Annotated in this window: 47 protein-coding genes and 2 pseudogenes (1 of these 49 running past the window's edge); 22 read left to right on the top strand and 27 right to left on the bottom strand. The window is 69.5% G+C overall.

Annotation, left to right across the window (positions count from 1 at the left end; genetic code table 11):
- On the bottom strand, nucleotides 1–347 hold the 5' end (the start) of the coding sequence (locus tag ACIP2X_RS37545) for a dihydrolipoyl dehydrogenase family protein (protein WP_401682760.1). It extends 1,084 nt beyond the left edge of the window; only the first 347 of its 1,431 coding nucleotides appear in the window; it begins with the start codon at nucleotides 345–347; the stop codon falls past the left edge of the window.
- A gap of 118 nt (nucleotides 348–465) precedes the next feature.
- Nucleotides 466–936 (bottom strand): VOC family protein, encoded by a 471-nt coding sequence (locus ACIP2X_RS37540; protein WP_401682757.1) that lies wholly within the window; start codon nucleotides 934–936, stop codon nucleotides 466–468.
- A 562-nt stretch (nucleotides 937–1,498) separates the two neighbouring features.
- Between ACIP2X_RS37540 and ACIP2X_RS37535 the strand changes: the two genes are divergently transcribed.
- Nucleotides 1,499–2,365, top strand: a complete 867-nt coding sequence (locus tag ACIP2X_RS37535; RefSeq protein ID WP_401682754.1) for a helix-turn-helix transcriptional regulator — start codon at nucleotides 1,499–1,501, stop codon at nucleotides 2,363–2,365.
- 474 nt (nucleotides 2,366–2,839) lie between these two features.
- On the opposite strand, the gene ACIP2X_RS37530 is transcribed toward ACIP2X_RS37535, so the two are convergent.
- From ACIP2X_RS37530 to ACIP2X_RS37510, 5 genes and pseudogenes are all read right to left on the bottom strand, one after another.
- Complete coding sequence (locus ACIP2X_RS37530) at nucleotides 2,840–3,229, bottom strand: hypothetical protein (protein WP_401682751.1); 390 nt, start codon at nucleotides 3,227–3,229, stop codon at nucleotides 2,840–2,842.
- A 397-nt stretch (nucleotides 3,230–3,626) separates the two neighbouring features.
- The gene (locus ACIP2X_RS37525) at nucleotides 3,627–4,490 is read right to left on the bottom strand and encodes a hypothetical protein (RefSeq protein WP_401682749.1); all 864 of its coding nucleotides are present in this window, start codon (nucleotides 4,488–4,490) and stop codon (nucleotides 3,627–3,629) included.
- Between the two features lie 74 nt (nucleotides 4,491–4,564).
- Nucleotides 4,565–4,669, bottom strand: a pseudogene (locus ACIP2X_RS37520) (DnaB-like helicase C-terminal domain-containing protein); the annotation flags it as partial.
- A 182-nt stretch (nucleotides 4,670–4,851) separates the two neighbouring features.
- Nucleotides 4,852–5,511: a hypothetical protein gene (locus ACIP2X_RS37515; protein ID WP_401682746.1), complete on the bottom strand. Its 660-nt coding sequence runs from the start codon at nucleotides 5,509–5,511 to the stop codon at nucleotides 4,852–4,854.
- A gap of 671 nt (nucleotides 5,512–6,182) precedes the next feature.
- Nucleotides 6,183–6,809, bottom strand: coding sequence for a class I SAM-dependent methyltransferase (locus ACIP2X_RS37510; protein ID WP_401682743.1), 627 nt, complete (start codon nucleotides 6,807–6,809; stop codon nucleotides 6,183–6,185).
- Between the two features lie 62 nt (nucleotides 6,810–6,871).
- Between ACIP2X_RS37510 and ACIP2X_RS37505 the strand changes: the two genes are divergently transcribed.
- On the top strand, nucleotides 6,872–7,573 hold the full coding sequence (locus tag ACIP2X_RS37505) for a TetR/AcrR family transcriptional regulator (protein ID WP_401682741.1): 702 nt from the start codon (nucleotides 6,872–6,874) through the stop codon (nucleotides 7,571–7,573).
- 140 nt (nucleotides 7,574–7,713) lie between these two features.
- Here the strand turns inward: ACIP2X_RS37505 and ACIP2X_RS37500 are convergent.
- The 3 genes and pseudogenes from ACIP2X_RS37500 to ACIP2X_RS37490 form a co-directional block, all read right to left on the bottom strand.
- A pseudogene (locus ACIP2X_RS37500) lies at nucleotides 7,714–7,971 on the bottom strand (hypothetical protein); the annotation flags it as partial.
- Between the two features lie 159 nt (nucleotides 7,972–8,130).
- Nucleotides 8,131–8,601, bottom strand: a complete 471-nt coding sequence (locus ACIP2X_RS37495; protein ID WP_401682738.1) for an RICIN domain-containing protein — start codon at nucleotides 8,599–8,601, stop codon at nucleotides 8,131–8,133.
- 681 nt (nucleotides 8,602–9,282) lie between these two features.
- Nucleotides 9,283–10,587 (bottom strand): MFS transporter, encoded by a 1,305-nt coding sequence (locus ACIP2X_RS37490; protein WP_401682735.1) that lies wholly within the window; start codon nucleotides 10,585–10,587, stop codon nucleotides 9,283–9,285.
- A gap of 270 nt (nucleotides 10,588–10,857) precedes the next feature.
- Between ACIP2X_RS37490 and ACIP2X_RS37485 the strand changes: the two genes are divergently transcribed.
- The 8 genes from ACIP2X_RS37485 (at nucleotide 10,858) to ACIP2X_RS37450 (ending at nucleotide 22,407) form a co-directional block, all read left to right on the top strand.
- The gene (locus ACIP2X_RS37485; protein ID WP_401682732.1) at nucleotides 10,858–12,843 is read left to right on the top strand and encodes a S9 family peptidase; all 1,986 of its coding nucleotides are present in this window, start codon (nucleotides 10,858–10,860) and stop codon (nucleotides 12,841–12,843) included.
- Entirely contained in the window at nucleotides 12,830–14,959 is a 2,130-nt protein-coding gene (locus ACIP2X_RS37480) for a carbamoyltransferase C-terminal domain-containing protein (protein ID WP_401682729.1), read from the top strand. The genes ACIP2X_RS37485 and ACIP2X_RS37480 overlap by 14 nt, the downstream gene beginning before the upstream one ends.
- A gap of 48 nt (nucleotides 14,960–15,007) precedes the next feature.
- Nucleotides 15,008–16,189 carry a cupin domain-containing protein gene (locus ACIP2X_RS37475; RefSeq protein ID WP_401682726.1) on the top strand — a complete coding sequence of 394 codons (1,182 nt, stop codon included), beginning with the start codon at nucleotides 15,008–15,010 and terminating at the stop codon, nucleotides 16,187–16,189.
- 21 nt (nucleotides 16,190–16,210) lie between these two features.
- The gene (locus tag ACIP2X_RS37470; RefSeq protein ID WP_401682723.1) at nucleotides 16,211–16,720 is read left to right on the top strand and encodes a DinB family protein; all 510 of its coding nucleotides are present in this window, start codon (nucleotides 16,211–16,213) and stop codon (nucleotides 16,718–16,720) included.
- 391 nt (nucleotides 16,721–17,111) lie between these two features.
- Nucleotides 17,112–18,320, top strand: a complete 1,209-nt coding sequence (locus ACIP2X_RS37465; protein WP_401682720.1) for a JmjC domain-containing protein — start codon at nucleotides 17,112–17,114, stop codon at nucleotides 18,318–18,320.
- Nucleotides 18,321–18,331: 11 nt separating this feature from the next.
- Nucleotides 18,332–20,296 carry a M13-type metalloendopeptidase gene (locus ACIP2X_RS37460; protein WP_401682717.1) on the top strand — a complete coding sequence of 655 codons (1,965 nt, stop codon included), beginning with the start codon at nucleotides 18,332–18,334 and terminating at the stop codon, nucleotides 20,294–20,296.
- Between the two features lie 198 nt (nucleotides 20,297–20,494).
- Complete coding sequence (locus ACIP2X_RS37455) at nucleotides 20,495–21,808, top strand: Zn-dependent hydrolase (protein ID WP_401682714.1); 1,314 nt, start codon at nucleotides 20,495–20,497, stop codon at nucleotides 21,806–21,808.
- A gap of 14 nt (nucleotides 21,809–21,822) precedes the next feature.
- Complete coding sequence (locus tag ACIP2X_RS37450; RefSeq protein WP_401682711.1) at nucleotides 21,823–22,407, top strand: TIGR00730 family Rossman fold protein; 585 nt, start codon at nucleotides 21,823–21,825, stop codon at nucleotides 22,405–22,407.
- Between the two features lie 35 nt (nucleotides 22,408–22,442).
- Here ACIP2X_RS37450 and ACIP2X_RS37445 read toward each other — a convergent pair whose 3' ends face one another.
- The gene (locus ACIP2X_RS37445) at nucleotides 22,443–23,444 is read right to left on the bottom strand and encodes a helix-turn-helix domain-containing protein (RefSeq protein ID WP_401682708.1); all 1,002 of its coding nucleotides are present in this window, start codon (nucleotides 23,442–23,444) and stop codon (nucleotides 22,443–22,445) included.
- A gap of 139 nt (nucleotides 23,445–23,583) precedes the next feature.
- On the opposite strand from ACIP2X_RS37445, the gene ACIP2X_RS37440 reads away from it, so the two are divergent.
- The 5 genes from ACIP2X_RS37440 (at nucleotide 23,584) to ACIP2X_RS37420 (ending at nucleotide 26,814) form a co-directional block, all read left to right on the top strand.
- Nucleotides 23,584–23,901: a hypothetical protein gene (locus tag ACIP2X_RS37440; RefSeq protein WP_401682706.1), complete on the top strand. Its 318-nt coding sequence runs from the start codon at nucleotides 23,584–23,586 to the stop codon at nucleotides 23,899–23,901.
- 188 nt (nucleotides 23,902–24,089) lie between these two features.
- Nucleotides 24,090–24,233: a hypothetical protein gene (locus ACIP2X_RS37435; protein ID WP_401682703.1), complete on the top strand. Its 144-nt coding sequence runs from the start codon at nucleotides 24,090–24,092 to the stop codon at nucleotides 24,231–24,233.
- 4 nt (nucleotides 24,234–24,237) lie between these two features.
- A complete protein-coding gene (locus tag ACIP2X_RS37430) occupies nucleotides 24,238–25,272 on the top strand; it encodes a ParB N-terminal domain-containing protein (RefSeq protein WP_401682701.1) in 1,035 nt (344 codons plus the stop codon).
- A gap of 26 nt (nucleotides 25,273–25,298) precedes the next feature.
- Nucleotides 25,299–25,559 (top strand): hypothetical protein, encoded by a 261-nt coding sequence (locus tag ACIP2X_RS37425; RefSeq protein WP_401682698.1) that lies wholly within the window; start codon nucleotides 25,299–25,301, stop codon nucleotides 25,557–25,559.
- Between the two features lie 916 nt (nucleotides 25,560–26,475).
- On the top strand, nucleotides 26,476–26,814 hold the full coding sequence (locus ACIP2X_RS37420; RefSeq protein WP_401682695.1) for a hypothetical protein: 339 nt from the start codon (nucleotides 26,476–26,478) through the stop codon (nucleotides 26,812–26,814).
- 696 nt (nucleotides 26,815–27,510) lie between these two features.
- On the opposite strand, the gene ACIP2X_RS37415 is transcribed toward ACIP2X_RS37420, so the two are convergent.
- The 8 genes from ACIP2X_RS37415 to ACIP2X_RS37380 form a co-directional block, all read right to left on the bottom strand.
- A complete protein-coding gene (locus tag ACIP2X_RS37415) occupies nucleotides 27,511–28,593 on the bottom strand; it encodes a TniQ family protein (protein WP_401682693.1) in 1,083 nt (360 codons plus the stop codon).
- Nucleotides 28,594–28,639: 46 nt separating this feature from the next.
- Entirely contained in the window at nucleotides 28,640–29,641 is a 1,002-nt protein-coding gene (locus tag ACIP2X_RS37410) for a TniB family NTP-binding protein (protein WP_401682690.1), read from the bottom strand.
- Nucleotides 29,635–31,728, bottom strand: coding sequence for a transposase (locus ACIP2X_RS37405; RefSeq protein ID WP_401682687.1), 2,094 nt, complete (start codon nucleotides 31,726–31,728; stop codon nucleotides 29,635–29,637). The genes ACIP2X_RS37410 and ACIP2X_RS37405 overlap by 7 nt, the downstream gene beginning before the upstream one ends.
- A 977-nt stretch (nucleotides 31,729–32,705) precedes the next feature.
- A complete protein-coding gene (locus ACIP2X_RS37400; RefSeq protein WP_401682685.1) occupies nucleotides 32,706–34,166 on the bottom strand; it encodes a Wadjet anti-phage system protein JetD domain-containing protein in 1,461 nt (486 codons plus the stop codon).
- Entirely contained in the window at nucleotides 34,159–37,344 is a 3,186-nt protein-coding gene (locus ACIP2X_RS37395) for a hypothetical protein (RefSeq protein ID WP_401682682.1), read from the bottom strand. The genes ACIP2X_RS37400 and ACIP2X_RS37395 overlap by 8 nt, the downstream gene beginning before the upstream one ends.
- Entirely contained in the window at nucleotides 37,341–37,967 is a 627-nt protein-coding gene (locus tag ACIP2X_RS37390; RefSeq protein ID WP_401682679.1) for a hypothetical protein, read from the bottom strand. The genes ACIP2X_RS37395 and ACIP2X_RS37390 overlap by 4 nt, the downstream gene beginning before the upstream one ends.
- Before the next feature lie 2 nt (nucleotides 37,968–37,969).
- Nucleotides 37,970–38,539, bottom strand: coding sequence for a hypothetical protein (locus ACIP2X_RS37385; RefSeq protein WP_401682676.1), 570 nt, complete (start codon nucleotides 38,537–38,539; stop codon nucleotides 37,970–37,972).
- A complete protein-coding gene (locus ACIP2X_RS37380; RefSeq protein WP_098750060.1) occupies nucleotides 38,536–39,831 on the bottom strand; it encodes a hypothetical protein in 1,296 nt (431 codons plus the stop codon). The genes ACIP2X_RS37385 and ACIP2X_RS37380 overlap by 4 nt, the downstream gene beginning before the upstream one ends.
- A gap of 245 nt (nucleotides 39,832–40,076) precedes the next feature.
- Here ACIP2X_RS37380 and ACIP2X_RS37375 point away from each other — a divergent pair, with 245 nt between their 5' ends.
- Both ACIP2X_RS37375 and ACIP2X_RS37370 read left to right on the top strand, forming a co-directional pair.
- Complete coding sequence (locus ACIP2X_RS37375) at nucleotides 40,077–42,473, top strand: Helicase associated domain protein (protein WP_401682673.1); 2,397 nt, start codon at nucleotides 40,077–40,079, stop codon at nucleotides 42,471–42,473.
- A 124-nt stretch (nucleotides 42,474–42,597) separates the two neighbouring features.
- A complete protein-coding gene (locus tag ACIP2X_RS37370) occupies nucleotides 42,598–43,875 on the top strand; it encodes a helix-turn-helix domain-containing protein (RefSeq protein WP_401682670.1) in 1,278 nt (425 codons plus the stop codon).
- 533 nt (nucleotides 43,876–44,408) lie between these two features.
- Here ACIP2X_RS37370 and ACIP2X_RS37365 read toward each other — a convergent pair.
- Nucleotides 44,409–44,624, bottom strand: coding sequence for a hypothetical protein (locus tag ACIP2X_RS37365; protein WP_401682667.1), 216 nt, complete (start codon nucleotides 44,622–44,624; stop codon nucleotides 44,409–44,411).
- A gap of 339 nt (nucleotides 44,625–44,963) precedes the next feature.
- Between ACIP2X_RS37365 and ACIP2X_RS37360 the strand changes: the two genes are divergently transcribed.
- Together ACIP2X_RS37360 and ACIP2X_RS37355 are read left to right on the top strand one after the other, a co-directional pair.
- A complete protein-coding gene (locus ACIP2X_RS37360; RefSeq protein WP_401682664.1) occupies nucleotides 44,964–45,767 on the top strand; it encodes an endonuclease domain-containing protein in 804 nt (267 codons plus the stop codon).
- Between the two features lie 803 nt (nucleotides 45,768–46,570).
- The gene (locus ACIP2X_RS37355) at nucleotides 46,571–47,512 is read left to right on the top strand and encodes a hypothetical protein (protein WP_401682661.1); all 942 of its coding nucleotides are present in this window, start codon (nucleotides 46,571–46,573) and stop codon (nucleotides 47,510–47,512) included.
- A 277-nt stretch (nucleotides 47,513–47,789) separates the two neighbouring features.
- On the opposite strand, the gene ACIP2X_RS37350 is transcribed toward ACIP2X_RS37355, so the two are convergent.
- The 4 genes from ACIP2X_RS37350 to ACIP2X_RS37335 all read right to left on the bottom strand — a co-directional run bounded on the left by ACIP2X_RS37350 (nucleotide 47,790) and on the right by ACIP2X_RS37335 (nucleotide 51,378).
- Nucleotides 47,790–48,596 carry a hypothetical protein gene (locus tag ACIP2X_RS37350; protein ID WP_401682658.1) on the bottom strand — a complete coding sequence of 269 codons (807 nt, stop codon included), beginning with the start codon at nucleotides 48,594–48,596 and terminating at the stop codon, nucleotides 47,790–47,792.
- A 1,040-nt stretch (nucleotides 48,597–49,636) separates the two neighbouring features.
- Nucleotides 49,637–50,299, bottom strand: coding sequence for a hypothetical protein (locus ACIP2X_RS37345; RefSeq protein WP_401682656.1), 663 nt, complete (start codon nucleotides 50,297–50,299; stop codon nucleotides 49,637–49,639).
- 12 nt (nucleotides 50,300–50,311) lie between these two features.
- Entirely contained in the window at nucleotides 50,312–51,061 is a 750-nt protein-coding gene (locus ACIP2X_RS37340) for an RNA polymerase sigma factor (protein ID WP_401682653.1), read from the bottom strand.
- A 2-nt stretch (nucleotides 51,062–51,063) separates the two neighbouring features.
- Nucleotides 51,064–51,378: a hypothetical protein gene (locus tag ACIP2X_RS37335; RefSeq protein ID WP_401682651.1), complete on the bottom strand. Its 315-nt coding sequence runs from the start codon at nucleotides 51,376–51,378 to the stop codon at nucleotides 51,064–51,066.
- Nucleotides 51,379–51,898: 520 nt separating this feature from the next.
- Between ACIP2X_RS37335 and ACIP2X_RS37330 the strand changes: the two genes are divergently transcribed.
- A complete protein-coding gene (locus ACIP2X_RS37330; RefSeq protein ID WP_401682648.1) occupies nucleotides 51,899–52,048 on the top strand; it encodes a hypothetical protein in 150 nt (49 codons plus the stop codon).
- A gap of 339 nt (nucleotides 52,049–52,387) precedes the next feature.
- On the opposite strand, the gene ACIP2X_RS37325 is transcribed toward ACIP2X_RS37330, so the two are convergent.
- Complete coding sequence (locus ACIP2X_RS37325; RefSeq protein ID WP_401682645.1) at nucleotides 52,388–52,600, bottom strand: hypothetical protein; 213 nt, start codon at nucleotides 52,598–52,600, stop codon at nucleotides 52,388–52,390.
- 1,201 nt (nucleotides 52,601–53,801) lie between these two features.
- On the opposite strand from ACIP2X_RS37325, the gene ACIP2X_RS37320 reads away from it, so the two are divergent.
- Nucleotides 53,802–54,623: an HNH endonuclease gene (locus ACIP2X_RS37320; protein ID WP_401682642.1), complete on the top strand. Its 822-nt coding sequence runs from the start codon at nucleotides 53,802–53,804 to the stop codon at nucleotides 54,621–54,623.
- Between the two features lie 197 nt (nucleotides 54,624–54,820).
- Here ACIP2X_RS37320 and ACIP2X_RS37315 read toward each other — a convergent pair whose 3' ends face one another.
- Complete coding sequence (locus tag ACIP2X_RS37315) at nucleotides 54,821–55,852, bottom strand: DUF3800 domain-containing protein (RefSeq protein ID WP_401682639.1); 1,032 nt, start codon at nucleotides 55,850–55,852, stop codon at nucleotides 54,821–54,823.
- A 114-nt stretch (nucleotides 55,853–55,966) separates the two neighbouring features.
- Nucleotides 55,967–56,836 (bottom strand): hypothetical protein, encoded by an 870-nt coding sequence (locus ACIP2X_RS37310; protein ID WP_401682637.1) that lies wholly within the window; start codon nucleotides 56,834–56,836, stop codon nucleotides 55,967–55,969.
- Between the two features lie 186 nt (nucleotides 56,837–57,022).
- Here ACIP2X_RS37310 and ACIP2X_RS37305 point away from each other — a divergent pair, with 186 nt between their 5' ends.
- Nucleotides 57,023–57,181 carry a hypothetical protein gene (locus tag ACIP2X_RS37305; protein ID WP_401682634.1) on the top strand — a complete coding sequence of 53 codons (159 nt, stop codon included), beginning with the start codon at nucleotides 57,023–57,025 and terminating at the stop codon, nucleotides 57,179–57,181.
- The last annotated feature ends 490 nt before the right edge of the window (nucleotides 57,182–57,671 follow it).

The following is a 57,671-nucleotide window of genomic DNA, read 5'->3' as shown; positions in this document are numbered from 1 at the left end:
TGGCCGCGGATCAGGTCCACAGAGACCGAGTCGAGCCAGTCGACCTGGTCCTCGTCCTTCCAGTACGAGGACATCTTGTCGCGGTGTGCGAGGACCGCCTCGACGTCCAGCGGGCCGGCCACCGCCGGGTCGAGTCCGGGTACGCGGCTCGCGTCGGCACGTGCCACCACCGGCCGCAGCAGCGCCTTGCTGGGGTCGCAGGCCCAGAACGAGCACTCGCCGCCGAGGAGTTCGCGTTCGATGAGCACGCTGCTGAGCCCGGCGGCACGGGCGCGTTCGGCGACGTTCTCGCCGACCGGGCCCCCGCCGATCACGATCACGTCGTAGGTACGGGTGGTCTCGTTCATCACTGCTGCGTTTATCACTGCTGCGTTCCTCATTGCTTGCATGACTGCGCTCGGTCGGCGGTCCGGTGCCGCTCTTCGGCCCGGACGGCAGCCGATGAATGATGGTCTGTGGGGGTGTTCAGCGGCCGGGAAGGCGCTGCGAGACCTCCTGGAGAACCCAGCCGTTGCCGTCCGGGTCGCTGAAGGTCAGGAAGGACCCGTAGGAGGCGCGCTCAGGATGCGGACCGCCCAGCCGCTCCTGGCCCGCGAGGCGGTGGGTGACATCCCCGCTCTCGTGGCCGTGGAAGAAGCCGCCTGCGTCGTGGAAGATCCCGCTGACCTCGATCCCGCGGCCGACGAGCTCAGCACGGGCCTCCTCGATGTCGGAGACGATGAGGTACAGCCCCTGGATGGAGCCGGGCGCGAGGGGCGTCATCCCCTCACCGAAGATGATCGAGCACTCCGAGCCGGGCGGCGTGAAGTGCACGACCCGGAAGTCCTCGTTGGCCCTGTAGTCGACGTCCAGACGGAATCCGACCTTCTCGTAGAAGGCCTTGGCCCGGTCGATGTCGGAGACGGGCAGCACGATCATTTCCAGCTTCAGATCCATGGAGGTGTCCTTGATTCTTGACGTCGGTGGATTACGCCCAATGCGTCACCAGACCGTCGAACGGGGTTTCGCCTTGGTGGGAGAGGTCGGCCAGGCCTGCGTGTCCTGCGCCTCGCGCCGACCTGCAATCCAGAGAACCAGCCGAAAGGGCACCTGAGGGCGGTTAAGCAGGCCTGCCTCGGCCATGGCCTGCTGGTCCAGGTACTGGCAGGCCCCCTTTCCGTGGCCGGTATGGGCAGCGCGGCAGCAACTGCCGGACCGCCTGCGCAGCCATGCCGGCACGCGCATGTCCCCGAGAGCATGATCACATCCCACGGCGGATGGAGTATCGGCAGTTACAGCAGCCGCATCGACATGGAAGGCGAGCCGGTGCCAGGCGCATAAGCGCAACATATCAGGGCATTGAGAAACCCCGAATCGGCTTTTAATAGCCAAGTCTATAGCCGGAAAGCGTCTACTTACTCGCTAAAATTTCCTTTTCGCCGACAGAGATCTGCTTATGTGGCCCAATTATTCCACCGTGCGTTTGCCGGGATACTACGTCCAGGGCTAGCCTCAATATATGGGCACGACGTCGTCCGGTTCAGGTGACAACAAAGAACTGAGCGATTTCCTGCGCTCACGGCGCGCCCGGGTGGCTCCTGAACAGGTCGGCGTCACGCCGGGGGCGAGCCGCCGTGTCCCGGGACTCCGCCGCGAGGAGGTCGCACTCTTGGCCGGATTGAGCGCGGACTACTACATCCGTCTGGAACGCGGACGGGTGGCCAACGCCTCGGAAGCGGTGTTGGAAGCCGTAGCCCGCGCTCTGCGACTGGATGATGTCGAGCGCGCGCATCTGTTCAACCTGGCCAGACCGCAGTCCATGGCCAGAGTCAGACAGCCCGCCGTTCCCTGGCGAGTGCGTCCGGGCGCGTACGCGCTGCTTGAGGTTCTTCGGGACACCCCTGCCATGATTCTGGACGGCCGCATGAACGTCCTGGCCCTTAATCGAATGGCTTGCGCGCTATACGCCGATTTTGACGCCGTACCGGCCCGCGAGCGCAATTGGGCGCGATTTATATTTCTCGACCCTGCGGCGCGTGAACTATTCATTGACTGGGACATGGCTGCCCACATGGTCGTCACAGGCTTGCACCTGTATGCGGGTCGGCATCCGAACGATCCCCAACTGGCCGAGCTGATGGATCAGCTGTCGGCCGTGGACGAAGACTTTCGCCGATGGTGGGACGCGCACGATGTGGAGGAGTTCTCCCACGGCGCCACACACTACCGGCACCCCCTGCTCGGCGAATTCACCTTGAACTACGAGGCCCTCGTCTTTCCCAGTGACCCGGACCAGTGGTTGTTCGTGAGCACAGCTCAACCCGGCTCCCCGTCTTGCGAAGCCTTGCGAACACTCGCGGATCGGATCGGCGGCCTGGACACCTAGGTACATGCAGGTTCCGTGGACAGCCCCGACGGATTGTCCGACCGTCACCCCCAAGTCCGACGGAAAAAGGGCTGATTCAGACGGTCTGCCGCCGCCCCTCCTCTCATAGGCCTCCGTTGCAAGATTCACCAGGGTGGTTCCGAGGCCGCAGACCCGTCTCAAAGTCTGCTACTCGGTGCCTTTGCGGCAATGAACTCGCAGGTCATCGAGTCTGCTCCCCGCACCCGCGGGGATGGTTCCGAGACGTGCTCGCCCTGCCTGATCAACGCGAGATCGCACCGTCCTCGGACGGTTTTGCAGATATACATCGCTGCGAGAGCCAAGGTTCATGGAAGGGACCAGGCCGCGACGGGTCCGGCGACCGCTGCCCCAGGGCGAGTCCGGTGATCTTCAAGCTGGTGCCGGCCCGCCAAGGGAGGCGAGGGGGCGGAGAACCTTGCGGGTGCTCCGTCCTCCTCGCACCGAGCTTCCGTGTCAGCAGGTGGAAGCCGAATTGATCATGATTCCCGTGACCGTGGCGTTGCCGCCCGCCGGGTTCACGTACAACCGGGCCCCCGGTGTCAGGCAGGTCGTGAACTGATTACCGAAGGCCACGTACCGAACCCATGCGATGTCGTCGTTACGGGTGTTGACGACGGTGATCGGCTGCCTCCGGGACGGCGGTACCTGGTAGTAGTTCGTCACCACCTGGTAGGAGGCGTAGTAATTCCCCGTGTAGGTGGTCGAGTTGTACAGACACACCTTGGGATAAGGGCATGTGCCGATCTGGTCGGCGGCGGCTGGCTGTGCGCCGCCGAACACAAGTGCGGCCGCCGCCATCACGCCGGCAGCGGCCGCACTGGTCAGTCTCCTGCGGAGGTTCATCAACAAGTTCCCCCTCGGTGCCGGAGGGCCTCGGCGGCCACTCACTGGGCGAGTTCATGCCCAAGCGCGAGGCTTACCATGCGGCACGAACACCCCTGCGCGGCAGAGGACTTCAGCTCGGAGGCGTCCGCCGCGTCCACCTTGATGGCCCGCGCCGGGTGGTTCGGGCCGCCGGTACTCTGACCTGGGTGGTCTCACGGCTGGCGTGGTATCCGACATCGATCCGATATCGGCCGCGAGATTCCGACACGGGATTTGAGATCCCGCATGTCCGTGTAGGGTCGCGCGGTTTGTGGCGGAGACCAACCACTGTGACCTGTGGTTCCCGGATCTGTCTCACGAGGGTGTCGGGGTTGATCAGTCTCACCACGATGTCGAATCCCCGGGGCCGAGCTCGTCACTCGTCTTCGTCGTCGAAGTCGTGGGGCGGGATGGTCCATCGCATCACCATCTCGCCCGCCTCGTTGGCTTCGAGCGTGACCGGATAGACCTGGCTGGCATCCCGCTGACCGCGGTGCCTCATCGAGTGGTCGCCCTGGTCCCATTCGATGCCGAGTACCCGGCAGCCACCGACCTCGATCGCTCCGGCGCGGAGCGGGTGGTGCCACCCGGCCCGCCGGAAACGGTGGAAGTCGGTGTGCTTGTCGATCGAGACCATGAGGCCCTTGCCGTGGAGGCGGTCGCACCAGGCGGTGAGTTCGGCCGCACGGGCGGCTGCCTCGGTCAGCGGGAGGTCGAGCCACCCCTGCGGTCCGTCGGCGCCGTACCGCGCGATCCGCTCGCCACCGAACTGCGCATGCGCGTCGTCCGCGTACAGGCCCCAGTAAAAAACGTCGGCGAGGCCGTCGGCCGGATCACCGTCCATTCCCGTCCACGTGTCCAGCCCGACGGCGTCGCCGATGACCATGCCGCACCGGTCGACAGGCAGGTCCCCTAGCCGGACCGGCACCGATCGGTCCGCAGCGCCGGGCCATGGGAGGCCGAGGCTGATCTCCAGTGTCGCGATTGTCGGTTCCTCGTCGAACGGGGACAGCGAGGTGCTCGCCCTCACCTTCAACGACCTGTCAGCGGCGGCCGGGACCGCGACCGCCTCGCACAACCACTCGCGGAGATGAGCCCCTCCTGACGACGCGGCCGTCCGGGCGCGCTCGGACAGGGGCTGACCCAGTTCCCGCCAGTAGTCGATCCACCCCGCCATGCCGAGCACCAGCACACCGGACGGCGCGTTGACGGTTCCGAGGTCGACGAAGGTCTCAGGCATGCGCCGATTGTGCCTTCCCGGTACGACATTTGGTGCAGGAGGATCGCGACGTCAGCGTCGTCTTCAGGGGCGCCTGAGTCGCGAAGGTCATTGATCATCGGCTTCTTGTCGGTGCGCTGCTCAGGGCTGCGGTTGAGGGTGGAGATCGAGACGATTGGCACACGGAGTTCCTTGGCCAGGAGTTTTAGGCAACGGGCGATCTCGGAGATCTCTTCGTGGCGCGAGGCGAGCGGCCTGGTTCCGTAGGTGAGCAGAAACGGGTCTCAAATCAAGGCCCTTTTCCATAGTTTCCGCAGGTCAGAAGGGTAACAGTCGCGACGACTGTTCATCGGTTACGCGTGGCGGAATCTGCTGTAGAACGTCAGCTGGGAAGGCCTAAGTGGTCTAATGTGGCGCCGCCCGCCCAGCGCTGCAGCTGGTGGCCGTCGAGGAGCTTGACCCCGCCTTGGCGGGAGGCCCAGAGCACGTCCGCGTGGCTGAAGGTGCCGAGGTGGACGACGACCCGGATCAGGCGGTCGACGCCGGGTCGCGCGGTTTCCCGCAGGGGAGCCGGGCCGCTCGTCACCTCGTCCTCGTCCGCTGTTGTGACCAGGCGGAAGGCGACGTCGAGTTCGCGGCCCCGGCGGTCCCGGGCATACAGGCGCGGCCGCCCCTCCCGCGCGCTCAGGTCGACCACCTGCCAGCCGTCGCGCCGCAGCATCCGCTCGGTCGCGACCGCGAGACCGGGGGTATCGAGCCGGGCCAGCTCGGCTGCGGTGTAGTGGCCGCCGCGCCGACGAGCGATCGGTTCACGCAGACGGAAGCCCATAGTTGCGGCGGCCGCCAGGAGAACGGCGCCGAGCACCAAGCCGCTGACGCCGAGCGTGCGGTAGAGCCAGGCAAGCAGCAGGGTGGGGGCGAGCACGGCCAGAACCAGGCCGAGGAAGCCGGGCAGGACGTCGCGCAGTTCGGGACCGTAGCGGCCTTGTGCCCGAAGTTCGGAGACAGCCCGCTGCCGCTGCGAGCGCCGAGACCCGGGCACGTGAGGACGTCTCCGCCACAGTTGCACCAGGGTCAACTCCCCGAAGCCATCCCGTCCCGTTGTGTGTAGTAGAGATACCCCCTCCATCCGGGCTTCCGTCAGTTGCGGCGCGTCTCAGCCAGGAACTGACTGAAGGGTTGCGGTACATGACCGCGGCGACGCGATGGGAGGGAGCGATGACCCCTGGCTTCCAGCGACGCCGGCAACTCGCCGTGCCGCCGCAGCCGTAGCGGGCCCCGCCCACCGGGGTGGGGCCGCCGATGATCCGGCAAACCCCCTTGGTTTGTCTGAAGGCTGCCAGGCGGCGGTGCGTTCGGTGTTGCTGGTGCAGGGCCGCATGCAGGCCCATTCGTCGAGCAGGACGGGACGGCGGGAGTTCTGGTCGGGACCGCGTGGCGCGACGACGACGCGGACTTCGGCGAGTCCTGGTGCGTGCAGGTCGCGACGCGGGCCGTGCCGGGGAGTCCGCTGCTGGGGCTGGCCGGCCTGTGCCTGGGACGCACCGTTCGACACTTGGGCCGTCTCAGCGATGAAGCCCTGGCCCTGGCGGAGTCGCTGGCGGCGCGGGCTGAGGCGGAGCCGAGGGACGTGGACGGCCGTTGCGGCGACGGCATTTGTGGGAATGACCGCGCGCTATGTCCGTGGCCCGAAGATGCCCGGTGTGGCTGAGACTATGTCGCGGCGGTGGCACGGTGCAGTGTGAACCAGAACGTCGGGACGGGGTTTGTGCCGGGCGTCACGTCGGCCAGTTGCCACCCGGCGAACCTGGCGCGGAGTTCGTCCGCAGTGACGCCGGACCACGAGTCGTCAAACGCCCCGGGCCCGTAGCCGAACATGAGCAATCGTGCACCGGGGGCGGCACGCTTGGTGAGGCCGGCGGCGTAGGCGTCCCGGCGGTGCGGCGGAATCCCGCAGTAGCAGCTCAGGTCGAAGAACAGATCATATGGGCCGTGCACGCCCGTCTCGTCGAGCCGGGTGGCGTCTGCGCACAGCACCGTGAGGTCCACTCCGGCCGCGTCGGCCTTCTCCCGAGCCTGCCGAACCGCGCGGTCGACCAGGTCGACGGCCGCCACCCGCCAGCCGTGCCGGGCCAGGTACACCGCGTTGGTCCCGGTGCCGCAGCCGAGTTCGAGCACCTGGCCTGGCATCAGCGCGCCGGGCCCCTCTACCAGGGCCACCAGCTCGGGCGGCGTGACGCCGCTGTCCCACGGAGGCTTGCCGTCCCGGTAGAAGTCCTCCAGCACGCCGCGCGCAGCCGCCTCTTGGTCGAGCTCCGCAGCCGTTCGAGTCTCACTCATCGCTACCCTCCAAGAATTTGGAGTTCAACTCCAGTGACCGACTCTAGAGTTAGACTCTCTGCATGGATGCGGTCAAGGGATCCGACGGACAGAACGTCAAGCGCCCCGACAAGCGAGCCGAGCGCTCGCGGCGTACCCGCGAGAAGATCACCGCGGCGGCGCGGGACCTGTTCGTCGCGCAGGGGTACGGCGTGACAAGCCTTCAGGAGGTTGCGGATCGCGCGGGTGTGGCCGTCCAGACCGTGTATTTCGTGTTCCGCAACAAGCGCGCGCTGTTCAAGGACGTCGTCGACACGTCCATCGCGGGCGACGTCGAACCGGTCGCCACGATGGACCGCGACTGGTTCCGCGCCGCGTGCGCCGAGCCCACCGCGGCCGGGCAACTGCGCGCCCACGTGCGGGGGGTACGTGACATCCTCGGCCGGGTCGCCCCGATCATGCCGCTGATCGCGGCTGCGGCGGCCACGGACCCGGAGATCGCCGCGCAGTGGCCTGCTGGCCCCGACCCGCGCTACACCGTCCAGCATGCCGCAGCGAAGGCGCTGACCTCCAAGCCCGACGCCCGCCCCGAGGTCGACACCGCCCGCGCCGCCGACCTGCTGTACGGGCTGCTCAGTCCGGAGCTATACCTGATCTTCGTCCGCGACCGGGGCTGGTCCCCCGACGCCTGGGAAGAGTGGGCATGCGAGGCCCTGACCACCCACCTCTGCACAGGCCGCAAGCAGGCCACCGCCCCTCCGGCGACAGGCGCCCGAGCAAAGTAGACTCCGCGGCCGGCCGCGGCCGGCCGCTCACTCCGCTCCGGTGGTCGATGATCCCGCTAGTGAACCGCCGCCTGGCCGCCCGACAGCACCAGCATCCTGGCCCTGCTCCGATGCCGGCAGCGTGAACCCTCCCGGCTTCAACTCACGTTCTCCCGGTGCGGCACCGCGCGTCGCGGTCCGACCGGCTTCCTCCGCGACGACCCGACGGCCACCGTCGCCGCGGGCGCCTCGTCCTCGGCCAATGCCTCCAGATACTCCTCCAGGCCGATCACCTGGCGCCTGAGGACCTCTTCCGCGTCCGCCAAGTCCGCCCGCATTCGCTTCGGTTCGGCTTCGAGCTCCTCAACCCGCACCACCGCGGCCTTCCGCCGGGCCTCCAAAACCGCCCGTGACTGCATCCGCCACCCCCACGCATCTCGGCCAACAACTGGCCGAGACTGCCGCGACACCTGCGATCCCACGCCTGACCAGCGAAATCCGCACCCGGGGTTCGGAAAGAGAACGACCTCCAGCGTCATCAAAGCCGCCCGCCAGGCTCAGCAAACCGCCTTTGCCGTTCAGTATTCGCCCCACGACTGCTCGCGGCTGAAGTTGCATGTCCACAGGATGAGCTTGACGTTGTTGCCCTTCCATCCGTGAGGGACAGCGAGGCAGGTGTTGGTGAGGGTGTCGTACACCAGACGCCCAGCCTTGTCCCATGACCACTGATGGGTCTGCGAACAGGGTGCCTGCACCACGGCTTTCCCCGGCTCGGGGTGCCCCGCCACGGCAAGGCAGAGTTTGCTCGACTCGCTCCTGAGCCAGACAACGGGGTTGTCCCAGCCGTCGAGATTCTGCGTCTCCACGTAGAAGCGCTTCGCCCACGAGTTCGGGTTGCAGTCGAACTGGGTCGCCTGGATGCCTGCGGTCTGGGAGCCGCCGGGGATCGAGATGCACTTCTCGCTGTGGGACGCGTAGATGCGAATACCCATTTCTGCATGACTGGCGGCATTCGCCGTGGAGGTCGGGGCGCAGATCATGGCGGCCATCAAGGCCGCAATCGTCGTACACGCCTTTGTCAGGCCGGGGCGACTCAACATCATGCTCCATCCGCTGGCGGTTTAGCCTGATTTGGCCGTGAGCGTAGCCACGTTACCCGCAACGGGGATTCAGTGAGGGGATGTCAAGGAGTTCCGCCAGCTCGACCGGTCACCGGGCTGGTTTCAGCGGTCGCTCACAGCTGAGCAGGTCCAACTGCTGTGCCGGCGCTCAGGTGGTGAGGGCCGTGGAGCCGGCGGTGGTATGCACAACAACACGTACCGAGTCGCCGTAGCGGGGCAAGAGTCGGTGGTGCTGCGGGTGGCGCCGGAGCCTGGCCGTCGATTTCGCTCTGAGCGGGAGCTGATGCGCAACGAGTACGCGAGCGTGCCCTGGCCGGCCCCGATCGCGTCGTTGATGCCTGAGCTCACGCAGCGAACGTGATCGCCCGTAGGGGATTTCCCCGCGAACGTGACGGCCTGTAGGGGGATTTCCTCGGGCACGAAGCACGGCATGGAGTTCCGCTGCGCCAGGCCGGCCCCTGGGGCGAGCCGGACGCGGCTGCTGTCCGGGTCACCGACCGGTACGGCTCCGCCCGCGCTACGGCCTCGGACCGCATCCACCTGAGGCTGACCACCCCCTCCGGTGGTTCTGCTGTCTGTGCGTGTGGTGATGAGGGGGAGGGGGCGTTGTCAGGGTTGTTCGTGGTGTGCGGGCTGGCTGGCTGCTGGTTGTGGTGCCGGGCGTGTGTCTTCAGCGGCGGTGGTGGTGGCTGTGTGGGTTGAGGCGGGCTGCTGGCCGGTGGTGGTTGTGGGTCGGAAGTGCCATAGGGCGAGGAGGCCTGCGAGGCCGAGGAGTCCGGCTTGGAGGTTGAGGGTGTGGGGGAGTCCGAGGGGGGTGGTGAGGGTGGCGGCGAGGATCATGCCGAGGGCTTGGAAGGTGTCGAAGACGCTTTGGAAGCTGGCGAGGACGCGTCCGCGGGTGGTGTCGGTGGTGTGGATCTGGACGATGGCCATGCGGCCGGCGAAGACGCCGATGCCGGGTGCTCCCAGGATGGCGAACAGGATGATGTAGACGCTGGTGGTGGTGGTGAGGTAGGCGGTGTTCCAGGTGAGTGCGGTCATCGCGGAGAAGACGAGGAGGGCCCAGCCGAGGAGCCGGCTGGGGTCGGTGCGCCGGGCGAGGGTGGCGATGAGGGCGCCGCCTGCCATGCCGCCTACCGCTTGGATGCCGCGCAGCAGGCCGGTTTCGCTTTCGCCGCCGGCGAGGCGTTCGGTGACGAAGACGACGAAGAGGACGGCGAACAGTCCCTGGGCCAGGCCGATCAGGCCGACGGGCAGCACCATCAGGCGTAGTCCGCGCCGGTTTCTGATTTCGTTCAGGCCGTCGGCCCAGGCCCGCCAGAGCCGTTGTCTGGTGGCGGCGGGCTGGTGTACGGCGAAGGGGCGGGACAGAAGCAGGATGGCCAGGAGGAAGGAGGCCGCGTCGATGAGGAGGATGCCGGGCAGGCCTCCTGCGGCGAGGACGAATCCGCCGAGGGAGGCGCCGAGGAGGCGGGCCATGTTGCCGTTGAGGCTGGTCAGGGCGTTGGCTGCGGGGATGTCGGCGGGTTTGACGAGTTGGGGCAGTAGTGCGTATTTGGCGGGCTGGAAGATGGTGGCGAGGGCGGCTTGGGCGCAGGTGACGAGGTTGACCAGGTAGAGCTGGCCGGGGCCGTCGACGGCGAGGAGCGGCAGCAGGACGAGGATCTGCAGCATGCTGACGCCGGCCATCAGGCGGCGCCGGTCCAGGCGGTCGGCGAGGACGCCGGCGACGGGGGAGAGTGCGAGGGCGGGCAGGAGTTCCAGGATGAAGTTGGTCGCGGTGGCGGTGACCGAGCCGGTGAGCTGATAGACGTACACCGGCATGGCGATCATGAACATCCAGTCGCCGATTTCCGAGACGAATCCGGCCGTCCACAGCCGCCGGAAATCCGGATTCGCCAGGGGGCCATTCATTGGGAACCTCAACCGGAGCTCACCCTTTTCCCTGTATTCGCTGCCGCTCGCATGGCTCGCGTGGCTTGCGTTGCCGAGCGTTTGATGCTGCCGAAGCCCCGGCCGGGTTTCAACTGCTGCGTTCAACCGGCCTTTTGGACAGTTGAGCAGGGCAGTTGAACGAAGCTGAGCAGGACAGTTGAACGCGGTCGGGCAGAGCGGTTGAGTGCAGTTGGGCAGTGCGGTTGAACGTGGTTGAGCGGGCGGAATTCTGCTTCTAGGTTTCTGTGCATGCTCCCTACGGATATCGATCTGCTGCGAATTCTGGGACGGCCCACCCTGTCCGGTGATGGCCGTCTGGCCGCCGTCAGTGTGACGGCACCCGACCTGGCCGCCGACGTGAACGCGACCGAGCTGTGGGTGGCTGCGACCGACGGGTCCGTACCGGCCCGCCGGCTCACCCGGGGCCCGTCCGACAGTGCTCCGGCGTTTTCCCCGGACGGGCGCTGGCTTGCCTTCCTGCGGCCGCTGCCCGGCGGCGGGCCCGCCCAGGTGCATCTGCTGCCGATGGACGGCGGTGACCCCTTCCCGGTGACCGACCTGCCGCTGGGTGCGGGCCGGCCGGTGTGGAGTGCGGACTCGGCCCGGCTGGCCTACACGGCACGCGTGCCCGAGCCGGGGCGTTACCTGCCCGGGGTGCCTGCGGGGAAGGAGCGGCCGCGGCGGATCACCGATCTGCGCTACATGGCCGACGGTCTCGGCTTCACCTTCGACCGGCCGCGTCATGTCTTTGTCACCGACCCGTTCGCTGAACTGCCGTTCACCCGTGTCCCGGACGCCGTGCAGGTCACCAGCGGCCCCTTCGACCACGACGAGGTGTCGTGGAGCCCGGACGGCACCCTGCTCACCTTCGTCTCCGGACGGCACGACACGCACGCCGACGACCTGCGGCGCGACGTGTGGGTCTGCGCCCCGGACGGCCGGGGCCTGCGGCCGCTGACCCGGGGCGGCCTGGAGATGAGCTGTCCGCTGTTCTCCCCGGACGGGACACGGGTGTGTTTCGCCGCGGAGACCCTCACCGACGACAACCGGGCCCGGGGCGCGAGCAGTTACGGGCTGTGGTCGGTTCCCGCGGACGGCTCCGCCGATCCGGTGCGGCTGACCGACCCGGAGCCGTACCACCTGAGCTTCGCGTCGCTGATGATCCAGACGGCCCGGGACGGGGTGTACTTCGCCAACGACTGGCACGGCGAGGTGCATCTGATCCTGGTGCCCTACGACGGCGGCGAACCGACACCGGTGATCACCGGCCGCCGCCAGGTCAACGGTTTCGCGGTCGCGGACAGCACGGGCGGTGTGACCGTGGCCGCCGTGATGTCCGGCGCGGACAGCGCCGGCGATCTCATGGTGCTGCACGAGGGGGCGGAGCGGGAGGTCACCTCCTTCGGGGCCGGCCTGCGGGCCCGCGCGGACCTGCGGCCCGTCGAGGAGTTCACCGCGTACGCCTCGGACGGCTACGAGCTCCAGGGCTGGCTGGTCCGCCCGGCCGGGCCCGGCCCGCACCCGGTGCTGCTGCAGATCAAGGGCGGCCCGTACACGCAGTGGGGCTACACGCTCAACGGTCCCGCCTCCTTCGAGGAGGCGCAGGTGTACGCGGCGGCCGGCTACGCGGTGGTGCTCGGCAACCCGCGCGGCACCTCCGGCTACGGGCAGGCGCACGGCCGGTGGGCTGCCGACGACCTGGCGTTCAGGACCGCCCCCGACCTGCTGGCCCTGCTCGATGCCGCGTTGCAGCAACCGGATCTGGATGCTGGGCGGGTGGGGGTGCAGGGCGGCTCCTTCGGCGGCTACATGTCCGCCTGGCTGGCGGCCCACCACGGCGAGCGGTTCCGCGCGGCGATGGGCGAGCGCGGCTGCTACGCCATCGACAGCCACTTCGGTTCGGCCGATGACGGCGTCAACAACTCGATCGCACTGTACGGAGCGGATCCGAAGCGGTGGGCGGAGCTCAGCCCGATCACCTACGCCGACCAGATCGAGATCCCGATGCTGTTCATCCAGTCCGAGGAGGACCGGCACACCCCGATGGAACAGGCGCAGCGGATGTTCGTGGCGCTGAAGATGCGGGGTGTCCCGGTCGAAATGCTGCTGTTCCCCGGCGAGGGGCACGACATGTCCCGCACCGGTCTGCCCAGCCACCGCGTCGCCCGCTACGAGGCGATTCTCGGCTGGTGGTCCCGCCACATGACCGAGGAGGACGACCGTGCCGCACACTGACCCCCACCCGAACCCGGACCGCCACCCGCACCCGGGCCCGGACTCCCGCCCGAGCCCGGACTCCCACCCGCACCCGCAGACGGATCCGAGTCCGCACGCGGCCCCGGCCCCGGCCCCGGCCCCGGCCCCTGATCCGGATCCCGCCGTCGAATACATCCTCTCCACCTACCTGACACCGCCCGGCGAACGCGCCGTCATCTCCCCGCGCCACGACCACAACGTGTCCCTGTGGCGGCGCAGCCCCCACCGTGTGGAACTGGTACGGCACTGGGAACTGGAGCGCATCAGCGGGCAGAAGCACCACTCGTGGCCCCTCTACACGCCTGAGCGGGCCGAGGCCTTCCTCAGTCATCTGCTGGCCGGCGAGGGACTGACCCTGGCCGACGTGTCGGTGAGCTGGGGCACTCCGGGCCTGCCCGGCTACGCGCCGCTGCCGGTGCCGGAGGGCGCCGAGGCGCTGCCGGTGCACAGCCTGGCGCACCTGTTCAGCGGATTGCTGCTGGACACCCGCTTGTTCCGGGAGGCGAACATCATCGCGATGGCGGTGGACGCCGCTCCCGATCTGGTCCTGGAGCGGGAGCTGCCGCCCGCCTACTACGCCGGCTGCGTATCGGTGCGCGGCGCGCTGCAGTTCACGTCGGTGGAGTCGCCTGCCCCGCTGTATCACGCCGCGGACCGGCTGCTGGGCAAGGAGCCGGGCACTTTGATGGCCCTGGCGTCGGCCTGTGACACGGCGATCGTCTTCGACGCGGCGGCCGAAGCCGCCCAGGTCAGCCTTCCGGGCGGCCATGTGCAGCCCTGGGCGGCCGCTTTCGGCCTGGTCCGGCGGGTGCTGGCGGAGGCGGAGCGGCAGCTGGCGGGGTCGGCTCCCGATGCCCGGTTCACTGCCGAGGAGAACCTGCACAGCGCCGTGATGAAGGTGGTGCAGGAGTGCTGCGAGCTGATCACGGTGCGTACCGTCGAGAAGCTGTGCGCGCTGGGCGGGGTACGGCCCGAGGACTGCTACCTGTCCGTCAGCGGCGGTTTCGCCCTCAACGTGCAGACCAACACCCATGTACTCGACCGGTTCGGCTTCCGCGGCCTTCTGACCCCGCCCTGCGCCAACGACTCCGGGGTGGCGCTGGGCCTTGGCCTGCTCGGCCTGTACGGCACGGGCGCCTTCGACGACGCCGACCTGCGTATCCCCACCGCCTACCAGGGCAACGAACTGCGCAAGGCCGAAGTCGACGCCGCTCTGGCCGAGTTCGCCCCGTTCATCGAGGAGGTGTCCGCCTTCACGCCGGAGCAGTTCGCCCAGGACCTCGCCGACGATGTGCTGGTGTGGGCCGACGGGGCGGCGGAGATGGGGCCGCGGGCCCTGGGCCACCGCAGTCTGCTCGGCGATCCGCGAGCGCAGAGGACCAAGGACCGGCTCAACGAGTGCAAGCAGCGCCAGTGGTGGCGGCCGGTTGCCCCGATCGTGCTGGCCGAGTACGCACACGCATGGTTCGAGCAGGACCGGCCCTCCCCCTACATGCTGGAGGCCGCCCGCGTGCGCACCGAGGTCAGGGAGCAGGTGCCGGCCGTGCTGCACCTGGACGGGACGGCCCGCCACCAGACCCTGGCCGCCGAGGACAATCCGCTGCTGCACCGGGCGATCGACGCCTTCCGCGAAGCCACCGGCGTGCCCCTCGTGTGCAACACCTCCCTCAACGACAAGGGGGAGCCCATCGCGGACACCGCCGCCGAGGCGCTGAACTTCGCCGTCCGCAAAGGCATCCGGATCGCCTACCTGACCGGGCGGCGCGTGGTGCTGCGCACGCCGCAGGAGTACGACGCGCCGCTGCCCGCCGGCCCGCGCCCCCGGGCCACGGCCTTCTTCGCCGGACAGGAAGCCGACCGCGACGCGATCTGGCGGTCCTGGCTGGAGCGCGGCCACACCGAGGCCGGCCTGCTGCTGCTGACCGGCACCCCGCAGCTGCTGGCCGACCCGCAGACCTGGACGCCCAACCGGGTCCGGCTGCTGGCCGAGCGCGTCGCGGCCGGTGATCCCGCCTTCGGGCAGAACCTGGACCAGTTCCGCCGCGACCACGGCCCCGGGACGGCCTTCGGTGACGCGCCCGCCCTCCGCCACTGACCCCTGCCCCGGGGACGCCCCGAGGCCACCTGGAATGGACATGCCGGCATGACGAGCCACACCTTCACCGACCTCGTCGGTGACGAGAAGGAATTCTTCGCCGAGTACTTCAACAAGAAGCCGCTGCTGCGCAAAGGCGCGCTGAAGGACCCCCAGGGGATCCTGTCGCTGCGCCGGCTGGACGAACTCGTCCAGCTGGAGGTCATCCGCCCGCCCTATCTGCGGGCCAACCTCAAGGGCGCCGGAGTCCCCGACCAGGGATTCACCCAGACCGTCACCGTCCAGGGCACCGACCTCACCGACGCGATCGTCCCGGAAAAGGTGTACGACCTGTTCCGCGCCGGCGCCACCATCGTGTGGAGCTCCCTCAACCACCTGGACTCCTCGCTGCGCTCCTTCACACGGGTGATCAGCGACCGGTTCGGCGCCAAGACCGACTGCGTGGCCTTCCTGACCCCCGCCGGCAAGCAGGGCTTCTCCCCGCACCACGACCCGGTGGACCTGTTCATCGTGCAGACGGAGGGCACCAAGCGGTGGCGGCTGTGGAACCCGGCCGAGGTCCGCAAGGGCGAGGCCGCCTCGTACACCGCCGAGCAGCTCGGCGAGCCGGTGATCGACGTGCTCCTGGAACCGGGCGACGTCCTCTACCTGCCCTACGACACGCCGCACGCGGCAGCGGCCGAGGAACTGGCCTCGGTGCACCTGTCCATCATGGTCCGCCCGCGGATGTGGAAGGACCTGCTCCAGCAGACTGTCGAGGAACTGGTCCGCGAACCGCAGTTCAACGAGTTCCCCTTCATCGGCACGGACCGGGAGGCCGGCACCGAAGCCCTGTTCGCGCACCAGCTGCGGGCGGTGGCCGAGCGGCTGACCGGGCTGGAGCCGGGCCCGGAACTGGACCGGCTGGCGGAACTGGGCCGGCGGATGCCGGGCAACTCGGCCGGGCACACCTTCCAGAGCACCGCGCGGCTGGACACCCTGGAACCGGACGCCCCGATGCGGCGCACCGACGCGGCCGTCGAGTTCGGCACGCCCGCCGACGGGCGGGTCCAGCTCACCGTGGGCGGGCACCGCATCGCCGTACCGGCACCGGTGGCCGAGATCCTCGCGGGCATGGCAGCGGGCCAGGAGACAGCCGCCGCCGCCGTCTTCCCCGGCGTGCCCGCCGAGCGCGCGACCCGGATGGCACAGGGCCTGGCCCGGATCGGGCTGCTCGAGGCCGCCGCGTGAGCCGTCTGACAGGGTGAGGCCGTGACCGCCGAACGGATCTCCCCGCCCACCGTCGCCGACGAACGCACCATGCTCCGCGCCCACCTGGACTTCCACCGCCAGACGCTGGAGCTGAAATGCGCCGGCCTGAGCGACGCCCAGCTGCGCATCCCGTCCGTGGCACCGTCCACCCTGTCCCTGCTGGCCCTGGTCCGGCACATGGCCGAGGTGGAACGGGCCTGGTTCCGCCGGGTCCTGCACGCGGAACACGACCTGCCACTGGTGTGGTCCGACACCTTCGACTTCCAGGCGGCCTACGAGACCGCGGACGCGAAGGTCTCCGAGGCCTTCGCCGCCTGGCGGGCCGAGGTCGGGCACGCCCGCCGTATCGAAAGCGCCGCCGGCTCCCTGGAGCTGGTGGCGCACGAGCACCGGCGCGGCATCGACGTCTCGCTCCGCTGGGTGATGCTCCACATGATCCACGAATACGCACGCCACAACGGGCACGCCGACTTCCTGCGCGAAAGCATCGACGGCACGACCGGCGTCTGAATTCCCGAAACGCACAGAAAAAAGAGCCGGAGAAGGGCCGCGTTCCACCACACAACCAGTGGTGGAACGCGGCCCTTTTCCCGTCCCTCCCCCCGGCGGATTCCGGCCCGTTCAACTGCCTCCACAATCACGGTTGAACACCCCGGCAACTCATTGACCGAACTCCCGCCCACCCGGCACTATTTCATCAACGCCGAGAACAACTCGGCAGAATAAAAAGGGAGTTGATTGTCATGGAGAACACCTTCGACGACATCGAGTTCATCGAGACCTCCGCTGAGCTGCTGGCCACCGCGTACCACGTCAACATCCAGTAATTGCCGGTATCGGCAGAGGGGCGGCTTCGGCCGCCCCTCTGGCCGCATCCACACCCGTAGGGAGGGCGCAACCCGTGAAGGACTGGACCTTCGAAGAGCTCGTCGGCGACACCGCAGGCTTCTTCTCCCAGCACTTCGGCCGGCAGCCGCTGCTGCGCCGCGGGGTGCTCGACGCCGCACGCGCCCGGGAACTGGCGTCGGTACACAGGCTCGACGACCTCGTCGCCATGGAAGCCGTGCGGCCCGCCTACCTGCGGGTGGCCAGAAACGGCCAGGGCGTGTCCAGCAAGGCATACACCCGCACCGTGAACGAGCCGGGATCCGCGCTCACCGAGACGGTCGTACCCGAGCAGGTCTACGAACTGTTCCGCTCCGGCGCCACCGTGACCTGGAACTACCTGCACCACTTCCTGCCCTCCGCACGCCACCTCGCGCAGGCCCTCACCCAGGCCTTCGCCGCCCCCGTGGACACGGTGGCCTTCCTGACCCCGGCCGGCCACGACGGATACGCCCCCCACCACGACCCGGTCGACGTGTTCGTCGTCCAGACCGAAGGCACCAAGGACTGGCGGATCTGGCAGACACCGGCCGCACGGCGCAGCGACAGCGTCACCTACAGCGCCGAGCAGCTCGGCGAACCCGCCCTGCAGACCACCCTGCACCCCGGTGACGTGCTCTACCTGCCCTACGGCACCCCGCACGCGGCCGCCGCGGGCGAACAGGTCTCCCTGCACATGTCGGTCACCGTCGCGCTCCGCGGCTGGCGCGACCTGCTGCGCGAGACGGTGGACACCCTGACGGCAGACGACGCCTTCGACGGATCCCCCCACCTGGGCGGCGACAACCCGGAAGCGGCCGCGGCCGCACTCACCGAAATGATCGCCCTGCTGCGCGACCGGCTGGCCGCGCTCACCCCCGCCACCGAGACGGCACGGCTGGCCGCAGCCGGCCGCAGCCACGGCGGCGCCGCACGGCCCCGCGAGTTCCAGCGCCTTGCCGAGCTCGCCGGACTCACCCCCCAGGCCCGCCTGCGGCGCACCTCGCTCCCCGTCGAGATCGGCGTGAGCGACGGCGGCCGGACCCGCCTGTCGGTCAACGGCCACACACTGGCCGTACCGGACGCGATAGCCCACACCCTGCGCCTGCTGGAGACGGGCGGCTCGGTTCCGGCGGGCGAACTCCTCAAGGACGCCGCCGCCGCACGCTCACTGCGCGCGGCCCAGTCCCTGACCCGCCTCGGCGTCCTCGAACCGGCCGCCCCCGCGAAAAGCACCACCCGATGACCCCCTCCGCCGTGCCCACAGCCCTCCACACCGCACACGACACCGGCGTCGACGCAGCCGTCGACACCGGCCTCGGCATAGGCCTCGACGTCGGCCTCGACCGGTCCGTACGGCCCCAGGACGACTTCTACCGCTACACCACAGGACGCTGGACGGACGGATTCGTCCTGCCCGGCCACCGCGCCGAAGCAACCATGCTGTCGCTGCTCGCCGACCAGGTGCAGGACGAGGTCGCCGCCCTCATCGCCCGCCCCGGCCAGGACCCCGACGGCCGCCGCATCACCGACCTGTACACCAGCTTCATGGACGAGCGGCGTATCGAGGAGCTGGGCGCCACGGCCCTGACCGCAGACCTGGAACAGATCCGCCGCGCCCCCGACCGGCACACCCTCGCCCGGGTGCTGGGCCGGCTGCAGGCACAGGGCATGACCGGCGCCGTCGGCCTGCACGTCGCCGCCGACACGCAGGGATACCTGCTGCACCTCTCCCCATCCGGCCTCGGCCTGCCCTCCGCCTCGCTGTACCGCGAGGCGCGCAGCGAGCGCCTGCGCGAGCGCTACCTCGTCCATGTGACGACGATGCTCTCCCTCGCCGGGCTGCCCGACGCCGAAACGGCCGCGGCCCGCGTCCTGCGGGCCGAGACGGCGCTGTCCGGCGGGCACGCACCGCCGGACAGCCCCTCTCCCGCCGCGGCGCAGACCTGCCCGGCCACCACCGCCGAACTGGCCCGCCGCCACCACGGATTCGCCTGGTCCGCCTGGCTGGACGGACTCGGCCAGGTGCCGGCCGCCGCCCGGGTACGGCTGCACCCGCACGCCTTCCTGCCCGCCCTGGAGCACTGGTGGACCACCACCTCGCTCGACTCGCTGCGCCTGTGGCTCGCCTGGCGGTACATCCACGAGATGGCCCCCTTCGGATCGCGCAGGGTCTTCGCCGAGCACTTCGACTTCTACTGGCGCGACCTGACCGGCGCCCGCTGGCCCTGGCCCCGCCGGCTGCGGGCCACCGCCTTCGTCCAGACCGCCGCAGGCGACCTGGTCGGCGAGCGCTACCTGCGCGCCCACCTGGACCCCGGCACCCGCGACCGTGCCGCCGGCCTGGTGGCCCGCATGGCCGGCACCTACCGCGACTGCCTCCGGCAGGCCGGGTGGATGGGGCCGGACACCCGCCGGGCGGCCATCGCCGTGCTGGACTCCATGCGGTTCGAGATCGGCGCTCCGAGCGGTCCGGCCGAGACCGCGCCCCTGGTCACCGACCCCGGCGACCTCATCGGCAACGTCAAACGTGGCCGGGCACGGCAACTGGCCCGCCGGCTCGGCCGGCTCACGGGCCCTGCGGACCGCTCGGAATGGCGGGTGCTGCCGCAGGCGGTCACGGCGTACTACCGGCACGGCCTGAACCAGGTCGTCGTCCCGGCCGGCCTGCTGCGGCCGCCGGTGTTCACCGCGGGCGGCGATCCGGCCCTCGACCACGCGGTACTCGGCTCGATCGTCTGCCACGAGATGTCCCACGCCGTCGTCCGCGCCTGGCGCACAGGCGCCGACAGGGCCGAATTCGACCGCCGCACCGCGCCACTGGTCGCCCAGTACGACGGTTACGCACCCGAGGGATCACACGGGCGACGGGTCAGCGGGAAGCGCACCCTGGGCGAGAACCTCGCCGACATCACCGGCCTGGCCGTGGCACAGGCCGCGTTCGCCGACCACCTGGCGGCATCGGGCATCACCGGCGCCGAACGCCGGCACCAGATGCGCCGGTTCTTCCTCCTGTGGGCGTCGATGTGGCGCAGCAAGCGCACCCCGGAGCGGATACGCGAACGCCTGGACAACGACACCCACGCCCCGCCCCAGTTCCGCTGCAACGGCGTCCTCGGCCACATCCCCGCCTTCTACGAGGCCTTCGACGTGCACGAGGACGACGCCCTGCACCTGCCGCAGGCGGACCGGTGCACGCTGATCGCCATGAGGGGCAGCTGACATGAGTACGCCGGCCCGCCCAACGTTGCGCCTCCGGCCCAGCAGCGCCGCCGGCCGCGCCCTGCGCCCGCCCCACGACGACGCCGCACCACACACCACTCCACACGCCCCCACTCCACCGCCCGCACGGCCAGGCGCCCGCCATGGCCGACAGGCCGCCACCGGGCCCACAGGAACTGCAGAAGGGACACCCCCGTGATGAGCGACCAGGTGCTGGAGCGCGACGGGCAGCTCACGCTGGACATCGACCCGGACCGGTTGCTGCGGCGCATCACCGAACTGGCCCGGATCGGCGCGGACCAGGCAACGGGCGGCATCACCCGCGAAGGATTCAGCGCCGCAGACCGCCAGGCCCGGACCTACCTCATGCAGCAGGCCAGGGCAGCAGGACTGCTCCCGTCGGTGGACGCGGCCGGCAACATCGTCATCCGCACTGCCGCCGCAGAGAGCGGCGACCAGGTGCTGATGATGGGCTCGCACCTGGACACCGTCGTCAACGGCGGCCGCCTGGACGGCGCCTACGGGGTGCTCGCCGCCCTGGAGGTTGTGCAGACGTTCACCGAGTCCGGACTCAAACCGGTGCACGAGCCGGTCGCGGTGGCCTTCGCCAACGAGGAAGGGGCACTGTTCCCCCAGCCGTTCTGGGGCTCGATGGCGATCGCCGGCAGACTCGCCTCGCTGCCGAAGGACCCCCGCGACCACCACGGGCGGCCACTGAGTGAGGCACTGCGCCAGGCGGGCGGAGACCTGGACGCACTGGGCAGCGCCTGCTGGCCGCCCGGCTCGATCACCGCCTACCTGGAACTCCACATCGAGCAGGGACCGGTACTGGAACGCAGCGGCAGCCGGATCGGCGTCGTAGAGGCGATCACCGGCCGCACCGTGCTGACCGTGGAGGTACGCGGCACGGCCGGACACTCGGGAACCAGCCCGATGGAAGGCCGCCACGACGCCATGACCACAGCAGCACGGATCGTCCTGGCGGCCGAGCACCTGGCACGCGACCGCCGGCTGTGCCGGGTGATGACGGTCGGCAGGGTGGACCCCTACCCCAACACCCCGAACACCATCGCGGGCACCGTGCGCCTGACGGTGGACCTGCGGGACACCTCGGTGTGGCGCATGGCGGGCGCCGAGGAAGCCCTGCGCCGCATGCTGCAGACGATCGAGGCCGCCACCGGCACCGAGATCGAAGTGGTCGCCGAGACCCGCTCCGACCCGGTCTCCACCAGCCCCGGGCTGTGCGCGGCGATCGAGGCCGGCGCGGACGGACTGGGCCTGCCGCACGAGAGGCTGCCGAGCGGAGCCGGCCACGACGCCCAGGTCGTCGCGGACATCGCACCGGTCGGCATGATCTTCGTACCCAGCCTGGGCGGCATCAGCCACGTGCCCCAGGAGGACACCGCGCCGGAGGACCTTCTCGCCGGGGCGCGGGTGCTGCTGCGCACCGCACTGCGGGTGGCCTGCACGGACCACACACCACCGGCCGGACACAGCCGGCCGGTCGACTGAGAAATCGAGGAGCCATGCAGACACTGGTCACCAGCAACGCGCGGATCGCGGTGTTCTGCGGTGCCCGCCCGGGAATCCGCCAGGACCATGTCGCCTACGCCTACGAGTTCGGGCGGGCGCTCGCACGCCGCGACCGCGACCTGGTCTACGGAGCCGGGGGAGTGGGCGTGATGGGCGCGGTCGCCGACGGCGTGCTGGCGGGCGGCGGCGCAGTCACCGGCGTACTGCCGCGCACCCTGCACGAACGTGAGCGGGCCGACCAGGCACGCGGCACCATCTTCGTGGTGCGCTCCATGCACGAACGCAAGGCACTGATGTACAAGCTCTCCTGCGGCTTCGCCGTCCTGCCCGGCGGAATCGGCACGCTCGACGAACTGATGGAAGTAGCCACCTGGAACCAGCTCTCCCTGATGGAGAAGCCGGTCGTGGTCGTCAACCACCAGGGCTTCTACAACCCCATGCTCACCATGCTGGACCACCTGGTCACCGAAGGCTTCCTGACAGCGCGGGAGCGCAACCAGGTCCGCAGCGCGGAGAGCACCGAAGAAGCCCTGGACCTGCTGGGCGCCCCCCGACAGGCCGCACTGGCCACCACATGAGACCGGCGCCGGCGCCACGGCCGGCCACCGCCCCGCTACAGCGGAGAGGACGGCAGATAGCCGCGCTGCACAGCGTGCACCCCGGCCTGGAACCGGCTGTCGGCGTCAAGGACGTCCATCAGACCGGAAGCGATCCTGCGCGCGGTACGCGGCGAGACACCCAGCCGGTTCGCGATCGCCTCATCGGTCAGGCCCTGGGCGAGCAGCCGCAACGCCTCGGCCTGCTGCCGGTTCAACGCACCCGGAGTCGGACGCGCCTGACGCACCACCGGCTGCGCGGACTGCCACACGCTCTCGAACAGAGCGTGCAGGGTGGTCACCGCACCCTGCGAAGTGAGCTGCATGGCCCCGGCCGCGGTGTTCTCCGTGTGCGCGGCGATGATGGCGGCCTTACGGTCGTAGATGATCATCCGGTTGGGCAGCGAGGGCACGGTACGGACCTGACAGCCGTGCGCGGTGAGCCAGTCCACGTACTTCATCGTGTCGGAACAGCTGCGGATGGAGTCGAGATAGACCGTGCGCATCTGCACACCACGCTCCAGCAGCTGCTGGTTCAGCGGCCGGGAAGCATTCATGTTGGCCTGGGTCTGCGGACCGCCGGGAGCGAAGGTGAGCAGCTCACGCACGACCTGCTCGCGCAGCACGGCGAGATGGTCGCGGATGGAGTCGATCCCCTCCAGATAACGCACCCCCGCGTCGGCGCTGCCGGCGTCGGCACGCCGGTCGTCGTACTCCAGGATGAGCTGGGCGGCAGCAGCCCGGCTGGCCTCCAGCCGCTGCTTGCGCGAGGCGAGTTCAGCCTGCTGGCGGGCGAGCAGCATCTCCATGCCGACGTGCGGACTGACCGCATGCAGCTGCCCGGGATCCTCCGTGGAGGGACGCACCAGCGCCATCTCGCTGAGCCGGTCGAGCGCGTCGCGGATCTCTTCCTCGGTCAGCTTCAGCCGGTCGCACAAATCACCGACATCCTGCGGCCTGTCCAGAATTCCGCGATACACGGATTCAGCCACCGCATCGAGGCCGAGTAAGTTAAGCATCCAAGCCTCTCCGGATCATGAAACGTCGGCATGATTCACCAGACGATACGACCGCACCGGGCCGGGATCAATACGGCTACCGAAAGCGCGTCCGAAACCAGGGAACGCACATCCCGTGCGGATTCAAAAAGGTTGATCCATGTATCTTGTCCACGTCCATCTCCGCGGACCGCTCTCCGGAGACCGGCTGCCGCAGAGCACCGCGGCGGACATCACCCGCCACGTGTCCGGGCGCGAGGGCCTGATCCATGTCAGCGTGCACCCCGACCCGGAGAACCGCCCCGTCGTCGGCCTCTACCTGCGCGCCACCACCCTCGAAGAAGCCGAGACCGCCGCCGAACGGCTGTGGCAACTGGTGCAGACGGCACTCCGGCCACTGTCGGCATGGGAGCTGCTGCGGGCAGAAGTCCCGCTGCTGACCGACGACCCCTGGGGCACGAATCCGCCACCCCCATAGACCACTTGACGCAACATTGACCAACGGCACACCCGGTCTTGAGCAGACCTGGACTGAGTATGCCACGGCCGGTTTGCCTACCACGGAACCCCTTTTCCGCAGGTCGGAGCGTTGCGCAGACTCATGGGCATCACCGAACCCGACGGGCGGAAAGGCAGAACAACATGTCTTTGGAGTTCTCTCGCAACGTGATCCGTGGAGCGGCCATGGCCGGAGTCCTCGCCCTCACCACCCTGCTCGGACAGACCGCCGCGTACGCCGACACGGACACCGGGACCACTCCCACGCCGCACACCGCCGAACAGAGCACCGACGACCTCGGCTGGCAGTGACCCCATGGACCAGGAGACTGCCGACCACCTGATCCGACTCCGCGACCGCGGAATTGACCAACTCCCCGTGGAACGCGTCGCCACCCACGAAATCTCCGTCGGCTTCTCCCCCCGCGTGGACGGAGAAGACGCGGAATACGTACGCACCCTCCTGGAAGCCGAAGGCGAACTCCCGCCCATCCTCGTCCACCGCCCCACCATGACCGTGGTCGACGGCACCCACCGACTGCGCGCCGCCACCACCCAGGGACAGACCCACATCCCCGTACGGTTCTTCGACGGACCCCTCACCGAGGCACGGCTCCTGGCGGTCGCCACCAACGTGACCCACGGCCGCCCCCTGACCACGGCAGACCGGGCCGCCGCAGCCGCATACATCTTCAGCACCCACCCACGCTGGTCGGACCGCGCCGTAGCAGCACTCACCGGGCTCTCCGCCGGCAAAGTGGCCCAGCTCCGCAAAGGCACCCCCGCCGACGGGACCGAACACCGGATCGGGCGCGACGGGCGAGCCCGCCCCGTCGACTCCTCCCACAGCCGAGAACGCGCCGGAGAACTCCTGCGCGCCAACCCCCGCGCCTCACTGCGGCAGATCGCCGCCCAAGCCGGCCTGGCACCCGCCACCGTCGCCGACGTCCGCAACCGGATCCGCCGCGGCGAGAACCCCGTCCCAGGCCGCGCCCCCCACCCCACGCACACCCCCCTTCCCGCCACCACCCCCACCGACCCGCCCCCGATCCAGCTGGCGACCCGCCGTCAGCCCGCGTCCACCGCCCCCCCGCCCCCCGACCGGCTGCTGCACATCCTCGACTCACTGCGCCGCGACCCCTCACTGCGGCTGAGCGAATCCGGCCGCCACATCCTGCGCATGCTCAGCGCCTGCACGATGGTGGCCCAGGACCGCGAACAGATCGCAGCCGCCCTCCCCGCCCACTGCAAACAACCGATGGCCCAGCTCGCGCAGGGGTACGCCCGGCTGTGGACCCAGCTCGCACACGAGCTGGCCGCCGGAGACGACCCGGCCGTGATGGGCATCTGAAAGACCAGAAGAAGGAAAGGCCGGCCATGCAGACCCCACCCCACCGACCGATCTCCGGCATCGTGGACGCGGTGGTGACCACATCCCTGGACGCCGACGGCGCACTGGCCTTCCACCTGGTGGTAGGCCCTCCCCACCGCCCCCACGAATGCGACCGCATCGAATTCACCCTCGACCTCGAACACGCCCGCCAACTGGTCGGCAACGCCGCCCGAACCCCCACCGCCCAGATACCGTGCCGAATCGGCGTCGAATTCAACGAAGCACCACCGAACCGGCATCCTTGAGACGGGCCAACGAATTCCTCCACGAGCCCGTGGCGAGCATGCCGGCCACGCCGGCAGCGGACGATGCGAGGGCTGACAGCACGCCCCGCTGAACACGCGCTCCAGGCGACAAGCCCGCACTCACGCGACCGCACGAACTTCTCTCTTATGAACCCGTGCAGGCCCGCGTCACCTTTGCCGTATCTCCTTCTGCTGACTCTGGTGGTCTGAGTGGCAGGCAGCCGCTTGACATCCGTGAGGGCTCCAGCGCGGCGAAGTCGCCGTGACGCGGGCTTGCACTGGTACACCGGGCCAAATTGTCGGGCCTGTGGTCGGGATGCGCATCCGTCAGCCACGGTCCCGCGCAGCCGTCGGGGCCGACCACTGCGTACCTGTCTGGGGCGGACACCGCGCAGCCGCTGCTGCCCTGCTGGCGGACTGCGGAGCAGCGCTTACTGCACGGTGAGGTCGGTCGGAGATTCAGTCCAGGCGACTCGCTCGTGGGGATGGTGGACGGATCGCCAGACGGGCTCTGCTGGGCCGTTGCGCAAGGCGTCAACGAGTGGAGCCACCAGGATGGGAACGGTGCGCAGGAAGACAGCGTGCGCAGCGTCACCGGCTCAATCTTCTTGCGGTCTTCGACAGCCTGATCGAACAGGATGTGCTCGGCTTCTTCGTGGCCGGCCGGCGGGGGTCCTGTCGTACGCGAGGAACCTCAAGGTGGCGACGGCGGATCAGATGCACCGCCTGATGGCCCCGGGTCACAAGGACAACAAGGTCTTCCGCAACGCCTGCCTCGACCTCGCCCGCCACGGACTGACCCTGTCGTAGGGCCCGGCCCGGGACGGCAACAAGCTCTGGGGGCTGACGCCCCTGGGCTTGGACGCGGCCGCTGAAGTGCTGGGCCGGGGGGCGGGGGAGATGGGCGGGTACCCGGATGGGATCGCAGGCGCTGAAGAACCGCATGAACGCGGTCATGAACGCGACCCGCGCCATCTGGTCCGGCAGCTTTGAGTGGATGGGCGGCTTCGGCGGCACGGAGCCGGACGGCTACTACAACTACACCGACGCCATCCCGATCCTGTTCACCACCCTCCAACGACTTCAAGCGTACGGTCCGCGGGCGGCGGTGTGGTGGCGCTGCGGACACGGCCAGTGGGAAACCCTCGACACCGCCCTGTCCAACGCGTGCGCCTGGCCCCGCAGACCATTTGCCGGGATCCCGCCGGGCGGCACGTCCAAGCCCCGCACGACAGCCGCGACAGCTTCGACCTGATGATCCCGCAGCCGAATCCCGGCCATGACCCCCGCCCCCCCATCTATCTCCGTACTAGGCGTCGCGTACCGAGCCAACCTACGCCGCGCCGCGGAGGCTGGCGTCCAAGACGAGTGTCGGGAGACCCCATTCGTACCGCTGCGCGACGCACGGCCGGTGCAGCAGCAAGGAAGAGAGATCAGCTACTTCGGCCGACCCTCCTTTCCCTCCCCCTTCCGTGTCTCCGCGCGACTCTGTAGAGCCACGATTAGTCCTATCAGGGCCAATATGCTGCTCCCCCGCAATACGCCCACCGCGAGGTCAAAGCGCTTACCATCCGAGAAAAGCCACCACGGGAAAGCCAGGGCACTAAAGATTAGCGCCGAGGCAATGAATGCCGCTGAAACCTTTCCCGCCAGGGTGGAAAGAAACTGACTCATAAGTTTTCTTTCTCAAATAGGGTATGGATGGGGAGCGAAGCGCCTGTCGTCGGCCGGTGGATCTGAGTAGAAGGCGGGTTTTTGAGCTGGGGCTTCGCTGAATGAGTGGTCGTGTTCGGGTCGGTGTTGCTCATTAGTTCTGAGTCGTACGCGAACGCCTTACACGGGTGACCAGGGGTTTCCTGGTTTTCGCTGTGTGCTGCGCAGGTTGGTTGAGCAGTGCGCAGTTTCGTTGGCCCCCGGTATATGGGCGCTGTGGGGTGGGGTTGGTGACGAGTCAGGTAGTGGGTAGGGGAGGCTCCGTGCCTGTCCTGGGTGCTGACTTCCGGCTTCCCTTTCTGTCCTTTCGGCGTGTCTGGATGTGTGAGGAGGGCTGCTGAGGGGGTGGTTGGTAGCCGAGTTCGGTGAGTTCGGTGGGGCCTGGGGCGTAGGGGCTGTGCCGGTAGGGCCATCGCTCGCGGGCGCGGGGGTGGCGGCCGGGTGTGTAGCTGATGCGGTCGCCGAACCGGTCCGGGTACAGGGCGGGGTTTTCGAGCCAGGGCCGGCCCAGGAGGGAGGCGACGGCGGTGTGGAGAGGGTGGGTGTGCCCGGGGCGTTCGAGGGCGTGGAGCGCACGGGGGTGGTGGGCGAAGAATCGGGCGAGGGTGATGGTCTCGGGGTAGGTGACAGCTTCTCGGGCGAGGGCGTACCAGAGGCGGGCGCGCTTGTTGTTGCCGATGCGGCGGGCGCGTGCGGGCCAGATGCGTTCTTCTGAGGGTGCGGCGCGTCGCCAGTTCTCGGTGAGGGTCATGGCCAGGGTGAGGGCGTGGTCGGCGGCTGCGCCCCAGCGGCGGAGAAACCGGGTGTGGATGCGGTGGGCGGCGAGGATTTCGGGGGTTCGTGTGAGGTCGGCGTGCTCGATGGGCAGCGGCATGCCGGCCAGGGTGTGGCGGCCGAGCATCCAGGTGTGGTGGAGGCGGCAGACGAGGCGGGTGTCGGGCAGGTACTGCGGGACGGGGCGGGTATCGCCGGTGCGGGCGATCGTGCAGCGGGGGCAGCCGGTCACGGCGTGCGCAGAGGCCAGGCGGAGCCGGGCGCGGGCGGACTGCGGGTCGGGTTTGTCGCGGTAGCGGTTCCATTCGGGGAGCGCGTGGGCGAGGTGTTCGTCCGGGATGCCGGCGAACGCTGCGATCAGGCGGCGGCTGGGTGCGTTGAGGTAGAGCTCGATGCTGGTGTAGGGGCCGTGAGGTTGGGCGCATTCCTTGTTCGCCTGGGGCCGGGGGATGCCGAGGGCGTGGAGGAGTTCCGCGGTGGTCAGGTGATGTCGGCGTGCCAGGCGCTGGATGTACGAGGTGGTGGTCTCCCACTGCGAGGGGGCCACACGCCAGATGCTGGGGCGCGGGAGGGAGCGGTGCACTCGCGGCGTCTCAGGCCTGTGCCGGTGGGCGAGCGGCCTGTTCGGCGAGTTCGTCGAGGTCGATGTCGTCGAGCAGCTGCTTGGTGATCTTCTCACTGCCGTCCAGGATGGCGGCGATCGCTGCTTCCCGGACGAGGGCGGACAGGCTCCCGATGCGGCCGCCGGTGCGCTGGTGGAGGTAGGGGGCGTGCCGGGTGAGCGTGTCGGGGCGGTGTGCTTGGAGGCGTAGGGCTTGGTCCATGCCGCGGACCAGGCTTTCCCAGGCGGTGCGCTGTGCAGGGCTGCCGTACGCCAGGGGCGGGTTGCGCACCATCTTGAACCGTCCGGCGAGCTGCGCGCCGCGGCTTCCCGTCAGGAGCGGGGAGGCCTCGATGGCGACGCCGGCGTAGACGAAGGTCGCGGGGAGGCGCTCGCTGAGGTGCTTCATCTGGTCGGAGGTCTCAGCACCGATGCGGGTGCGGGTATTGAGCAGATGGACGTCGTCGACGAGGACGAGCTGGGTCGACAGATCACGTAGTACACCGCAGACGATGTCGGTGATCCGTGCTTGGTTCATCGCTTTGCCGATGGGCAGGTCGAGGAACCGGGCCAGTTCGGACACGAGCATTTTCGGGGTCGCGGCCGGGGGGACGGACAGGAAGGCCACCGGCAGTCGCTCGTCGAAGCTGTTGTGGCGGGCCCGGTCGGCGAGGTGGAAGGACCGGCCGAGCTGCTGCAGAGTGGTGGTCTTTCCCGTGGTGGGCGGCCCGGAGATCAGCAGTCCTCGCCGGGCGGTGCCGTTGTGCCGCCGGTTGAGGATCATGAGCCGGCGCAGGGTGAGGGAGATCTTGGCCATGGTCGGGGTGGAGAGGATCACGAACTGGGAGTGGTAATCCAGACGCTCCTCGGCGTTCCATGGGCCGGGCCCAGGCAGGCATGCTGGTTCGCTGTCGACGAACCGCGTCCATTCGCGCCAGGTCGTCGGTGACGCGTACGGGCCGTTGTCCGTCTCCTGGTCGGCGGCCGTCACCACTGCTGCGCCTCCTGGTGGGCGTCGAAGATGCTCCAGGCCCCGGCCGATGCTGCTGTGCCGGCGGAACCCGGGACAGAGGGCGTGTTCTCGTCCGCAGGCGGAAGGTGCTCGGCGGGGCCTTTCGGCGGGCCGGTGTCTGCGGTCCGTCGCCGTGCGCGTCTGGTTCCCGCCCGCCGGCCCGGGACGTCGGCGAGGCTGCTGCCCCTGTGGGAGTGGGCGGCGCTTGTTTGTCCTGTGTGGGCGCGGCGGAGTAACTCGTCCAGGTGATGGGCGAGGTGCTCTTCGTGCTCGGCCCGGTCCGTATGCCGTGTGGCCACGGTGCGGATGTGCCGCCAGGTGGTGTCGGTGAACGGCCTCGACACCAGGCTCCGGTGGATCCACTCGGCCTGCGCCCAGCCGTCTGGAAGCCTGACCCAGCACTGCCAGGGCTCGTAGGGGTTGTGGTGGACCTCCCATTTGCCGTCCGCAGCGGGGGAGCGGTGCCGGTGTCCGTTGAGCGCGGGGCCGTCGTAGGTGCGGTACTCGAACCGGATGCCTTCGTCTGTGATCGCGCACCTGCGGGAGGGCAGCAGCTCGATCCAGTCTGCTCCGGTCAGAGGGATGGGCACGTGTCCCGCGATGCCGGTGAGCGCGGCCCACATCTCGTTGGGGGTGAGCGTCAGCCGGGGCATGAGGGGATGCCGCAGCCGCGCATGGCGCCGTTCCTGCCATCCGCAGACGATCCACTCGTCCAGCAGGTCCTGCAGCTGAGGCATCGTCCAGCATGCCTCGTCCTCCACGTTGCTGCCGCGTGTGGCGAGGCGGTTTCCGGTGTAGCCGGCGACGTACTGAGCGAACAGCGTGCCGATCGCCCCGAAGCCCCGCTCCACATGCCCCTTGGCGTGCCCGGACGCGGGGGGACACGGCTGGACGGTGATTCCCAGGTGCTCGGCGGCAGCGAGGAAGCAGCGGGACACGAACACTTTGCCCTGGTCGATGACCACGGTCGACGGCCGGATCACCGGCCTGGCCGCGGCCCCCTGCACGCGGGCGTCGATAGAGGCGAGCCGTGTGTAGGGGATGACGGAAGCGGCCATGGACAGGTACTCGGGCCAGTCGGGCCGCATCGGCTGCGGCACCAGCGTCTGGGCCAGGAGCACGGCCGCGTCCACTGCCTTGGTGCCCTTCGGGCGCAGGACGGCGGCGGTGATGCTGCGGGTAGCCACGTCCACCGCCATGGTCAGCTCCGGCCGCCGAGCCTTTCCGTCCTCGCACACGACCATCACGTCCAGCAGAGTGCTGTCCATCATCACCAACTCCCCGGGCAACGCCGCGGCCGTGGGAGTGAACACCGGCACCGGCCGGGACGCGCGCCAACGCTGCCCTTCGGCCGTCAATGCCAGTCCTTCCTGCTCGGCGACCGCCCGTACCAGCCGGTTGAACGTGGCCACCGGGGGCACCGCCACCTTCCCGGGCCCTTGGGTGTCTTCCAGCAGCCACCCCACCTGGTGCCGCAGCCGACTCAATGTTCCAGTCGAACGCCCCTGCTGCTCCTCCAGCGCCTGCTTGATCGCGGCGACCACGCGCGGATCGGCACGCCCGAACACAGAGCGCTCCCGCTTCCTGCGGCCGTCGACGAGACCCCATACTCCCTGCGCGCGGTAGCGGGCTCGCATCCTGCGCACGGTGGCCACGCTGACCTGCTCTCCGGATGCGGTCAGCTCAGCGGCCTTGGCCGCCTCCCGCTGGGCGAGCCGGTACACGGCCGGGTCATAGCCGTCTCGAGGCAGCTGCTCCCGGCCGGTGCCGGGGTAGCCGGTCTCGACTTCCAGGACATGCCGCTCCCAGGCCAGGGCTCTGTCCCGGACCGCGGTGTCGCATCCGTCCAAGGGGCCGTGGACCGGTACACGCCGCTGCCCTGGCAGGGAGCGGTCCAGGATGGTGAAGTCCTGCGCGGCAAGCACGTGAGTGAGCAGCAGCACCTGCACACCTGCGCCTTCTTCGGCGACCAGACGGCAGCGGGGTCCGTCCAGACCGGCCAGGACATGGGCCTGTCCGTCGAACCGGATCCGGTCCCCGACTTCGACGACGCCCCACGGCCTCTTCACCGCCTCGCTCCTTCACGGCGACGCCCGGCTGGCACGGCGACCACGAGGGTCTCCTCGCTCAGGACGTGGTCCCAGGCCATACTGAGCAGGCCGTGCCATAGCCCGTGGTAGACGGCGGGCAGCGTTGCGATTGGATCCCCGAGCCGCAGCGCGCCCTCGAACAACGCGACAGGCGAGGCGAATACCTTGCACAGCCGGGCTGCAGGGATACCCACCGAACATCGGGGATGCCGGTAGACCGACAGCCAGCGCCCGTTGGCCAGAGCCACCGGATCTGCGGCATCCGCGAACCGGTGCTCCCAGCCCGCTTCCTGCGCACACAAGCCGGCCACCCGCGCCCGACTGGCAAGCCGTGCGGACGGTCCGCTGCTGCCAGGGCAGTCCACCAAATGAATGCTCCCGTCCACCAAGGCACAGCCAGGTCGGGTGCGTGTGTGACGGTCCGCCCGCCTTCCTCCCACACGAGCTCCACCGGACGGCTCACCATGCCTGTCACTTGGGGATCCTGATCGAGCATCATGACCGCGTCCCGCATGGCTGCGCTCCCGTACCCCACCAGACGGCTCGTGGTCGCCGACCACCACCATCCCGGAGCCAACCGCCGGCCCCGCCGCAGCGGGAAACCACGCACCATCGGGCATTCCATGAGGCACAGCCCCCCTACAGCGCTTCGCCACGGCCTCTGGACCATGACCCCGTCAGGCCCGACGAACCGCACGTCCACCTGCCGCAGATGCACGCTGGCCCCTCCCATCGACCCCAGTGGTCCACCGGACCCAAAACCAGCCTCCGTCTGATCAAAAACGAATCGGCCAGCCTGCGCAGTGCGCAATTGAACCGAGCCACACAATGCGGTGACGCCCTTCCTGACCAACCCGCACCCGCCTCCAGACTCTGCTAGAGGCCCCTGCGGAACCGGCGTACTGGCGACTTGACGCCCGCCCAGGTAGGAGCGTTCCCAGACGTAGAAAGAGTGATCAGGCGGCACCGTCGGTGCTGGATGGCCGGACGTCCGGCGCGGGTCCGTCAGTGATCTGACCCAGCGTGCGCGCCAGGGTGGGCAGGACTTCGTGGTAGAGCGTCTCGTGTTCGCAACCGTCGCCGCCGTTTGCGGCGATTGCGGCGGCCAGGGCGCGCAGGGAGAGTGGTCCGCTGGCTGCGAGTCGCTCGGCGAGTTTTCGGTTCGCCTCCCTTTTTTCGGGTTTCTGGCGGTACTTCGTTCCTTGCTGGTACAGGTCGACGTCCATGCCGACGGGGGTGATGGGCCGGCCGATGCGTTCGGTGAGGTTGGCGATGATCTGGATGCCGTGAGCGTCCAAGTCCTGCCAGGCGGCCACCGGCAGCGGTGCCATGGCCTTGAGGAAAGCGGCCAGGCCGTGCGTGGCGTAGCCGGCGCCCCATACACACAGCCACTGGTCTGCGACATCGGGGAGTTTGCACACCTGGGCGAAGGCGTCCTCGTTCTCGACCAGGAGCACGCCCACCGCTGAGCTGTCGATGAGCCCGAGGCTGCGCAGGCCGCCTGCGGGCAGGCCCAGCCAGGGGCGGCAGGCTGCGGCGTCGGCGATGACGGTATCGACGCGCCAGCGCAGGGGCCCGCGCATGCGCAGCTCGGTGTCGGTCTCTTCCACCGCCTGGTCGAAGGGGCGGCCGACGAGGTTGGCGAACGCCTGCCGGCGTTGCGCTGTCCACGTGTACTTGGTGTCGCGCATGCTCTTGCCCGCCAGGACCTTGGCGGTCATCGGCTGCGGGTGGGACTGGGCGGCCCACCACACCGCGGCGGACCTGACGGCCACCTCGTACACCCGCCAGTCCTCGGTTCCGGTGGTGCTGCCCGCGGGGACCTTCAGGGTGCGGGCCGGGGCGGTGGCGGCCAGTAGGGCGTGTTCGCTCGCGAGCTGGGGGATGCCTGCCATGGCCTGCAGTAGTTCGGCGTGCAGCCGTGAGGGGTCGGGGTGGCCTCGCAGCTGGGCGAGCTTGTCCTCTCTCAGTGATGCCCAGGACGGGGTCAGCTGCCAGGAGTCGGGGGTGAATCCGGTGGTTTGCACGACCTTGCAGCGCAGGATGACGGCGCCGCAACGGATGAGCGACACGGTTGTGCGCCACGCCTGTTCTTGGCCGAAGTCGGCCTCGATGGTGGTCCACCGCTTGCGGGTCCGGGTGGTCAGGACCTTGATCAGGTCACGGTCGGTCAGGCCGGCCGGCGGGTCGTAGGCGGGGACCGGGTCGGAGGCGATGAGGTCGACGACGGCGGGGTTGACGCGTCGTTTGCGGTCCACGGGCACGCGGGTGAGGACCTCGTCGCCGTCTTTTCGGGTGCGGGGCACGGTGACGGCGATGATCCCGGAGGGAAGTCCGTGCAGGGGCACTTCCCGCCGGCCGTGGGCTTCGCTGACTAGCAGGGCGGGGCGGGGGAGGGGCACGGTGGGCTCAGGCACGGGAGCGTCCTGCGGTGATCCAGTCGGCAGTCAGTTCCACGCGCTTGCCGTCGGAATCGTGTCCCCAGGTACGGGTGGGCTGGTTGTAGGCGTCGGAGGAGGAGGCGTGGACGAACCACAGCAGTTCGTCGCACACGTCGGCGGCATCCACCAGCACACTGTCCTGGCAGGTGCCCAGGATGGTCAGGTGCTGGCGGCGCGCCACGTCCCGCAGCGCAGCGAGCATGTCCTTGCGGTTGACCTCGCCCAGGCTGTTGCCGAGCTCGTCCAGGATCAACACCCGCCCCCTGGTCTCGGCGTCGGCCAGTACCGCGGCCAGGACCAGCTGGATGGCATGTACCTTCACCTGGGCGCCGTTGGCGTTCTCCCGGTAGTGCACGAAGGCGCCGCGCGGGGAGCGTTTCCAGCGCGGTGTCACCTGCCACCGCCAGGGCCTGGCGCCCTCGGGTCGCACGCTGGTGTAGTCCAGGCGCGCACCGTCACCGCCCCGCTGCCGGTCCAACGCATTGAAGGTGTCGCTGATCTGCGCGAACAGCCCTTCGACGTGATGTTCGATCATGTCCTGCAGAGCCTGGAGAGTGTGCCCGCTGCGCTCCGCCGCACGAGTGAGCTTGGCCAAGGCCTCCTCGCGCAAGGAGCGGCCGGAGGTGATCCGGGCGGCTTCGACGGCATCCTTGTCGCTGTGGCCGTCCAGCCGGGTCTGCAGGGGAGCGGCCACCTCGTCGAAGCCCGTGCGCGGCAGCGCGGACGCCTCCTCCTCTTCGAAGGCGTCCCGCAGGTGTTGCGCCAGGAGCAGGTCTTCGTCGACGACGCCGGTTATAGCGCCGGCCGGCAGGCCGTAGTGCTCGTACGCGTTCCGCAGATGATCCTCGACGTTCCGCCGCAGGCGGCCGGGCCGGGGCACCGGTGTGCCGGGGGAGGTTGCCTCCAGGAGTTCGGTTGCCTCCTCGGCGGGGGCGCCCCACAGAAGATGCCACTGCGGGCAGGAGATCTCGGTACGGGCTCTGACCAGCGCTGTGTGCTCCTTGGCCCGCTCCTTGTATGTCTTGGCGGCCGCGTCCCGGGTGAGCTTCGCGGTCGTCACCGCCTGGGCGTGGGTTGTCAGATCGTTCTGGGCCTGTTCCCACGCGTCGTGGCGCTCCTCCTCTGCGCTCCGGGCGGCGGTGGTTTTGTCGTCGGCCTCGGCGATCGCTTCGTCCAAGGCGGAGGCCTGTTCTTCCAGGGCGGCCAAATCCCGTGCCGCCACGGCTGCCTTGTGCTCGATCTCGGTGACCTCGAACTCGGACTCAGCCGCGGCAAGGCCCTCAGCCGCCGTAGACACTTCCTCCTCGCAGCGGCGGCGGTGCGCGACGGCCTGGGCCACGCGGGCATCCCGTCCGGCGACCGGAGCCTGGAAGCCGCCGACGACCGTCAGTGACAGTCCTGCGTCGTAGGCCGCGGGCGGGTCGTCCAGAGCCGTCGTGCGCTCCTGCAACGTGCCGAAGAACCCGGCCAGCGCCCTGCAACTGCGCACACCCGGAGGCAGGGCACCCCCGCCACTGTCCGTCCCGTCGGCAGGGTCGGCGGCGATGACCTGGGCACCGGGCAGGCCGCGCAGAATCTCCCGGGCGCGTTCTGCCTGCCCGCACGGCACCACCACGGCGTCGCGCCAGGGCCACAGGCGCGCCTCCCACTGCGCACGGACCGACTCCTCCAGCTGCAGCTGGTCCATCAGCCCTGCGGCGCTGACGCCGTGGCCGTCGAGGATCTCCAAGGCATGGCCCGCGGCCCCGCTGCGTCCCTGCCGGGCCGCTTCCTCCAGCCGCTGAGCCCGGGACAGGGCGCTGTCTGCGCCGGCCTTCTGCTGCCGCGCCGCATACAGCACGTCTGTGGCGGCTTCCAGCGCGCTGCGGGCATCAGCGACCGGCGATCCCCGCCATACACCCGCGCTCGGCCGAAGGAGGGTCATGCTCTGACGGATGACGTCCCGCCGGGTAGCCGCCGATGTCCGTTGCGCGGCGGCCTGCTCGGTGACCTGCTTGGCGTCCACCCACTCCTGGCGGGCGGCGGCCGCTGCCGCGGCCAGACCGGTGGCCGCCGTCAGCTCGCGCAGCTTCTCCTCGGCACCGTCGAGTAGCTCCTGCGCCTGCACCACCTGCTGCTCTTTGTCCTCCAGGTCCGCTGCCAGTTTCCGGTCAGCCTGGGCTGCCTCCAGGTAGCAGGCAGCCAGATAGCGCCGCCACGCATGGCGTCCTTCCTCAAGCGCGGTGCGGGCAGCAGCACGTGCCCGCACGCCCTCCAGTACTGCCTCTTCGTCCGCCAAGGCCAGGGCGTGCTCGTCGCGCGCCTTCTCCAACTGCGCAGCGTGCTCGAGGGCCTTGCCACGGCGGGCAGCCTCCTGCTCCAGCAGATGAGTCATACCGGACAGGGCGATCAGGGCCTCTCCGATGTCGTGCGGTTCCATCGCGGTCATCTGCTGGCTCAGCAGTGAGGGAACCGCCGGGCGCAGCGGCGTGTCGAGGTAGGTCAGGCACCGCGGTGCGTTGCCGTAGAGGGCGTCGGCCATGCGGTGTGCCGACAGCCTGGTCGCACTGCCCAGCTCCTGCCAGAGAGTGTCTGCCTGCGCCGCCCGCTCGGCATCGTCGGCCGCATCGGCCACGTGGATGCCTTCGGTCCAGTTGGCCAGGACGTACGGGGCGGACGCGGCGATGCGCACCCACACCGTCAGCGCCCCTTGCAGGGGGCCACTCGCAGCGAGCGCCTCGCGCCCACCGGATGCGTCGGGCCTGCCGTGTGCGAAGACGCCGACCACGTAGCCATGCGAGGCGGCTGGAATCTGCTGGGCCCGGTCCACCCCGGCCGCGTCGGGCTTGAACAGGATTCCGCTGGCGTCCCGCCCGTGGTTGGATTCCAACCGCCACTGGGGATCGGCCAGCAGCAACGAGACCGCGATGAGGAACGAGGTCTTGCCCGAGCCGTTGGAGTCGTCCTTGGGGCCCATCCCGGACACGGCGACGAACGTCTCGGGCACCACCGGCACCGCGTGGGTGGTCAGTCGGGCGATATCGAACGTCTGGACCGCCACCAGATGACGGTCACCGACGATGCCGCGGTGCTCGACGAGCTCGGGCAGTCCCTCCTGCTCGTCCTCGTCCTCGTCCGGCTTCTCGGCGCCGCGCTCGTGCCAGGTGCCGTTCATCGTTCCTGTCCTTCCTGGCTGGCGACGCGGGCCCGGCGCCGCCAGATCGACTCGGCCATGACTCCCTGCGGCTCGGCCAGCAGCACCAAATGCTCGAACAGGTCGGCCTGGGCCGCCGACGTCAGCCGCAGCAACTGGCTGCCCAGCACGATCCCCGAACCTGTTGTCCGCACCAGGTCGGCTGCGGCGAGACGACTCAGCGCGGCATCCACAACCCGGTCGGGGACCGCGGACTGCTTCAGCCGCTCCCTGTTCACCGGCACCCCCTGTGTCCACAGTGCCTGCGGCAGGACGCTGCCACCGGCGCGGGGAGCGGCGACGCTGAACAGCAGCACCAGCGTCAGCACGGCCCGGTCTTCACGGGGCAGGACTCCGACATCCTCATCGGCCAGCCGGGCTCTGACCATGTCGTCGTAGCCGGACAGGAACCCCTCTCCTACACCGAGCAGCGTCCGGCCCGAAGCGGCGAGTACCTCCTCGACCACCCTGCGCAGCGGCACCTCCGCCAACGCCCGAAAACGCGCCGCGGGCACCGGCAGCCGCGCGGTCTCCACCGCACACACCGCTGCCCGCACCTCTGCACGGCGCTGCTCCGACAGTGCCTCTAGATACCGCACTTCCATGTCTAGCCCTCTTCCACCTGGCAGGGCAGTAGGTCGTAGCCGCGCCGCAACTCATCGACATCCCGCTCGCTCCACGCAGCCACCACCGGCCCCAGTCGCACCATGCCGTCCCCGGCGTCGGCGGCCAGGTAGCCGCACGCGCGCAGGACCCGCAGCGCGCTGCGATACGGCGATGTCTGGGCGATCAGTGCCATGCCCTCCCGCAGCAGACCGTCCCCCGGCGGAACGCAGGCCGCCAGCACGTCCTCCTCGGCCACCGCGCCCCCCGGATACAGCGCTAGCTCGGGATCGGGCCAGCACAGGCGCACAGCAGCTCCCAGCGTCAGCAATTGCGACGGCGCTGCCTCCCGGTGCGTCAGTGGATCGCCCACCGCACCGCTGACCGGCTCCACGTCCGGCGCCCACCGCACCATGACCGCCGGGCCTCCGGCCGCTTCCACATCTACAAGGCGCCGCTGCACATCATCGGCGGCCCGCCGTAGCACCGACAGCCCATCGGTCGCACCCACTGCCGTCAGCGGCACGATCCGTACGGCCCGAGCCCGGGCCAGCAGATAGGCATCCTCGTTCATGCCGGATCCTCCTGTACGGCCGAAGAGTCTCCGCCCACGGCACCCGACACATCCTGCGGCAGCCGGTACAAGGACAGCGGACTGGCATAGGTGACCGCCCCAGCCGGATCGACGAGGACCTCCTCGCCGATCTCTACGAAGAACGGTGTCGCCGGGTCCGCAGACGCCTGCAGCAGGTCCACCACCGTGGCAATCGCCGCTCGCCATGGCAACGTCCCCAGCGTCGCCGTCAGGTCAGCCTCCTGCCCGCCCCTAACCAGCGAATTCATCGACGCCGAACGCCGCCGGCGCAGCAGCAATGCCTTCTCCCGCGCCGCTTCCACCGGATCGGGGCCTGGCGGGAGCGGCGCCGGCCGCGCCGGCCGCCGCCGAGGAACTGGCGGTCGCCGCTCCCCGGCGGCCACGAGCACCTGTGCCGCGGTGATCTCCACGCTGGCGGGATCAAACACCGTGGCAGCAAAGACCTCCGCCAAGGCGTCCACCGGCGCGCCCAAGGCCGCCGACAGGTACTGTTCCGGCAGCAGCATGCTGAAGTCCCGGCGGGCTCGCACCTGCTGCAGCAGCCTGTCGGAGAACTCATCCACGGCCGCCGAATAGCGAAGCGCCTCATCGATCAACCGGGTCCCCGACGCTCTCAGCCGTGGAAAGCGACTGCTGATGGCTCTAACCAACTGCCTCGCATGGTCCAATAACGCGGCCTTGGACTGGTGGTGGTGGCGTTCACCCACCAGCTCCTCGATGGGCTTGGACCGCACCAGCCGCAGCAGATGCGCGGTGGTGATGGACAGGTCACGTCGCACCCGCCGCAGCCGGTTGGCCAGTTGCTCCTCACTCAGCAAGCCCTGTGCCAGACCGACCTGTGTACGGTCCAGCAGAGTCATGATCTCCTCGACACCGCCGGCTTCCGCCAGCCGTTCGAAGACCAACAAGGCCGCACCGCTGGTCGGACTGAAGACGTAGCGCCCCTCGTAGGCTTTGCCCCGGGCCTGCTCCAGCATCCCCAGCCCCACAAAGACCCGGAACCGGGCATCGAACGCCTCTCCCGAGGCCACCGGAGCACACGCTGCCGCAATCTCCGACCGGGTCAGCCCCCGATCGGAGGCAAGATCCCCGAACGCATCGTGAATCGCCTCAGCCAGTTGTAACGAGACAGGATCGTCAACGACCGCACCGGCCGTCGATGCCACCGGCGCAACAAAAGGCCGCACGAAGTCCAACCGGTCATCGCGAGCCCCAGCCGCGGCACCATCGAACAGATCACCCTGCTCGAAGCCGCTCTCCTGCTCAGACAAACTCCCCCCATAACCTGCCAGGCGCCCCCGCAGCCTCTTCCCAGGAGACCGAACCTATCCGCCACAGGCGACTCCTGTTGCCACATCGCCAATATCCCCGCATAGACAACGGATGGCGCAAAACCTCTGCTTGTCAGGCGCTGCAGCGCACGGCCGAATGCGCCTGAAGATGGAGAGGCTGCGCGATGATGTCGGTCATGGTCACACCGGTTGAGTCTGCCGCCCCTCGCTCCGCTGGCCGTGCCATGTTGTTCCCTGACCAGGTGGAGGCGGTCGAGCGGCTGGTGCGGCATTTGCACCGCCCCGGGAGCCGGGGGCTGTTCGTGGCGGCGACGGGGACGGGTAAGACGCTGGTGTCCGTACGGGTGACGGACGGGCTTGGCGCGCGGCTGGTGCTGTTCGTGGTGCCGACGCTGGATCTGGCGGCGCAAACCGCTCTGGCCTGGCGCCGCGATCACCACCTGGAGCACATGGTGATCGTCTCCTCCCTGGACACCAGCGGCCGCGACGATTTGGTCGCCGCCCGCGTCATATCGACCACGAACCCGCACGCGCTGGGCGGACTGATGTCGGTCGTGGGGGAGGGGGAGGACCAGATCCGTGCGCTGACGGTGATCTGCACCTACGACTCCCTGGACAAGATCGAGCAGACCCAGCGCACCGGGTACGCGGTGCCGCCGTTCGACCTCGCGGTCATGGACGAAGCCCACCGGATCGCGGGCCGCGCCGACAAGAAGTGGGCGATCGTCAACGACGCGCAGCGGATCCGCGCGGACCGCCGCCTCTACATGACCGCCACCCCGCGCATCTTCGCCGCCCCCGAACTGGCCGAGTCCGCCGACACCACCCGCCCCCGCCGCCGTGCCACCGTGCCGAACCAGGAGCTGGAGGTGGACGCGTTCGCCAACTCCATGGACAACGAGCAGGTCTACGGCAAGAAGGTCTTCGAATACCCGCTCGCGAGAGCCGTCGAAGACGGCCGCGCCGCGGACTACCGCATCGTGGTGCCCACCCTCACCGACGCCGACCTGCGCCGCCGCCTGAACCTGACCGCCCCCGGCACCACCCCTGGCGACGGCAGCCGCGACGATCCGGACAGCGCGCTGCGCACCACCGCCCTGCACTTGTCTGTTCTGCGTGCCATGTCCGAGCACCGGCTGAAGAAGGTGCTGGTCTACTTCACCCTCGTCTCGGACGCCCGCCGTTTTGCCCGCGAACTGCCGCACACGGTGCGCCTGCTGGCCAGGACCGACCCCGGCCTCGTCCCCGGCCTCACTCCGCAGTTGTTCTTCGCCCATGGCGAGCACACGGCCGCCCAGCGCGCTGACGTCTTCGACGGCTTCCGCGCCGCCGACTGCGCGATCCTGGCCAACTCGAAGCTGATCGCCGAGGGCGTCGACATCCCCAGCGTCGACGCCGTCGTCTTCGCCGACCCCACCCGCAGCGTCATCCGCTGCGTCCAGGCCCTCGGCCGCGCCCTGCGCCTGGACGTGTCCGGCAAGACCGCCTCCCTGGTCGTTCCCGTTTACGTCCCGCCCGGCGCCGACCCCGAAAACATCCTCGGCACCGCCTACGAACCGGTCTGGGCGATCGCTTGCGCGCTGGCCAGCCACGACCACCGCATCCTTGAGCGCCTGCCTGACAAGGCCAACCGCCTCCCACGCGAGACCAGCGATGTCATCGCACGGCGCTGGCACTTCGACTTCACCGTCCACCCCGAGCGCATCGCGCGCGCGATGGACCTGGCCTTCTTCGACCCCCGCGACCCGGCCGTCTCCCGTACCCGCCGCCTGGGACTTGCCGCTGCCCAGTCCTACCGCGACCAGTACGGCCACCTCGATGTCCCCGCCGACTATGTGGACCCCGCCGGCTACGCGCTGGGCACCTTCATCACCACCATGCGCGACGCCCGCAGCGCCGGCCGCCTCGACGCCGACTGGACCGCTGAACTCGACGCGCTGGGCATGATCTGGGACAAGCACGACGCCGCCTGGCGTGCCCGCCTGGCCGCGGCCGCCGACTACCTGCGCGCCCACGGCCACCTCGCCGCTCCCGCCGCCACCCGCGTCGGCGCCTGGCTCGCCGAGCAGCGCCACCTCGCCGCGGGAAACCGCCTTGCCCGCCACCGTGCGGAAGCCCTGAGCGGCCTCGCCGACGACTGGCGCCTGCCTCACGGTGCGGACTGGCACCGCAAGTACCACCTGCTGCGCGCTCACCTCGCCGACGGCGCCGACGCGGCCGCCCTCACCCACGACATGCGCCTGGCCGGGGTGAACATCGGCTCCTGGCTGCACCGCCAGCTCACCGCCTTCGACCGCCTGGACCCAGGCCAGCAGCAGCTGATGACCGCTCTTGGCCTCACCCCCGACAGTAACCCCCTCGCCCCTGCCCGCCGCCCACGGCGCACCTTCGAGGAGACCGTCCAGCTCCTGGAACTGTTCCTCCACCGCGAAGGCCGCGCCCCCGCCGCGCGTGAATCGATCCGCGTGGACGGCGACACCGTCCGGATCGGCGCATGGCTCGCCAAAGCCCGCACCAGGCACCGCGCCGGACAGCTCCCCGACGCGCACGCACGCCTGGTCGGCGCACTGTTCGACGGCGACTGGACCGCCGAGGACGCCGCCCCCGCCGCCGTCGCATAGCGACGGTGCGGCCAGACGCCCCGTGCCGTGGGCCTGCGCGGGCCAACGACCCTGCGCAGTCCCGGGGAAGGCTTCCCGGGGCAGGCCGGCGGCTGTTGTCGGTGCCGGCCCGTAGAGTCTGGGCATGGCCCGTTCCTGGACGCGACTGCACGAGCACCTCGGTGCCCGGCCTGGCCCGCTCACCTTCGAGATGGTCAAGGACGCCGCTGAGGCGGGCCTCGCCGAGTCCGACGACCTGGACTGGAAGGAGCAGCTGCCGCAGCCTCCGCGCGAGGGCCGCTGGAACGAGCTCGTCAAGGACGTCGCCGCGATGGCCAACACCCGCGGCGGACTGCTCATCTACGGCGTCACCGACCAGAACACCGACCCGGTCGGCATCAACCCTGACGACGTCAACTCCCAGCGATACGCGCAATGGATCCGCAACCACGTCCAGCCCTACCTGCCGGACGTCTCCATCACCACCCTGTCCGCGCCCGACCACTCCCTCAGTTTCTTGGTTATCGACGTCCCGGCCAGCCCGATGGCCCCGCACCACGTCTACGGCACCGCCGCCAAGGACAAGGACCAGCAGGCAGCCGTCGTCCCCTACCGCGACCGCGACCACACCGCCTGGATGGCCGAGCACCAGATCGAACGCGCCTACCGCGACCGCTTCACCCGCACCCAGCGCACCCAGGACGAGACCGCGGCACTGTCCGCGAACGTCCTGGAGAGCGTGCTGGCCGAACAGGCCGACCTCTCCGCCTGGTTCATCGCCGTAGGCCGCCCGGACCGGCCGCTGCCGCGCACCGCACCGCCGCTCGCGCGGGAGAAGGCCACCGACGTCTGCTCCACCGCGAGCGCCCGCTCCCAGCACATGACACGCAACTCCCTCGTGGCAAGCCCGCTGCGGGCTCTGGAGATCGTTCTGCCCCATCCCCGGCCCGGACTGCGCCGCTGGACCTTCAGCACGCTCTCCCGCCGTTTTGGCCGGGAAGTGCTCGCCGAACTCCACCACGACGGCAGCTGCGTCCTCGCCGTGAACCTGTCCTGGCGGGCCCTGCACCGCGAGGACGAGCGCGAACCTGAGACGGCGGAGGTCCTGGTCAGCGCGGACACCGTCGGGGCATGCTGCCGCGACATCCTGGCCCTCGCCCAGGAACTGGGCCGCCACCTCGGCGTGGACAGCACCCTCACGGTGACGGCCGGCATCGCCTCTGCCGAACTGGCGCCCCTGACAGCCGTCATCACCGACTACGCCGGCTTCCGCGAGATCGCTGAGGATGCCCGCCGACCGCGCCGGATCCAGCCTGTCACGGCACTGATCAGTCCTGCTGACGACGACGATGTGCTGCAGGCGAGGACACAGGAGATGTTCACCGACCTGATCCACCAGTTCGGCATCAACGCCCACCTGTAGCCGGAGCAGTCGCGAACCGAGGCCGGACCCTGCAGTGAAAGCTTGCGTGATGATGCCGAACAACATGTCATTCATGCCGACGGCAAAGACGGCGCCGCCGCAAACGAACTGCACTCTTCATGTCTGGCAAAGTGCGCGGCCAACTTTTGTATCTCACGACCCGCAATATTAATGGCGTGGTCAATGCTGAATCACACATCCACCTTCCGCCGCGAATGCGAAAAGTTGAGATGTAACTTTCACTCTGCGGGCAGATGTAATGCCGAGTGTATTGACGGCCTCAAATCAGGTTCGCTAATTCATGTCGCACATAAAGACGGAGCCGCAGAGTGATGTTTTCACTCTGCGGCTCCGCTAGAATGACTGGGTACGGATGGTGAAGTTTTCATCATCCGGCAGTCTTGGTGGGAATCGGATCTCGGGAGCTGCGTGCGAAGTGGAATCTCCTGCCGCTTGCGGGAACCGAACCGAAACGAGCCGAGACGGCTGCGGGGCCTGGGACCACGTGCGAGGTGGGACCAGGCTCCGCCGCACTACGAAACGTGCTGGACCAGCGGGTTTACCAGGTCCTGCACCTGCAGCCACGCCCAGTGGGCGATGTGGCCTCCGTAGTACAAGACCCCCAGGACTTCGTACGTCCCCTTGCGCCACGCCGGCTCGCCGGGTGCTGCGGGAAGGGGCGCGCCAAGGTCCTCGGCGGGGGTCTTCGCCTCGGCCGACTCGTCGTGGTATTCCTCACGGTCGGCCATTGCGGCTCTCCTTCTATCGAATTTTTAAGGTTCTGGGGAAGGAGTTTAGCGGGTCTTCCCGACAGGCCCCGCCGGGGCGTGTCTCCGGCGGCCTCGGACGCTTTCCCCGCACCAATGCAGTGCACCCTTTTGTCCCGGTTTATTTTCCCCCCTAGGGATGAATGATCACCCGAAAAGATACGCGGATGTGACGTTCGCCACCTCCAGCCGGATATGTGTGCCGGTCATTCGGTCTGCCGCGCGTATACGGGGCATTTCGACGGGAAGGTATTCCTCCGCTTGATGAAACCGGAGTCTCGTGGACGGCCCACTGTCAGTGCCGCACGCGACGATGCCGTCGTGGCCACCCTGGACGAACTGCCCCCGTACCGCCGCGCCAAGCTGCTGTGGCTCTGGGCCCACCAAGGCCTTCCCTACGTCGAGCAGCGGGTCATCGACGCCGCAGCACGCCCCTGCCGCCTGCCCTGCGCACCGCCCGGCCCGCCGGGCAGCGCCCTCGCCGTCCCGGGCAGCGACGGCCGCCTCCACCTCGCCTGCGCCGAGCACCTGCTGTGCGGGGACGAGCAGAGTGCCGGCGGGTGGGCGCACGCGCAGTACTGCTCCTGGGTGGAGGACGAGAACGGGCCGCGGGAGTGGCGGGGCAGCCGGGAGGAGAGCACCCCCGCATGGGGCTCCGCCGTCACGACGTGGACCGTGCGCCCGGTCGGCCCGGGCATCGACCCGGGCCTCGTGCCGCGGCGGGAGCGCTGCGCGGCCGGCCGCTACGAGGTCCTGCACCGCTGGCCGCCTCCACCGGCCCGTACGGCCTCGGTACGGCGGATGCGTGCCGCCCTCGTCGACGCGCTCGGCCCCGACTGCCACCTGTGCGGCCTCTACCCCGGCGCCATGGTCGACCATGACCACGAAACGGGCCTGGTCAGGGGCCTGCTCTGTGCCCTGTGCAACCGCACCCTCGAGGAATGCCCGCACGTCGCCGACTGTCCCCGCGCCGACTACCAGAACACACCGCCCGCCGCCGCCCTGGGCCTCATCTACCCGCTCAGCGACGAGTGGCGCACGACAGACGCCACCCGCCGCCGCAAGATCGAACTGCTCGGATTCGACCCCTTCGAAGGCCTGCCCACCCGGCGCATGCCGGGATGAGACACCGCCGGACGCGGAGCTCACCTGCTGAGCCGGACCCGGGGCTCAAGCAAAACCAGACGTCTCGAGACCCAAGGTGCGGACTGCGGCTGGTGATTGCGTTCCGCCCCACGGCACATCCGACCAGCCCGCCCTCCGCGCGCCCGGCCACCTGCCATGCTGGCGGCTTCACCGCCCGCACTCACGCGGCCGCACACAGGGGGAGAAGCTGATGCTGGACGCCGACCTGTTGAAGCACCCCGTGGTCCGGGACTGCGTTGCCGAACTCGTCGACGGCCGGGGCGGACTGGTCGTCTACGGGCAGGGACTGGGGGGGGGGGGAGACGCTCGTGGCGGCGGCCGCGGGGACCGCGACCGCCACGGGCAAGACCCTGACGATCATCGACGCCGAACTCCTGCGGGAGGCAACCGCCGCCCTGCTCAGGCACCTTGGCGTGGCCGAGCACACCTTCCTGTCTCCCGCGCAGGCCGCGAGCTGGCCGACAGGATTCGACCCCGACGGCATCACGCATCCTCATGGGGGAAACCCGGCCGGATCCGATCTGCGGGCCGGGCCGGGCCGGGCCGGGCTGCGGCGGGCAAGCGGCTTAGGACGCAGCACCGGCCGCTGCGCGCGCGTCAGCCCTGACCCTGGCTCGCAGCTACGAGCTCCGCCCGCTCCTCCTCGGCGGGCAGGCGTGACCACGCCGCCACCTCTTCCAGCGCCCCCTGCGACGGCCGCTGCGGCGGGGAAAGCACCGGATCCTGGGGGCCGGGCTGCCGGGCCCGGGCGCCACGGGGGCGAGGTCGGCAATGATCGGAGGATGACCGACGACTTGCACGCCGACCCAGCCCCCGGATCGGCACCGCGTCCCCATGGCCCGGACGAGATGCGCGCCCTGTCGGCTCCGCGTCGGCTAAGCGTGGACGACCACATGTTCACCGTGCCCGGGCTATCGGCGACCTTCCGGCTGCAGCTGTTCACCGCTGACGGCGCACGCCCGGTCGCGGTGGCGACCCAGATTGCCGGCGCGGAGGGCATGAGCCTGATGAACGGGGCAGAGAGGTTCGCGGGCGCAGTGTGGGAGAGGCACTGCCCCGCCGAAGACCAGCCGCCGGTGTGGGTGGAAAGGCAGCTCTGGTCTGAACCATCACACCAGGAAACCCGCTTCCGCCGCGTGGCGTTCGCCGACTCTGACCGCTACCGCCCACGAGGCCCGAAGTGGTCGGTGATCACCCACGATCAGCTGCAGGATCTGGTCGGGACACCTGTCGCCGCGGACCGCGGCGACGGCTACGCACCGCGCGCCGCCGAGCCGGAACCGCTCCTGGTGTTCGAGGAGTTCGCGGTGGTGCGCCTTGCCCGGCCGGCCCCCTTCCGTGAGCCTGAGTGCATGCCGGCCGGCGTGAACGGGTGGCGCCGCTGGCTGAGCCAGGTCGTGCCGCGCCGCGGCGGTGCCCGTACCTGCTGCTGGTACCACGGCGGCGACTGGCACCGGGTCAACGCGATGGCGCTGCAGGTCCTCCACCGGGCGCGTGCGCAGTCCGTGGGCCCCGACGACATGGAGGAGCTCGCCACCGCCCACGCGGCCGAGACCGGCGCCACCCGCTGGGAGAATGAGGCGCTGGCTAGCCTGTTCAGCATCTCGGACGCGATCCAGCCATCCAGCGGCACCGGTTACATCAACGGCCAGCACCGGGCTCAGGCCATGATGGAGACAGGCGTACGCCGGACCGTCGTCCTGCGCTATGTCGACGAGCCTTGAGCACTCACATCACCTGGCTTCCCCCCGTACCGCCCTTTGCGTAGAAGGCCTGGCCCACGACCCGCCGGCGTCGCGCAACGGCGGCACCAGGACGCCGCCGCCACCGGCGTCGGCGCCGCCCTCTTTTGGGCCCGGGGCCGCTCCCTGGACCGTTTCGTCTGCGGCATTGAGACTGCTGTGCTGGCAGCCAACCCCGGCGGTCGGGAGCCACGGGGCCCGTGCCCGGATGCGGGTGGGTGCGCTCCGAGGCGCGGATCATGGCGCGCAGCGCCGCCTTCTACTCTTCGTACGGTTTGTGGGCGGGCACCTGTCCGTCGTTGCGCCGCTGCCGGTCGCCGGTGAGCGCGACGATCCGGTGGACGGGCACCGAGATGGCCTGGTGGCCGCCCGTGGGGGAGAAGCCCACGCCGCCGGTGCCGGGCTCGTAGGAGGTCACGGTGCCGTACAGCCGGTGCAGCACGGTCTCGTCACGCATCCCGCACTCGACGTCCAGGCACAGCATCCAGTCGCTGAGCCAGTGGACGGGAAGGTTTTCCATCTCGGCGGCTGCGGGGCCGGGGTGTTCGTCGTCGGGGACCCAGCTGTACTTGCCGACGACCAGGTCGTTGTACACTTCCATCGAGTCGGGCCCGCTGTAGGCGGCGCGCCGCACCGCCCGGGCCGCCGTCACCATGGCCGTGGGCGTGGCACCCGGCCCGTCGCCTTCAGCGTCCACCGGCAGATAGGGGTAGGCGCCGCGCAGCAGCGCCAGCACGTCCCGCTCGTCAGGCCCGGCGCTGCCCGCGACAAGGTCCGGTCCGAGGACGACCCGCTGTTGGTCGTCGCGGGTGTGCTCGACGGCGTGCCGGGCGGCGAAGCGGGGGACGGCGAGCACGACAGCATGATCGGGTTCAACGCCATAGCCGCTGCGGCGGCCACCGAAGGGGACGGTGGGCCCGTGCTGCTCGTACTGGGACAGGTAGGCCAGTTCCGCATCCCGCTTGCTGGTCAGCGGCCAGCCGCTCACCAGCAGCAGCTGCCACCCGTCGCCGCCGTCAGCCGTGGCCGCCCCCAGCGCCTCCTCCAGCCGGCTGCAGCAGTCCACCACGTACTGCTGTCAACGGTGCTGGAACTCCGCATCCGCCCACTGCGCGGCAGCAGCGAACCCGGCACCCGCCACGAGGGGCCGGCTCCGGCAGCGCCGTCACGTCACGCACCCGTGCGCCGCCCCAGACGGTTTCCACCGCCCGCATGGCGGCCGCACGCGCCGCAGTCGCCTCGCCGCCCTGGTCCCGGACACTGCTCCACACGCCCGCCGGACGGCCGCCCACACGTCGAACGGCTGCGCCCACCGGGACTGCAGCACCGCGGCCGCCAACTCCTGGGCCGTGCGCCGCACGTTCCCGTTGGCGGTCACCGCATCGCACGCCCCGCTGACCGACGTCGCGGAGCGCGCTGTGGGCGCCGCCGCCCGCCAGCCTGCCAGCGCAGTCTCAGAACGCTCCAGCACCCCCGACCACGCCTTGAGCACCTGCCGCGCGCCCGCACCAACCAGCGGGTCGGCCGTCCACGGCTCAAGCCTTCCGCGCACGTCTGCATCGCGGTGGCGGGCCGCTTCCCACAGCACCCGCGCATAACCCTCCCAGGACCGCGGGCCCGCCTCCTGCTCCTCCAGCCTGGGCACCCGCCCGTCAGCCGCGACGACTTCAGCTGCCGCCCGCCACAGTGCCTGCTCGCCCGGCTCCACACACCACCGGGGCACAGTGACGGCACACCTGCGCACAGACATCCCGCAGAGCGAGCGGACTGCCCATCAGGTGCTCTGCATACCGGCAGTGGCTCCGCCACGCCGCCACCTTGGCGGGAACGTGCCATTTGCCGCAGCCCGCACGTCCGACTACCACGGAGATCTGCCGCAGCGGTCCAACGTCCACGCCGGCGGCCGCCAGTTCCTTCTCCCGCAGCACCGGAAGCCCTTGGTCACGCCGCATGACAGCCCGCCCCCTTGTCGCCTATTTGCTCTCGTCGCTCACTGTGACACAGGCGCCCGACCGGCGTGCTCGGTTGCCCAGCGGGGTCACCCTCCCCGGCACGGACCCGGCTGTGACATGGCGCGCGGGTCTGTGCCGGCCCGGTTCGGCTTGCTTACGGCATACCCGTGGCCGGGTCCTGGGAGGCACGGGCCTTGTCGAGCCCGTTGAGCACGGCGGCGCGCCAGAGGTCCCCCCGGTGAGTGATCTTCGCGCAGATCTGCCGGTACTCGTCGAGGGCGGCTTCATCGCACCCCGGACGCGAGGTCCGCTTCGGGCAGGCCTTGGGGTGGCGCCGCTTCCACTCCTCAAGCAGGGTTCTGGCTTCCTTGGAGGTGTGCCAGCACGCGGCGTAAACGGTGTTGACCAGGTCGACGGGCAGACGGACCGTGACCGACTTCTCCCACGCGCCGTCCGGGGAACCGGCCGAACGGCCCGGCGCTCGTGCCTGGGGAGGGAAAGGCTCCCACTCGCGGTTCCATCCTCGCTGTTCGATCTCCAGGCACAGGCCGCCGGTCACCAGCGCGTCGCGGCTGTCGATCAGCACCCCGCTGCGGCGCAGTTCGGTCTTCCGGTCCTCCCACTGACCGCGTCGGGCATCGGCCTCGCGCCGGGTCAGCCCTGCGGTCGAGGCCATGGGATGTCCACGTGCCCGGGCGCGCTGCTCCACGAAGAACGGTTTGAGGCCGTCCAACTCCTTGCGGGTGTCGCAGGAGACGTACGCGGTGATCTGGACGGTACCGGGCACGGAGCCCGTGATGAGGGTGCGCAGGTTCATGAAGGTGCCGTCCTAGGGCTTGTTCCCGGCCTCCGGGGACGCATGGGCATACATGTTGCGCAGCGCCTTGAGCGCGATCCGGCGGTAGCGCGCTGCGGTCTCGGGCTGGATGTCCAGAAGGTCCGCGGTCTCGTGGACCGTCAGCTCCTTGAGGAAGAGGAGCTCGATCACACGCCGCTGCATGTGCGGCAAGCTCTGCACCTTGGCCAGCAGTTCCTCGTTCACCAGGGTGCTGGTGACGACATCCTCGGCTGACCGCTCGTACTCCGGCCGCGAGAGCACCGCGTCCCAGTCGGACAAACCTGTGAGGACCTCACGTCTGCGCCACGCCCTGCGCTGGTGATCGGTGGCTGCGTTCCCGGCGATCGCGTACAGGTAGGAGACGACCTTGTCCGGTTTGATGACGAGTCCGCGGTGCAGCCGGGTCATCCAGCGGTCACGGACGATTGCCAGGATGTCGTGCATGGTCTGCTCGTCGAAGCCGTGCCTGCCCCCTAGGAACGCGGACAGTCTTGGTTCGATGTCGAGCAGCACGCGGAAAGCCCCGCTTTCCACGATGGCCTTGGCCTCCTCAGGTGTGGGCGGGGAGGACCTGTCGGCCGGTGGACTCTTGCCGACCGCAGGCGGAGTCGAGCTCCGGAGCGCCGTGGGCTCCTGGCTGCCGGCGATGTGCTCGCCCGCAGCTCCGTCGGCACGGGGCAGGGCTGGCGCCCAGGCCGCCACTGCGTCCTGGGCGCCAGCGGTGTACTCGCTGGTGCGCACGGCTACCAGCCGAACGCGAGTCGGCGCCTGCCGTTCCTCCGCTCGAGCACCATCCGCTCCGGCACCATGCGCCGCAGCACCCGCCCGACGGCGCGCGCGGCGCCGGCGAGGGTGTCCAGGGTCAGCAGGCCGATCGCGGCGATGAGCGCGCCCTCGAGCGGGTTGTCCCATGTCACCTGGCCGTATGCGATCCGCAGGAGTTCGATCACGATGATCGTGATCACGACGCCGCGGCGGCCACGGCGTCGCCACCGGGCCGGTGTCTCCGCACACGGGGCCACCTGAGCGGCGCGCGGCGACGGGGTCTTCTTGGTCACTTGCTTCCTCACACTTTTGTGATCATGGGCCCGCTGCTGCACCGAGGGGAAGAGTCGTTGCGCGAGCCCGCACCGTTGGGTGCCGTCATATTGCCCCGGCGTGGCCGGGAACGCATGAACCTGCCCTGGGAGCTTGCAAGTTTGGATTCGGCTGGCCACAGCGGACGGCGCCGCCCGAGGACGCCTGCGGACGGCACCGGCAGTGTGGTCAACGGCACTAGGCACCCGCAGGGCGGAGATTTTTGGGCCCGCCGCTCGACTCTTCCCAAAGCAGCACGGCGGGCCCGTGAGGACGCAAGTGAAACGTCTTCACCTGCTAGACGTACGCCACGGAGGAAACCGGACACTAATGTGACCTAGGCCACACAAAGCTGGGGTGAAGTTAGTCGCGGCTCGTCCACACCGTCAAGGCGATGCGGCCCAATGGCCAAAAGCACCAAGGCTCCAGGTTGTACGGCGCATAAGCGGGAATCTGCCCGTCGCCGCGGCGTACGACAAGCTGCGCGAGGAGCTGCTCGAGATGACGGCCTACGTGCACACACACGGCAGGTGGAAGACCTGTTGGAACCACGGCGTCCAGGGCGCGGACCTGGTCGCCGCCCGCCAGGTCCTGAAGACCGCGGAGGGCGCCGTCCCCCGTGCCCGCGACTACGTCGACGCTGCCGCCTGAACGGGCCGTGGACGGCCGTTCGTGTCCCCTGGGGTCCGGAGGCCACCTAAGGGGTACAGGGCGGCCCGCACGGGGCGCGCCCCCGCTCGAGAGGCCAGCCCATGGACTCCGTCCGCACCTACCTGGTGATCAACGCCCGCGCGCCGCTCCCGGCCGCCTTCACCTTCGACAGCGCCGCCCCGGCCGGTTCCGTCGTCACGCTCACAGTCGGAGGGAGCGCCGTCCGCGTGCTGCTCGACGACTACCGCGTCCGCGGCGTGTACTTCGCCGCCGAGCAGCAGGGCGTCTCCCTGCAGCCACCGGGTGGGGCACTCGCACGGAGTGCCCCACCCGGTGGCGTTACCGGCCGGGGCGGACGCACCGCTTCACGAACGCTGCGGTCGCCACCAGGCCGACCGCCGCTCCCGAGCCCCAGCCGTCAGGCACAATGCCTGCGAGGTCCGCCGCCACGACCAGCGTGAGGCCGTACAGCCCAGCCTCGGTGCTAGTGGGACGCTGGAACCGGAACAGGTCCGGCCTCTCCAACTCGGCACGGTTCTCAAGGTTTGCCATGATGAAGGCCTCCGCGTTGTCGTGGGTCGCTACTCGAAGCCCGGAGATCAAGGGGCCGCCCCCCGTGAAGGGGCGGCCCTTCTCCGTGCTCGCATCATTAAGTGCCACGCTGAACAACGACTGTGGCGTGTACCCGATCGTTATTCGGGCCTCGCGATTTCTGCGCGGGTGGTCACCACACACCACCACGGGACTCCCCCACCACCCACCATGACTCCGCCACCCGTCACCCCGAACTGGGGAAGGAGGTCGTCCACCATCCGTGCCAACTCGACCTCACGGGTGGGCCTCTGGCCAGGTGTTTCCAGCGGCTATCGGTCGCCCACCACCCACCTTTCGGTGGCCACCATCCCACCTGTTCCGCGCTGGATGGTGTGGTGATGTCAACCCGGGATGGTCGGAATTGGGAACGCCGTATGGCGGTAGTAACGCGGCCCGAGCGGCAGCTGACCTGCAGTGCACCGCGCGGGTTGATTCCAAGAATGATCCAACATTGATTGAATCAATGTGGATTCGTCGAGGCGCGGGCCGAGGTGGGGAGTCCCCCTTGTTCACAGACATCCCGTGACGGCTGTGATCGACTGCCATGCGCCTTCCGCCACGACAGCACGCTGGGCAAGGAAGCCATCGACGCTCTCCTCAACATGGCCCTGCCACCGTCCGCGAAGCCCTCCGAGAGCTAGCCAGAAGCCTCGGCCAGCGAGGGTCCGGTGCGAGCCGGCCGGGCACGCGTGAACAACGCCCGCGCCTCGGGCTGCCTTCTGGACGGGCCCAAGGCGCGGGCGGGTGGAAGGTTCTCGGCAGAAATGCTGTGATCTTGGTGCCCGGAAGGCCTTCTGGCCTGGGGTGCCTCAACTGTATTCGGACGCCATGTTTGGTCTGTGGACCTGCAGGTTCTTCACTTGCCACGTCTCTGGCCTGGCACACCGCAACTCGTCCTGGGCACACATCAATTGCGCTAGGACACGTACAGCAGGCGCACGGGCCTGGAACGAACCGGGATAGTCCTGCCCAGCCAGACGACTGTCAGTGGCGGGTGGGAAACTGCCGCCTTGGCCGACAACATCACGACCGAGGGGGATATGTGCAAGGAAATGACGGTCCGGATCGGCGGGCCCTGCCCGCCTGGCTGGGGGGACGGCAGGCGCTGCGCCCGGCATCCTATGAAGATCACCCTGCAGGTGTCCTGGGACGTTTCGGCATGGGCTACATGCTGGCCGCGCAGACTTCCGTCGGTGTGGGAAAGACCATCGAAGCAGGTCTCTTCCTCGCCGAAACGGCCAGGGACCGCCCTCCGGCCGTCTCCCGCTGGACGATCCCCAGCGGGCACCATCGAGTGCCGGCGCTACGGCTGGGGCAACGGCGGCGGGAAGAAACCGCCCGCCATACGGACCACCGTCCGGCCGCCGCGGTGCGCGCTGAAGTGACCCTGCGCCCAGAGTCCTTCGCCCGCCGCAGGATCCGTGCGCGGACGGTGCCGAGGCAGGAACGACTCACCGAACCGCGACGCCAGGAGCGATACCGCGAACTGCGACGTCGTGTGGAGGAGCGGGAGGCGGACGGGCGCCACCAGAGCCGTACCACCACCGTCGGCATGCGCCGGGTGCGCGACAGCGATGCCCGGGAGGCGGTCCTGCTGCGCAGCGGAGGTCTGTGCGAGAACCCCTGGTGCCTCCTGCGTGCGCTTCCCTACCGGACGGCGGCGGGCGGCTGCCTGCTGGAGGTCGACCACATCGACGACCATGCCCTGGGAGGGCGCGATCACCCGAGCGCCATGATCGCGCTGTGTCCCAACTGCCACGCCCACAAGACGCGTGGAGCCGACCGCACCGAGCTCCGAGAACGCCTGCGGTCTGCGGCCGTGGAGCTGGACGCCGTTCAGGACATGGGCGCTGGCCGGACCGCGGGCGCGGTGCTGCGCCGGAGTGAGGTCGTTCTGGAGCAGTGCGCCGCGCTCCTCGTGTCTTTGGACGACGCCGATCGTGAGCGGGCCCTTGCTTCCCTGGCTGCCCGCTTCGGGTAGGCCGCAAGCAGCCAAAACGGCGGTCCGGGCCCCACCGGGCCTGGACCGCACCGCGTAGTGCACCAGTTGCTCATCAGCCACAGGCGCAGCACTTCGCTGGTCACCTGTCCGCAGCGTGCGCGGCCTGGCCGACCAGTGACACGCCCTCGGATATCGGCTGGCCCGGTTGGCGCTGTGCGGCTCCATGCGTGGCGCCGTCACCGTCCTCCCGGGCCGGACGCGCGCTGATCGATCTTCCCGGTCGGCCATACACCGCCGATCACCCATGGCTGGACCATGTCTGCGAGTTCTTCCGAGAACTGGTCACCACCGCCCACTGCCAGGTGGGCGGCCCATTGCCGTACCGCGCCTGCGGCCCAGTCCGCGATCTGGAGCTGGGGGTGGGAGGTGCTGTCCGCGAAGTCGATCTGCACGGCCTGGAGCGGATCGTTGAAGCGGCCGGGGCGGGCGGGGTCGGGGAGAAGATGTGCACCGCGCAGCAGCGTCGCGTTCCGGTCGATCACCTTCGAGGTGTCATGGACGAGACGGAACTGCCCGATGGTCTCCCCGAAGCTGGTGCAAAGGCAGTACAGCGCCGGCACCGCCGGGTCGAGGATGTCGCGCTGCGCGCCGCTGGCCAGGTCCGCGGCGGTCGCGTCGGCCACCTGTCGGCAGCATTCCAGCAGCTCGATCCATCCGGCGAAGTCCGCGTGCTCCGCCGGGATCGACGCCCGGTAGGCGGCTATGGCGGTGAAGAAGTCGTCGGTCGCCGTCCGCTGACGCATCCAGTCGACGAAGGCCTGCAGCATCTGCTGATAGGCCGCGGCATCCCCGATGACCGGGCCGGCCATACCCAGCAGCTCGGCCAGAGCCAGATTTCCCCCGCGCTCATACAGGTTGAGACCGTCCGCGTCGGCCAGCGGCTCCACCAGAACGTCGACCAGCTTGGTGACCACCATGAACCGCTTGTCCATCAGATAGCTGCGGACGCTTCCCTCGGGCATGCTCCCGAAGGCCCGTTTCAGGGCCTTTCGGCCGCCGGACGACCGGGCGAGGGATCCGTACTTGGGCTCCCCCTGGGTGGACGGAAGCTGAGACCTGACCTCGTCCACGATCGACGCGGCCAGTTCGTCGGGCAGGTGCACTCCGGCCAGCGTGAAGACCGGCTGATGGGGATCGAGAAGGTTCTGCCCGGAGTTCGAGGACTCGTCGGCGTAGACGACAGGGAGAAGGCCGGAGGGAGTATTCATCCTCGGAGCATGCCGGGCTGGCAGGCCGACGGCCACCACAATTGCCTCCCCGCGCCCGTTCCGCGGTTGCCGGCACCTCCCCGGACGCCGACCAGAATCACGCCCGCGTCAGGCTCAGTCCTCGCGTCTGGGGCGGTGGACCAGATGCATGCCGAGGGTGAGCAAGAGCTGTCGCCCGGCTTGGTTGAACTGCTCCTGGAGGGTGGGCGCGCGGTAGAGGTGGGCCAGTTGTCCGGCCTCCGCAGCGAGGTCTCCGCGCTCGGCGAGGTAGTCGGCCGTGGAAGCCCGGTGGACGGCCCGGGCCCGCTCCAGCAGCACGCCGTCCACCTTCCCGTCCAGGGTGTGGGCCAGCGCCGCGGACAGCGCCTCGACGTAGGTCACGACCGCCTCGACGGTCATCGGGGTCTGCGCGGGCCCGAGCGCGCGGACGAGGCCGCTGGCAGCGAACACCGATTCGGGCTCCATCACGTCCCGTACCGCGTCCAGCAGCTCGGCCCGCCCGCGCACTGTCAGCGCTTTGCCGTTGCCCAGCTCGGCGATGATCCGCACGAACCGGGCCCGCGCGGTCGGCGTGGCCAGCTGATGCACGACCTGCTCCAGCAGACCCACGGCGCCCTCGCGCGCCACCTCCTGGCTGCGCCTACCGCGCCCCACCCACGTTACCCAGGCGCGCTGCGCCTGCCGGGTGGGCACATAGCCGTCCCACCACAGCCACATGGCCAGCGGTACCTGCGCGAGCGCGTTCAGGTGCGCCACCTGCTGGCGCTTGTCCAGCAGGAGCAGCAGCAGCCGACGCTGGTTGACGCTGTGCTCGGCCTTGTCCGACCCACGCCGCCGGGTACGCAGACGCGGCTGGTCCAACAGCCCCTTGGCGATCCAGTCGGTAACCCGCCGCACGGTCATGTCCGCATAGCCGGCGGCATGGGCGTCTGCCACCAGATCGTCGATGGTGCCGGGCCCGCTGATGCTCTCCCAGGAGTACACGAGGTGGAAATTACATCGTTCTTGCCCCAACCAGGCCCCAGTTGAGGATGCACCGCCCACCACCCGGCTGCCACGATCGAAACACAGCAGCACCACAGCCCGGCGGCCCCCACAAGCCGACCGCGACGCCACCCCACGACCCTGCCCAGCGCACCGCTGCGCCCTGGCCGAACGAAGGACACCATCATGCAGAAGAACGACTGCGCCACCCCGCACCAAGACCCCGTGACGGACGCCCCCGCCTCCTGGCGGCGCCTTGTCTCGATGGCGCTCCTCACCGGAGCCGTCCGCCACATCGGGGCCCTTCTGGCCGGCCTCGCAGTAACTTGGTGGCAGCACGACTGACACACGCCAGCCGCACTCCCGGGAAGAACCCCATGCCTCCACAGCCGGGTTCAACTGACAGCGCCTCACCCGAAGAGAGCACCCACTCGAGATCCGGATTCACCGAAAATTCTGGAGCAGAGGAAACAGCTAGCAGCCAGTCACCCACACGCCACCCTTACCCTGTAGCCAGCCGCCCGCGAACGCGGGCCGGGTCCGGGAGCGCAGCGGACGGACCCCAAGGTTCCTTCCAGGAGCGCAGCGACGAAGGAACCGCCGGCTCGGAGCGCAAGCGGAGAGCCGGACAGGGGACCAGCCCAAAGTCCGGATTCAGCAAAGAATCTGACGGAAGGACACAAGGCCTGGAGCGCAGCGCAAGGCCCAACTCCTCGCACCGCGAGGAGTTTCACTTCATCATCCCGCGCGACGCGCGGGTCATCACTTCAACTCCCGCGCGCAGCGCGGGAGTTCTCTAGGAATCTGCGAAGCAGATTCTTACCCGCTCCGCGGG

Source organism: Streptomyces sp. NPDC089424 (assembly GCF_044749345.1).
Taxonomy (GTDB): domain Bacteria; phylum Actinomycetota; class Actinomycetes; order Streptomycetales; family Streptomycetaceae; genus Streptomyces.
Note: the sequence above shows the minus strand (reverse complement) of the source record. Positions and strands in the feature narration are given on the sequence as shown.

What these genes read in the sequence shown, in the direction of transcription:
- ACIP2X_RS37540 (WP_401682757.1), bottom strand. Translation starts at nt 936, where the DNA reads ATGGATCTGAAGCTGGAAATGATCGTGCTGCCCGTCTCCGACATCGAC.
- ACIP2X_RS37535 (WP_401682754.1), top strand. Translation starts at nt 1,499, where the DNA reads ATGGGCACGACGTCGTCCGGTTCAGGTGACAACAAAGAACTGAGCGAT.
- ACIP2X_RS37530 (WP_401682751.1), bottom strand. Translation starts at nt 3,229, where the DNA reads ATGAACCTCCGCAGGAGACTGACCAGTGCGGCCGCTGCCGGCGTGATG.
- ACIP2X_RS37525 (WP_401682749.1), bottom strand. Translation starts at nt 4,490, where the DNA reads ATGCCTGAGACCTTCGTCGACCTCGGAACCGTCAACGCGCCGTCCGGT.
- ACIP2X_RS37510 (WP_401682743.1), bottom strand. Translation starts at nt 6,809, where the DNA reads ATGAGTGAGACTCGAACGGCTGCGGAGCTCGACCAAGAGGCGGCTGCG.
- ACIP2X_RS37505 (WP_401682741.1), top strand. Translation starts at nt 6,872, where the DNA reads ATGGATGCGGTCAAGGGATCCGACGGACAGAACGTCAAGCGCCCCGAC.
- ACIP2X_RS37495 (WP_401682738.1), bottom strand. Translation starts at nt 8,601, where the DNA reads ATGGCCGCCATGATCTGCGCCCCGACCTCCACGGCGAATGCCGCCAGT.
- ACIP2X_RS37490 (WP_401682735.1), bottom strand. Translation starts at nt 10,587, where the DNA reads ATGAATGGCCCCCTGGCGAATCCGGATTTCCGGCGGCTGTGGACGGCC.
- ACIP2X_RS37485 (WP_401682732.1), top strand. Translation starts at nt 10,858, where the DNA reads ATGCTCCCTACGGATATCGATCTGCTGCGAATTCTGGGACGGCCCACC.
- ACIP2X_RS37475 (WP_401682726.1), top strand. Translation starts at nt 15,008, where the DNA reads ATGACGAGCCACACCTTCACCGACCTCGTCGGTGACGAGAAGGAATTC.
- ACIP2X_RS37455 (WP_401682714.1), top strand. Translation starts at nt 20,495, where the DNA reads ATGAGCGACCAGGTGCTGGAGCGCGACGGGCAGCTCACGCTGGACATC.
- ACIP2X_RS37450 (WP_401682711.1), top strand. Translation starts at nt 21,823, where the DNA reads ATGCAGACACTGGTCACCAGCAACGCGCGGATCGCGGTGTTCTGCGGT.
- ACIP2X_RS37445 (WP_401682708.1), bottom strand. Translation starts at nt 23,444, where the DNA reads ATGCTTAACTTACTCGGCCTCGATGCGGTGGCTGAATCCGTGTATCGC.
- ACIP2X_RS37440 (WP_401682706.1), top strand. Translation starts at nt 23,584, where the DNA reads ATGTATCTTGTCCACGTCCATCTCCGCGGACCGCTCTCCGGAGACCGG.
- ACIP2X_RS37430 (WP_401682701.1), top strand. Translation starts at nt 24,238, where the DNA reads ATGGACCAGGAGACTGCCGACCACCTGATCCGACTCCGCGACCGCGGA.
- ACIP2X_RS37425 (WP_401682698.1), top strand. Translation starts at nt 25,299, where the DNA reads ATGCAGACCCCACCCCACCGACCGATCTCCGGCATCGTGGACGCGGTG.
- ACIP2X_RS37420 (WP_401682695.1), top strand. Translation starts at nt 26,476, where the DNA reads ATGGGATCGCAGGCGCTGAAGAACCGCATGAACGCGGTCATGAACGCG.
- ACIP2X_RS37395 (WP_401682682.1), bottom strand. Translation starts at nt 37,344, where the DNA reads ATGAACGGCACCTGGCACGAGCGCGGCGCCGAGAAGCCGGACGAGGAC.
- ACIP2X_RS37390 (WP_401682679.1), bottom strand. Translation starts at nt 37,967, where the DNA reads ATGGAAGTGCGGTATCTAGAGGCACTGTCGGAGCAGCGCCGTGCAGAG.
- ACIP2X_RS37385 (WP_401682676.1), bottom strand. Translation starts at nt 38,539, where the DNA reads ATGAACGAGGATGCCTATCTGCTGGCCCGGGCTCGGGCCGTACGGATC.
- ACIP2X_RS37375 (WP_401682673.1), top strand. Translation starts at nt 40,077, where the DNA reads ATGTTGTTCCCTGACCAGGTGGAGGCGGTCGAGCGGCTGGTGCGGCAT.
- ACIP2X_RS37370 (WP_401682670.1), top strand. Translation starts at nt 42,598, where the DNA reads ATGGCCCGTTCCTGGACGCGACTGCACGAGCACCTCGGTGCCCGGCCT.
- ACIP2X_RS37365 (WP_401682667.1), bottom strand. Translation starts at nt 44,624, where the DNA reads ATGGCCGACCGTGAGGAATACCACGACGAGTCGGCCGAGGCGAAGACC.
- ACIP2X_RS37355 (WP_401682661.1), top strand. Translation starts at nt 46,571, where the DNA reads ATGACCGACGACTTGCACGCCGACCCAGCCCCCGGATCGGCACCGCGT.
- ACIP2X_RS37345 (WP_401682656.1), bottom strand. Translation starts at nt 50,299, where the DNA reads ATGAACCTGCGCACCCTCATCACGGGCTCCGTGCCCGGTACCGTCCAG.
- ACIP2X_RS37330 (WP_401682648.1), top strand. Translation starts at nt 51,899, where the DNA reads ATGACGGCCTACGTGCACACACACGGCAGGTGGAAGACCTGTTGGAAC.
- ACIP2X_RS37325 (WP_401682645.1), bottom strand. Translation starts at nt 52,600, where the DNA reads ATGGCAAACCTTGAGAACCGTGCCGAGTTGGAGAGGCCGGACCTGTTC.
- ACIP2X_RS37320 (WP_401682642.1), top strand. Translation starts at nt 53,802, where the DNA reads ATGGGCTACATGCTGGCCGCGCAGACTTCCGTCGGTGTGGGAAAGACC.
- ACIP2X_RS37315 (WP_401682639.1), bottom strand. Translation starts at nt 55,852, where the DNA reads ATGAATACTCCCTCCGGCCTTCTCCCTGTCGTCTACGCCGACGAGTCC.
- ACIP2X_RS37305 (WP_401682634.1), top strand. Translation starts at nt 57,023, where the DNA reads ATGCAGAAGAACGACTGCGCCACCCCGCACCAAGACCCCGTGACGGAC.